Origin of the sequence: Virgibacillus sp. W0430, assembly GCF_051846935.1 — a bacterium.
GTDB lineage: Bacteria > Bacillota > Bacilli > Bacillales > Amphibacillaceae > JBPYCR01.
Genome location: NZ_JBPYCS010000011.1, coordinates 1 through 57,671 on the forward strand (window position 1 = coordinate 1; position 57,671 = coordinate 57,671).

59 protein-coding genes and 1 pseudogene (1 of these 60 running past the window's edge) are annotated in these 57,671 nt (G+C 36.6%); 39 read left to right on the plus strand and 21 right to left on the minus strand.

Annotation, left to right across the window (positions count from 1 at the left end):
* Nucleotides 1–196: 196 nt before the first annotated feature.
* From ACLIBH_RS07610 to ACLIBH_RS07625, 4 genes are all read left to right on the plus strand, one after another.
* Nucleotides 197–1,618: an NAD-dependent succinate-semialdehyde dehydrogenase gene (locus tag ACLIBH_RS07610; RefSeq protein ID WP_439316107.1), complete on the plus strand. Its 1,422-nt coding sequence runs from the start codon at nt 197–199 to the stop codon at nt 1,616–1,618.
* Nucleotides 1,619–1,949: 331 nt separating this feature from the next.
* Entirely contained in the window at nt 1,950–3,041 is a 1,092-nt protein-coding gene (locus ACLIBH_RS07615; protein WP_439316108.1) for a tartrate dehydrogenase, read from the plus strand.
* Between the two features lie 639 nt (nt 3,042–3,680).
* A complete protein-coding gene (locus ACLIBH_RS07620) occupies nt 3,681–4,055 on the plus strand; it encodes a YisL family protein (protein WP_439316109.1) in 375 nt (124 codons plus the stop codon).
* Between the two features lie 188 nt (nt 4,056–4,243).
* Nucleotides 4,244–5,749, plus strand: coding sequence for an alpha-amylase family glycosyl hydrolase (locus tag ACLIBH_RS07625; protein ID WP_439316110.1), 1,506 nt, complete (start codon nt 4,244–4,246; stop codon nt 5,747–5,749).
* 272 nt (nt 5,750–6,021) lie between these two features.
* Here ACLIBH_RS07625 and ACLIBH_RS07630 read toward each other — a convergent pair whose 3' ends face one another.
* A complete protein-coding gene (locus ACLIBH_RS07630) occupies nt 6,022–6,882 on the minus strand; it encodes a DegV family protein (RefSeq protein WP_439316111.1) in 861 nt (286 codons plus the stop codon).
* 127 nt (nt 6,883–7,009) lie between these two features.
* On the opposite strand from ACLIBH_RS07630, the gene ACLIBH_RS07635 reads away from it, so the two are divergent.
* Nucleotides 7,010–7,855 (plus strand): YitT family protein, encoded by an 846-nt coding sequence (locus ACLIBH_RS07635; protein WP_439316112.1) that lies wholly within the window; start codon nt 7,010–7,012, stop codon nt 7,853–7,855.
* A 30-nt stretch (nt 7,856–7,885) separates the two neighbouring features.
* A pseudogene (locus ACLIBH_RS07640) lies at nt 7,886–8,492 on the plus strand (fumarylacetoacetate hydrolase family protein).
* A gap of 194 nt (nt 8,493–8,686) precedes the next feature.
* Here ACLIBH_RS07640 and ACLIBH_RS07645 read toward each other — a convergent pair.
* The 4 genes from ACLIBH_RS07645 to ACLIBH_RS07660 form a co-directional block, all read right to left on the minus strand.
* On the minus strand, nt 8,687–8,950 hold the full coding sequence (locus ACLIBH_RS07645; protein WP_439316113.1) for a NifU N-terminal domain-containing protein: 264 nt from the start codon (nt 8,948–8,950) through the stop codon (nt 8,687–8,689).
* Between the two features lie 1,318 nt (nt 8,951–10,268).
* Nucleotides 10,269–10,463 carry a DUF3813 family protein gene (locus tag ACLIBH_RS07650; protein WP_439316114.1) on the minus strand — a complete coding sequence of 65 codons (195 nt, stop codon included), beginning with the start codon at nt 10,461–10,463 and terminating at the stop codon, nt 10,269–10,271.
* Nucleotides 10,464–10,613 (minus strand): hypothetical protein, encoded by a 150-nt coding sequence (locus tag ACLIBH_RS07655; protein ID WP_439316115.1) that lies wholly within the window; start codon nt 10,611–10,613, stop codon nt 10,464–10,466.
* 119 nt (nt 10,614–10,732) lie between these two features.
* Nucleotides 10,733–11,569 carry a Cof-type HAD-IIB family hydrolase gene (locus ACLIBH_RS07660; protein WP_439316116.1) on the minus strand — a complete coding sequence of 279 codons (837 nt, stop codon included), beginning with the start codon at nt 11,567–11,569 and terminating at the stop codon, nt 10,733–10,735.
* 453 nt (nt 11,570–12,022) lie between these two features.
* On the opposite strand from ACLIBH_RS07660, the gene yjfP reads away from it, so the two are divergent.
* The 5 genes from yjfP (at nt 12,023) to moaD (ending at nt 14,556) form a co-directional block, all read left to right on the plus strand.
* Nucleotides 12,023–12,778: an esterase gene (yjfP, locus tag ACLIBH_RS07665; protein ID WP_439316117.1), complete on the plus strand. Its 756-nt coding sequence runs from the start codon at nt 12,023–12,025 to the stop codon at nt 12,776–12,778.
* A gap of 106 nt (nt 12,779–12,884) precedes the next feature.
* Entirely contained in the window at nt 12,885–13,196 is a 312-nt protein-coding gene (locus tag ACLIBH_RS07670) for a metal-sulfur cluster assembly factor (RefSeq protein ID WP_439316118.1), read from the plus strand.
* 124 nt (nt 13,197–13,320) lie between these two features.
* The gene (gene mobB / locus ACLIBH_RS07675) at nt 13,321–13,845 is read left to right on the plus strand and encodes a molybdopterin-guanine dinucleotide biosynthesis protein B (protein ID WP_439316119.1); all 525 of its coding nucleotides are present in this window, start codon (nt 13,321–13,323) and stop codon (nt 13,843–13,845) included.
* Nucleotides 13,846–13,856: 11 nt separating this feature from the next.
* Complete coding sequence (locus tag ACLIBH_RS07680) at nt 13,857–14,330, plus strand: molybdenum cofactor biosynthesis protein MoaE (protein ID WP_439316120.1); 474 nt, start codon at nt 13,857–13,859, stop codon at nt 14,328–14,330.
* Nucleotides 14,323–14,556, plus strand: a complete 234-nt coding sequence (gene moaD, locus ACLIBH_RS07685) for a molybdopterin converting factor subunit 1 (RefSeq protein ID WP_439316121.1) — start codon at nt 14,323–14,325, stop codon at nt 14,554–14,556. Before ACLIBH_RS07680 ends, moaD begins: the two co-directional genes overlap by 8 nt.
* Before the next feature lie 178 nt (nt 14,557–14,734).
* On the opposite strand, the gene ACLIBH_RS07690 is transcribed toward moaD, so the two are convergent.
* Nucleotides 14,735–15,547 carry an undecaprenyl-diphosphate phosphatase gene (locus ACLIBH_RS07690; RefSeq protein WP_439316187.1) on the minus strand — a complete coding sequence of 271 codons (813 nt, stop codon included), beginning with the start codon at nt 15,545–15,547 and terminating at the stop codon, nt 14,735–14,737.
* A gap of 112 nt (nt 15,548–15,659) precedes the next feature.
* Here ACLIBH_RS07690 and ACLIBH_RS07695 point away from each other — a divergent pair, with 112 nt between their 5' ends.
* A complete protein-coding gene (locus ACLIBH_RS07695; RefSeq protein WP_439316122.1) occupies nt 15,660–16,022 on the plus strand; it encodes a hypothetical protein in 363 nt (120 codons plus the stop codon).
* A 123-nt stretch (nt 16,023–16,145) separates the two neighbouring features.
* On the opposite strand, the gene ACLIBH_RS07700 is transcribed toward ACLIBH_RS07695, so the two are convergent.
* Nucleotides 16,146–16,325 carry a DUF2929 family protein gene (locus ACLIBH_RS07700; RefSeq protein WP_439316123.1) on the minus strand — a complete coding sequence of 60 codons (180 nt, stop codon included), beginning with the start codon at nt 16,323–16,325 and terminating at the stop codon, nt 16,146–16,148.
* Between the two features lie 165 nt (nt 16,326–16,490).
* Here ACLIBH_RS07700 and ACLIBH_RS07705 point away from each other — a divergent pair, with 165 nt between their 5' ends.
* From ACLIBH_RS07705 to ACLIBH_RS07730, 6 genes are all read left to right on the plus strand, one after another.
* Nucleotides 16,491–17,126: a hypothetical protein gene (locus tag ACLIBH_RS07705; protein WP_439316124.1), complete on the plus strand. Its 636-nt coding sequence runs from the start codon at nt 16,491–16,493 to the stop codon at nt 17,124–17,126.
* Between the two features lie 9 nt (nt 17,127–17,135).
* Nucleotides 17,136–18,095 (plus strand): BMP family ABC transporter substrate-binding protein, encoded by a 960-nt coding sequence (locus ACLIBH_RS07710; RefSeq protein WP_439316125.1) that lies wholly within the window; start codon nt 17,136–17,138, stop codon nt 18,093–18,095.
* Between the two features lie 356 nt (nt 18,096–18,451).
* Nucleotides 18,452–19,390: a beta-ketoacyl-ACP synthase III gene (locus tag ACLIBH_RS07715; protein ID WP_439316126.1), complete on the plus strand. Its 939-nt coding sequence runs from the start codon at nt 18,452–18,454 to the stop codon at nt 19,388–19,390.
* A gap of 109 nt (nt 19,391–19,499) precedes the next feature.
* On the plus strand, nt 19,500–20,738 hold the full coding sequence (gene fabF / locus ACLIBH_RS07720; protein ID WP_439316188.1) for a beta-ketoacyl-ACP synthase II: 1,239 nt from the start codon (nt 19,500–19,502) through the stop codon (nt 20,736–20,738).
* 199 nt (nt 20,739–20,937) lie between these two features.
* Nucleotides 20,938–21,147, plus strand: coding sequence for a hypothetical protein (locus ACLIBH_RS07725; protein ID WP_439316127.1), 210 nt, complete (start codon nt 20,938–20,940; stop codon nt 21,145–21,147).
* A 73-nt stretch (nt 21,148–21,220) separates the two neighbouring features.
* Nucleotides 21,221–21,982, plus strand: coding sequence for a DUF3603 family protein (locus ACLIBH_RS07730; protein WP_439316128.1), 762 nt, complete (start codon nt 21,221–21,223; stop codon nt 21,980–21,982).
* Nucleotides 21,983–22,064: 82 nt separating this feature from the next.
* Here ACLIBH_RS07730 and trpS read toward each other — a convergent pair whose 3' ends face one another.
* On the minus strand, nt 22,065–23,048 hold the full coding sequence (trpS, locus tag ACLIBH_RS07735) for a tryptophan--tRNA ligase (protein WP_439316129.1): 984 nt from the start codon (nt 23,046–23,048) through the stop codon (nt 22,065–22,067).
* Between the two features lie 1,182 nt (nt 23,049–24,230).
* Between trpS and ACLIBH_RS07740 the strand changes: the two genes are divergently transcribed.
* From ACLIBH_RS07740 to pepF, 6 genes are all read left to right on the plus strand, one after another.
* The gene (locus ACLIBH_RS07740; protein ID WP_439316130.1) at nt 24,231–25,439 is read left to right on the plus strand and encodes a putative glycoside hydrolase; all 1,209 of its coding nucleotides are present in this window, start codon (nt 24,231–24,233) and stop codon (nt 25,437–25,439) included.
* Between the two features lie 366 nt (nt 25,440–25,805).
* Entirely contained in the window at nt 25,806–26,393 is a 588-nt protein-coding gene (locus ACLIBH_RS07745; RefSeq protein WP_439316131.1) for a GNAT family N-acetyltransferase, read from the plus strand.
* 264 nt (nt 26,394–26,657) lie between these two features.
* Entirely contained in the window at nt 26,658–27,053 is a 396-nt protein-coding gene (gene spxA, locus ACLIBH_RS07750) for a transcriptional regulator SpxA (RefSeq protein WP_439316132.1), read from the plus strand.
* Nucleotides 27,054–27,745: 692 nt separating this feature from the next.
* Complete coding sequence (gene mecA, locus ACLIBH_RS07755) at nt 27,746–28,417, plus strand: adaptor protein MecA (protein ID WP_439316133.1); 672 nt, start codon at nt 27,746–27,748, stop codon at nt 28,415–28,417.
* Nucleotides 28,418–29,039: 622 nt separating this feature from the next.
* Nucleotides 29,040–30,212, plus strand: a complete 1,173-nt coding sequence (locus ACLIBH_RS07760) for a competence protein CoiA (protein WP_439316134.1) — start codon at nt 29,040–29,042, stop codon at nt 30,210–30,212.
* A gap of 191 nt (nt 30,213–30,403) precedes the next feature.
* Nucleotides 30,404–32,221, plus strand: a complete 1,818-nt coding sequence (gene pepF, locus ACLIBH_RS07765) for an oligoendopeptidase F (protein ID WP_439316135.1) — start codon at nt 30,404–30,406, stop codon at nt 32,219–32,221.
* 825 nt (nt 32,222–33,046) lie between these two features.
* Here the strand turns inward: pepF and ACLIBH_RS07770 are convergent.
* From ACLIBH_RS07770 to ACLIBH_RS07780, 3 genes are all read right to left on the minus strand, one after another.
* On the minus strand, nt 33,047–33,928 hold the full coding sequence (locus ACLIBH_RS07770) for a DsbA family protein (RefSeq protein WP_439316136.1): 882 nt from the start codon (nt 33,926–33,928) through the stop codon (nt 33,047–33,049).
* A 16-nt stretch (nt 33,929–33,944) separates the two neighbouring features.
* Nucleotides 33,945–34,328 carry a globin domain-containing protein gene (locus ACLIBH_RS07775; RefSeq protein WP_439316137.1) on the minus strand — a complete coding sequence of 128 codons (384 nt, stop codon included), beginning with the start codon at nt 34,326–34,328 and terminating at the stop codon, nt 33,945–33,947.
* 68 nt (nt 34,329–34,396) lie between these two features.
* Nucleotides 34,397–34,975 (minus strand): CYTH domain-containing protein, encoded by a 579-nt coding sequence (locus ACLIBH_RS07780; protein WP_439316138.1) that lies wholly within the window; start codon nt 34,973–34,975, stop codon nt 34,397–34,399.
* A 165-nt stretch (nt 34,976–35,140) separates the two neighbouring features.
* On the opposite strand from ACLIBH_RS07780, the gene ACLIBH_RS07785 reads away from it, so the two are divergent.
* The 9 genes from ACLIBH_RS07785 (at nt 35,141) to ACLIBH_RS07825 (ending at nt 44,002) form a co-directional block, all read left to right on the plus strand.
* Nucleotides 35,141–35,749 (plus strand): GTP pyrophosphokinase, encoded by a 609-nt coding sequence (locus ACLIBH_RS07785; protein ID WP_439316139.1) that lies wholly within the window; start codon nt 35,141–35,143, stop codon nt 35,747–35,749.
* A 39-nt stretch (nt 35,750–35,788) separates the two neighbouring features.
* Nucleotides 35,789–36,604 (plus strand): NAD kinase, encoded by an 816-nt coding sequence (locus tag ACLIBH_RS07790; protein WP_439316140.1) that lies wholly within the window; start codon nt 35,789–35,791, stop codon nt 36,602–36,604.
* Nucleotides 36,605–36,622: 18 nt separating this feature from the next.
* Nucleotides 36,623–37,519, plus strand: coding sequence for an RluA family pseudouridine synthase (locus tag ACLIBH_RS07795; protein WP_439316141.1), 897 nt, complete (start codon nt 36,623–36,625; stop codon nt 37,517–37,519).
* 269 nt (nt 37,520–37,788) lie between these two features.
* Nucleotides 37,789–38,094, plus strand: a complete 306-nt coding sequence (locus tag ACLIBH_RS07800) for a metal-sensitive transcriptional regulator (RefSeq protein ID WP_439316142.1) — start codon at nt 37,789–37,791, stop codon at nt 38,092–38,094.
* A gap of 14 nt (nt 38,095–38,108) precedes the next feature.
* On the plus strand, nt 38,109–40,493 hold the full coding sequence (locus tag ACLIBH_RS07805) for a heavy metal translocating P-type ATPase (RefSeq protein ID WP_439316143.1): 2,385 nt from the start codon (nt 38,109–38,111) through the stop codon (nt 40,491–40,493).
* A gap of 130 nt (nt 40,494–40,623) precedes the next feature.
* Nucleotides 40,624–40,830 (plus strand): copper chaperone CopZ, encoded by a 207-nt coding sequence (copZ, locus tag ACLIBH_RS07810; RefSeq protein ID WP_439316144.1) that lies wholly within the window; start codon nt 40,624–40,626, stop codon nt 40,828–40,830.
* A gap of 584 nt (nt 40,831–41,414) precedes the next feature.
* Entirely contained in the window at nt 41,415–42,809 is a 1,395-nt protein-coding gene (gene mgtE / locus ACLIBH_RS07815) for a magnesium transporter (protein ID WP_439316145.1), read from the plus strand.
* A gap of 292 nt (nt 42,810–43,101) precedes the next feature.
* A complete protein-coding gene (locus ACLIBH_RS07820; protein ID WP_439316146.1) occupies nt 43,102–43,617 on the plus strand; it encodes a CotO family spore coat protein in 516 nt (171 codons plus the stop codon).
* 154 nt (nt 43,618–43,771) lie between these two features.
* Entirely contained in the window at nt 43,772–44,002 is a 231-nt protein-coding gene (locus ACLIBH_RS07825; RefSeq protein ID WP_439316147.1) for a hypothetical protein, read from the plus strand.
* A gap of 21 nt (nt 44,003–44,023) precedes the next feature.
* On the opposite strand, the gene ACLIBH_RS07830 is transcribed toward ACLIBH_RS07825, so the two are convergent.
* The 7 genes from ACLIBH_RS07830 to ACLIBH_RS07860 form a co-directional block, all read right to left on the minus strand.
* Nucleotides 44,024–44,737 carry a YetF domain-containing protein gene (locus ACLIBH_RS07830; RefSeq protein WP_439316148.1) on the minus strand — a complete coding sequence of 238 codons (714 nt, stop codon included), beginning with the start codon at nt 44,735–44,737 and terminating at the stop codon, nt 44,024–44,026.
* Between the two features lie 256 nt (nt 44,738–44,993).
* On the minus strand, nt 44,994–45,419 hold the full coding sequence (locus ACLIBH_RS07835) for a GNAT family N-acetyltransferase (RefSeq protein ID WP_439316149.1): 426 nt from the start codon (nt 45,417–45,419) through the stop codon (nt 44,994–44,996).
* Nucleotides 45,416–45,934, minus strand: a complete 519-nt coding sequence (locus tag ACLIBH_RS07840) for a YjcG family protein (RefSeq protein WP_439316150.1) — start codon at nt 45,932–45,934, stop codon at nt 45,416–45,418. Before ACLIBH_RS07840 ends, ACLIBH_RS07835 begins: the two co-directional genes overlap by 4 nt.
* A 116-nt stretch (nt 45,935–46,050) precedes the next feature.
* Nucleotides 46,051–46,776, minus strand: coding sequence for an alpha/beta hydrolase (locus ACLIBH_RS07845; protein WP_439316151.1), 726 nt, complete (start codon nt 46,774–46,776; stop codon nt 46,051–46,053).
* A 230-nt stretch (nt 46,777–47,006) separates the two neighbouring features.
* Nucleotides 47,007–47,102, minus strand: a complete 96-nt coding sequence (locus ACLIBH_RS07850; protein WP_439316152.1) for a YjcZ family sporulation protein — start codon at nt 47,100–47,102, stop codon at nt 47,007–47,009.
* Nucleotides 47,103–47,239: 137 nt separating this feature from the next.
* Complete coding sequence (locus ACLIBH_RS07855) at nt 47,240–47,704, minus strand: hypothetical protein (RefSeq protein ID WP_439316153.1); 465 nt, start codon at nt 47,702–47,704, stop codon at nt 47,240–47,242.
* Nucleotides 47,705–47,722: 18 nt separating this feature from the next.
* Entirely contained in the window at nt 47,723–48,148 is a 426-nt protein-coding gene (locus tag ACLIBH_RS07860; protein ID WP_439316154.1) for a hypothetical protein, read from the minus strand.
* A gap of 525 nt (nt 48,149–48,673) precedes the next feature.
* Here ACLIBH_RS07860 and ACLIBH_RS07865 point away from each other — a divergent pair.
* The 5 genes from ACLIBH_RS07865 (at nt 48,674) to ACLIBH_RS07885 (ending at nt 54,773) form a co-directional block, all read left to right on the plus strand.
* Nucleotides 48,674–49,462, plus strand: coding sequence for a hypothetical protein (locus tag ACLIBH_RS07865; protein WP_439316155.1), 789 nt, complete (start codon nt 48,674–48,676; stop codon nt 49,460–49,462).
* 84 nt (nt 49,463–49,546) lie between these two features.
* Nucleotides 49,547–49,843, plus strand: a complete 297-nt coding sequence (locus ACLIBH_RS07870) for a hypothetical protein (RefSeq protein ID WP_439316156.1) — start codon at nt 49,547–49,549, stop codon at nt 49,841–49,843.
* 21 nt (nt 49,844–49,864) lie between these two features.
* Entirely contained in the window at nt 49,865–50,176 is a 312-nt protein-coding gene (locus tag ACLIBH_RS07875; protein WP_439316157.1) for a hypothetical protein, read from the plus strand.
* 15 nt (nt 50,177–50,191) lie between these two features.
* Nucleotides 50,192–53,863: a copper oxidase gene (locus ACLIBH_RS07880; protein WP_439316158.1), complete on the plus strand. Its 3,672-nt coding sequence runs from the start codon at nt 50,192–50,194 to the stop codon at nt 53,861–53,863.
* Between the two features lie 136 nt (nt 53,864–53,999).
* Nucleotides 54,000–54,773 carry a hypothetical protein gene (locus ACLIBH_RS07885; RefSeq protein WP_439316159.1) on the plus strand — a complete coding sequence of 258 codons (774 nt, stop codon included), beginning with the start codon at nt 54,000–54,002 and terminating at the stop codon, nt 54,771–54,773.
* Between the two features lie 452 nt (nt 54,774–55,225).
* Here ACLIBH_RS07885 and ACLIBH_RS07890 read toward each other — a convergent pair whose 3' ends face one another.
* Complete coding sequence (locus ACLIBH_RS07890; RefSeq protein WP_439316160.1) at nt 55,226–55,930, minus strand: hypothetical protein; 705 nt, start codon at nt 55,928–55,930, stop codon at nt 55,226–55,228.
* A 245-nt stretch (nt 55,931–56,175) separates the two neighbouring features.
* Nucleotides 56,176–56,709 (minus strand): CotY/CotZ family spore coat protein, encoded by a 534-nt coding sequence (locus ACLIBH_RS07895; RefSeq protein ID WP_439316161.1) that lies wholly within the window; start codon nt 56,707–56,709, stop codon nt 56,176–56,178.
* 230 nt (nt 56,710–56,939) lie between these two features.
* On the opposite strand from ACLIBH_RS07895, the gene ACLIBH_RS07900 reads away from it, so the two are divergent.
* Nucleotides 56,940–57,527 (plus strand): SCO family protein, encoded by a 588-nt coding sequence (locus tag ACLIBH_RS07900; protein ID WP_439316162.1) that lies wholly within the window; start codon nt 56,940–56,942, stop codon nt 57,525–57,527.
* 91 nt (nt 57,528–57,618) lie between these two features.
* Here the strand turns inward: ACLIBH_RS07900 and ACLIBH_RS07905 are convergent, their stop codons facing one another.
* Nucleotides 57,619–57,671, minus strand: partial view of an ABC transporter ATP-binding protein gene (locus tag ACLIBH_RS07905; protein WP_439316163.1) — the 3' end only. 1,747 nt of this gene lie beyond the right edge of the window; 53 of the gene's 1,800 nt are visible here — the last part of the coding sequence; its start codon lies off the right edge, out of view — the gene reads right to left on this strand; it ends in the stop codon at nt 57,619–57,621.

The following is a 57,671-nucleotide window of genomic DNA, read 5'->3' on the forward strand; positions in this document are numbered from 1 at the left end:
CATATGTCTTTTACAACGAGCATAGAGAATTAATTGAAGCTTTACAAACAAAAGACATTGAAATAGTTGATAAAAGTGTAAGAAAACATATAGAGTATGTAGAAGAACAATTAATTGCGGAACATTAAAAAACAGAAAATCAAAATATGTTTAAATGCAATGAAGTATAGTCTAATATATTAGTAGAGGTGATAAAATGAATAATTTAAATTATATTAATGGAGAATGGGTAGGAAAAGACTTAACGCAATTTCCCGTATACAATCCTGCAAATGGAGAGCTAGTTGCTGAAGTTCCAAAAGGAGGAAGATCAGAAGCTTTGCAAGCAGTGGAAGCGGCTTCAGCTGCCTTTGAAGATTGGGCTAACGAGACTGCGTATGAGCGTGCAAGATGTTTACGGAACTTTTTTAATTTAATGATTGAAAATGTGGATGAGCTAGCAGAAATTATGACAAAGGAAATGGGAAAGCCTTTCGCAGAAGCAAAGGGTGAGGTTCATTATGCTGCCAATTATTTAGAATGGTACGCAGAGCAAGGGAAGCGCATTTATGGTGAAACGATTCCTACGCATGATGCAAATAAACGATTACAAGTGTGGAAGAAACCAGTAGGTGTAGTAGCTGCAATTACGCCGTGGAATTTTCCAGCTGCTATGCTAACGCGTAAAATGGGTCCAGCACTTGCTGCAGGTTGTACAGTTGTTATTAAGCCATCAAGTGAAACACCATTAACAGCTATTAAACTTGTTGAGTTAGCAGAAAAAGCAGGTTTCCCTAAAGGTGTTATTAATATTGTTACAGGGTCATCCCGAGAAATTGGAGATGTATTCCTAACAGATGATCGTGTAAGAAAGGTTACTTTCACTGGTTCTACTGAGGTTGGTAAAAAGCTTATGGAGCAAGGTTCAAGTACGGTTAAAAAGCTATCTCTTGAATTAGGTGGTCATGCACCAATCATTATTTACAACGACGCGGATATTGATAAGGCTGTCAATGGAGCCATTGCATCTAAATTTAGAAATGCAGGTCAAACGTGTGTATGCGGAAACCGAATTTATGTTCAATCTGCTATTTATGATCAGTTTGTCGAGGCTTTTGCAGCGCGCGTGAAGGAATTACAAGTCGGTAATGGTATGGAAGAAGGCACTGATATTGGCCCATTAATTAATGAAGCTGGTCTTGAAAAAGTAGATGAACATGTACAGGACGCAGTTAAAAATGGCGGTGCTGTTGTTGTAGGGGGAGAGCGTATAGGAGAAAAGGGTAGCTTTTATGCACCAACAGTCGTAAAAGACGCAAATCCGTCCATGCTTATTATGCGTGAAGAAACGTTTGGTCCGGTTGCTCCAGTTCAAAAATTTGAAACGGAAGAGGAAGTAATAAAATTAGCAAATGATACGCCTTATGGACTAGCTGCATATGTATTTACTGAAAGTGTATCCCGAGGAACAAGAACGATTGAAAAGTTAGATTTTGGAATCGTCGGTTGGAATGATGGAGCACCTTCAGCAGTTCAAGCACCATTTGGAGGAATGAAAGAGAGCGGTCTTGGTAGAGAAGGAGGTCACCAAGGAATTGATGACTTCTTAGAGATGCAATATGTTTCGATTGGACTTTAAAAAATGTCATTGTACTAAAATAAAAACGGAGTTTCGGATTAGTGTGTGGAAAATGAGGAAAGATTTTCGACAACAGTGAATGGAGGATGCGAGACTCCAGCGAGGGAAAAGAGAACGGTGAGATTCGACATAGCGTAGCACGAGAGAACTCACCACTCTCCCACGCTAAGCGAGTATTTTCCATGAGCGGAAATGTTAGAGAGTTTTTCCTTATTCAATATTTTCCGAATACCAATAAAAATAAAACAAAGGAGCGAATTGTTCTTTAAAATATTGCTCCTTTTGTTGTTATCTTAACAATACATACTATACATAATTAATGGAGGAAAAGATGAAAAATTATAAAATTGCACTTATTCCAGGAGACGGTATTGGGCCGGAAGTTGTAGCAGAAGGTGTTAAAGTATTACAGGCTATTGAACGTATGGATGATGAAGTGTCATTTACATTTCAAGATTTTCCTTGGGGCTGTGAATATTACTTAGAACATGGAAAAATGATGGATGAAGATGGGATAGAAAAGCTAAAAGCATTCGATGCCATTTATTTAGGAGCAGTAGGCTATCCTGGAGTCCCTGATCATATATCGCTTTGGGATTTATTATTAAAAATTAGAAAAGAATTTGATTTATATGTAAATTTACGCCCAATAACGTTATTAAACGATAGCTTAACACCTTTAAAAAATAAGACGAAAAAGGATATTGACTTTTTAGTTATCCGTGAAAATAGTGAAGGGGAATACGCTGGTGCAGGTGATTGGTTATTTAAAGGAAAACCAGAAGAAGTCGTTTTACAGACGGGAGTCTTTTCGCGTAAAGGAACAGAGCGTATTATTCGCTATGCATATGAAGAAGCTAGAAAACAGAAAAAAACATTAACGAGTATTAGTAAAGGCAATGCATTAAATTATTCGATGGTATTTTGGGATGAAGTATTTGAAGAAGTCGGTAAGGAATATCCGGATGTAGAGACATATTCCTATTTGGTTGATGCAGCGAGCTTATATTTTGTATCGGATCCGGAGCGATTTGAAATTGTTGTTACATCCAATTTATTTGGAGATATTTTGACGGATATCGGTGCTGCAATTACAGGTGGAATGGGACTCGCAACAGGAGCAAATGTCAATCCTGAAAAGGAATTCCCTTCAATGTTTGAGCCTGTACATGGATCGGCACCTGATATTTCTGGTAAAGAAATCTCCAATCCATTAGCTGCAATTTGGTCCGTTAGTCAAATGATGGACTTTTTTGAAGAAAAGCAATGGGGAGCAGCAATCCTGGATGCGATAAAACAAATATTAGAGGAAACAGAGCAGCTTACACCTGATCTAGGAGGAGAAGCATCTACACCGGAATTAGGAGACCGATTTGTCGAAATTTTAACGGACATTGCTAAAACAAAAGGGATTACGAAATAATATTTAATCGATTCAAATGAATTCAACCGAAATTAATTGAACGAGATACCAGTCAATAAAAAGTAATTTAAACCTTTTCAAATTATTTACTTACGTTTATGATCAAAAGAAGTCGATTCTTCTCCATTTTAAGATGGATGAACGCGATTTCTTTTTTTCGGTTCTTTGTCAAAAGACGTTGGTGATGTATTTTATGTCGAGGAATACCTAATAATGAAGTAGAACAAAAACATGAAAGCTTGCGCTGACTTGCACTACGGCCTCCACTTCTGTAACCCCTCTATCCGAGTCGCTACAGTGAGCTTCGGACTTGTGCTATTTCCGCAGATGTGTCGACTTTTCGTTCCAGTCAGCTTAAAGAGGGCTAATATAGTTTTCGACGACTTTTATTCTAAAGGGAGATTCATTTTCTATTAGAAAATAAAAATGACGTTCGTGAATTTCCTTCACATTTCCCTACCAAAAAGTAATGTGATTTTTCTTCACCAACGTCGTATATTGTACAACCTATTTTTACATCTACTGAAAGGCAATATACTATCAGAAAAGCCGCTTTATATGATTTAAGTTAATTCACGTGATATAATGCATTCGTATAGTAGAAAAAATTGGTACGTATATTTAAAGGAGGATACCATTTTGGCACATTTGCATATTACGGCATGGGTGTTAGCAGTTATACTCGTATTTATCGTTTCAGCTTTTTATGGACAAGAAAAGACGAAGCAAGGAAAAATTTTACACATGATTTTGCGTCTTGATTATTTATTAATCCTTTACTCAGGCGGTAGCTTACTTGGAACCTATATTGCTAACGGCGTCAGCGGGGGAATGCTTGGCGAAGTTATTGTTAAAGTAATTGCTGGACTGTGGGCTATCGTTGCAATGGAAATGATCGGTGTTAAAACGAAGAAAAGTAAGCCTGTAAAAAGCTGGTGGATTCAATTTGCGATTGCTGCGATCATTGCTATTGGATTAGGGTTCGGTCGGTTACCATTAGGGATACTCCCTTAATTCTGTTTGATAACCAAAGCCATCCGACGAAAGCACGCTCGTATAGAGGTGCTCGTACGGATGGCTTTTCTATGTATGAGTATCCGACTAAATTATGAAGGATTTCCAACAAAATGAGTTTCGCTGTTGCCAATAGCTTAAGAACTGTATAATAGAAGAGACATAAAAGATGTTTTGGAGGAAATCGTATGAAAAAAATATTGCTTATTACGGCAGCGCTCGTTATTTTGCTCACTCCGTTAAATAAAGTAGCAAATGCAGAATCTCACCCCCAAGAAGGGCTGCAAGAGCAAATAATATACCAAATTTTAATTGACCGTTTTAATAATGGGAGTCGTACACTATCAGCTGAAGACGACGTTGATAATCCATATGCTTATCAAGGTGGAGATTTAAAAGGTATTACGATGAAACTAGATGATATTAAAAAGCTAGGCTTCACGACCATTTCACTTTCACCGATAATGAAAAATGCTCCAAACGGTTATCACGGGTATTGGGTTGAAGACTTTTTTGCACTAGAAGAGCAATTCGGTACGATGGAGGATTTACAGCAGCTAATTGAGGAAGCGCATAAACGAGGAATTAAAGTAGTTGTAGAACTTGTATTAAATTATGCAGCACAAAGCCATCCATTAGTTTCAGATGCCTCAAAAAAAGACTGGATTAAAGAAGTGGAGATAGAACAGACACCTGCTACAGGTTGGCTAGAAAGTAGTGTCCAATTAAATCAGGAAAACCCTGAAGTAGTCTCCTATCTCCTTGAGGTAGCCGATTACTGGATGCAGGAAACAAAAATAGACGGTTTTAAGTTGCATGCAGCCGATCAAGCAACACCGGCATTTTTAGAAGCTCTTACTGCGCACATTAAAAAGCAAAATCCTGAATTTTATTTACTTGCAGGTGTATTAGAGGAATCATCAGATATAACTTCTCTACGGGAGAATAAGCAAATTGATGCGGTAGAGAATTATTACGTCTTTAATACACTTAACGACATATTAATTCAAGCAGATGAGCCAATCGCCGATATCTATAATAGTTGGGAAAAAGAGCGAAGCGAAAAGGACCTTTTGTTTGTGGATACGTGGAACACGGCGCGGTTTTCCAATAACTTTGCAGAAACTGGGCGCAATGCTTTAACGACATGGAAACTCGCTTTAACTTATTTATATACTGCACAAGGGATTCCAGTTCTATTACAAGGGTCTGAATTGCCGATGTATGGTCCAAGCTTTCTTGAGAGCCAGCAAATGGTGCAATTTCAAAATAGTGATCCAGATTTAGCCGAATTTCATGAGCGTATCTCAGCAATCCGCAAGCAATTTCCTGCATTATCTTACGGAGAATATTCTCAAATTGCCACGAATGAAGGGATGAGTGTTTTTAAACGCTCGTATCAAGGCGAAGAAATATATATCGCTTTAAACAACGACAGTGAATCTCGGACGGCATCAATAACAGGTATCGATGCCGATAAGCAATTAAGAGGATTACTTGGCGATAATCTCGTTCGTGATAATGGAGAAGGTGAATTTAAAATAGGCCTTCCACGAGAAACGGCAGAAGTATTTATGGTTGAACCAAATGAAGGCTTTAATTGGGGTCTGATCATCTTTGTTTTCGGCGTATTTGTACTGTTTATAATTGCTGTTGTTCTTTTAAGTAAAAAAGATAAACAGCGTCAAAAATAAAGATCGTTCGTTTATATATTAAATTAGTTTAATTCGAACCGATGTATTTGTGTTCGCAACAAATAGAGCGCTTTTCTGTTGTATTTACTTTAAATGAAATTTAAAAGCTATCCTACAATTAAAACAAATAAATTTAGGATAGCTTTTTTGTATGACACGTATGCTTTATCGTATAGGTTGGGCAACAAACAAATTGCTTACACGAACGGACTGCTGTGCATATATACTACGTAAAAACTGCAATCACGGTAAGCATTCTAACATGCATTCGTCTATTTATATGAATTATTCAAAAAGAAAAGTGCTAATGTACCAGGACCAGAGTGGGCGCCGATAACGGAACCGACCATTTCCACAATAATCTCCCTAGGAGCAAATCTTTCTTTAATCATATCGGCTAGCTCGTTTGCTCTTTTAAGGTCATCTCCGTGACTAATCCCAATTGTTTGATTTTCAAAATCAACTCCGCGCGCTTCCATTAAATCAAGCATGCGATTTAATACCTTTTTAGAGCCTCTAATTTTCTCAAGTGGGACAAGCTTGCCATCCTCTACATGAAGTAATGGTTTGATTTTCAATAATGTACCGACAAATGCAGCAGTTTTACTAACTCGCCCACCACGATATAAATATTCTAAGTCATCAACGGTAAAAATATGCTCCATATGGTTTGCGTGATACGTGGCCATTTCGATAATATCTTTAACCGATGCGCCTTCCTGAGCCATCTTAGCCGCCCGAAGCACCACGAGTCCGTATCCAATGGACGCACACTTCGTATCGATAATATGTATTGGTGCATTCGGATGTGTTTCTTTAATTTCTTGTTCAATCATTTTAGCGGTTTGGTATGTTCCTGAAAGCTCGGATGAGAAAGCTAAATAAATTAAAGGTTTATTCGCTTCAGCATATGGCATAAACATGGAGCGAAACGCACCCATTGAAACTTGAGAAGTTTTTGTACTATTACCTTCACGCATTGCATCGTAAACCGTTTTTGGTGTAATTTCAATACCGTCTTTATAATCTTTTTCTTGTAAATGTACAGTTAATGGTATCATTTTAATGTCTAACGCATTATAATAGGTTTCGGTTAAATCACAGGCTGAATCAGCTAAAATGGTTACTTTCATTTTATTCACCTTCATCTTATAATTTATATTGAATATTTGTAATACTTTTAGTTTAAAGCTATTCACCTAGTTAGTCAAAATTAATTGCAGCTTGTAAAGGAAAGTTTATATAAAGGGGTGGTCAATAATGTTTTTAATGGAAACAAAACGAATTGTAGTCGTTATACTTGGCGGCATATTAAATGCGATAGCACTTAACTTTTTCTTAATTAAAGCAAATGTATATGCAGGCGGCTTTACTGGTGTTGCGCAGCTTGTATCTAGTGTTTTTCAAGATTTTTTAGGTATTGGCATCGGTACAGGTATCCTTTTACTCATACTGAACATTCCTGTTGCCTTACTCGGTTGGTTTAAGGTTGGAAAGGGATTTACAATTTATAGCATTATTTCTGTTGTCGTAACGACTGTATTTCTTGAAGTACTTCCAGTAATTACCGTTTCGGACGATATTATTTTGAATGCAGTAGCTGGTGGGGTAATTGCGGGTATTGGTGTAGGCTTCACATTAAAATGGGGGGCATCAACGGGTGGCATGGATATTATTGCCATGATTTTATCTCGAATGCAAGATAAGCCGATCGGTGTTTATTTTTTAACGTTAAATGGGGTCATTATTGCGTTTGCGGGTATTTTATATGAGCCGGAAAACGCGCTTTATACAATGCTTACCTTATATATAACGACACGAGTTATTGATGCCATTCATACGCGTCATGAAAAGGTAACAGCAATGATTATTACTAGAAAAGCAGATGAGCTTCAGGCAGCGATTCATAAAAAAATGGTACGGGGCATTACAATTGTCCCAGCAAAAGGTGCTTATTCTAAAGAGGATAAAAATATGATGTTTTTAGTTATTACGCGTTATGAATTGTATGATTTAGAGCAAATAATTAATGAAACGGATCCAGAAGCTTTTACAAATGTAGTACAAACAACTGGAATTTTTGGGTTTTTTCGACGCGATCATTAAATTACTTTATCGATTATGGGGGTGTGAGCGATGCTTTCGATAAACAATATTTTTTGTGTAGGCAGAAACTACGCTTTACATGCAAAAGAGTTAGGAAACAAGGTACCTTTAACACCATTACTGTTTACAAAGCCGACACATGCACTTGTTAAGGCAAATGGTCAAAAAGTTGTACTACCTTCGAAAGCAGGAGATATTCATCACGAGATAGAATTTGTTATTCATATTGGTTTTTCAAATCGAAAAAGTAATCGATTATTTTACGTTAGGAATTGACTTTACGCTACGTGATGTCCAAAGTACATTAAAACAAGAAGGAAAGCCGTGGCTGCTTGCAAAAGGATTTCCTAACTCGGCTCTTATCGGTGAATTTTTGCCAGTGGTATCGATTGATGAATTACAAGAAACTGAATTTTCTTTGGTGAAAAATGGTTCTGTTGTACAAACAGGCAAGCTAACACAAATGCTATTTAATTTATCAACGATTATAACGTATACGAAGCAACATTTTGGGCTTGGAGCTGGTGACATAATTTATACGGGTACGCCAGCTGGCGTTGATAAAGTTCAAAATGGGGACTACTTACAATTGTTTTGGGGGAAGAGGCTCGTCGGCGCTTGCTACATTACGATTTAATTAGGAATTCGTATTTAAAAAAGCTTGATTGAGAGGGCAGTAAAAATTTTCACTTAGTAGCTAAAGTACACATTACTAAAAAGTGTAAATAACGAAGAAGCCAGGTAGCTGTCATGTGCAAAAGACAACGATCCTGACTTCTTTTTTACTATTAGTGATTATTTTAGCCTCTTTTAGAGGGACGTATAGATACGTTAATAGCCACGCTTTTCCATGACAGCAATGACTTTTTCTGTCAAACCTTCCCATTCTGCATCAAACTGTTTATTTACGGTAATGAAGTTTTGATAACCAAATACGTTATCAACGCCTTCCAGCTGCATGAGTTCATTCATGATTTCATGCTCACTTGTATCTCCAGGCATAACTGAGATACTGTTTGTACCTTCAAATATTAGTTTGTCGCTCGTGAACTTAATGGCATTTGGGTTTGGTGTGTTTTCTGCTCGTACTCCCATAATTCAGCATCCTCCTTCATTCAAACTGTCTACTTTTATCATACCATATTGTAAATGGTTTTACATTTGAGAACAAGAGCATGATTAAGTCAAGTGTTTGTGGGTGTTATTTTAAGAAGTTAAAAAACCTCTCTTTGTATTCGTTAATTTTAGTATTGATTCCTACCGACCGCAGAGGAGGCTGAAGCCGTGCCCGCGGAAAGCATCCACCTGCAGTGAAAATCAACGGTGTTATTCATGTGTATATCGTTCGAAGTAAAATTGATCACATATTATCTAGTTAGATTCGTGCATCTGTTCCCCCACAAACATTTTACTCATACCAAGAGCATGATTAAGTCAAATGTTTGTAAGTGGCTATTTAGAAGGTTGAAAAACAGCGTTTTGTATCGATTATTTTATTTTTAAAATACGGTTCGGGTACCGCCGTTGCCATATGCTTCGCTTTCTGTGGGCAATGCCTCAACTAATTTAGGAAGTTTTACCAAATTCCTAAATGGATTTTCGTCAATTGCTTTTCCCACTAGAGTCTGCGCAAATGTCAACGGCTATTGGCGTATGAAGTGGTAGTTTGTTAGAGCTTCTCATAAAATTAAAAATATGTACTATATAGTATTTGTACAATATATGACGTTGGGCAAGAAAAATCACATTACTTTTTGGTAGGGAAATGTGAAGCCACGAACGTCATTTTTATCTTCTAATAGAAAACAAGTGAATTTCCCCGTCGAATAGAAGTCGCTGAAAACCATATCCATGAAGGGAATCACTTGTCGATTCGTTGGTACAGAAACTTCCCAAATTATAAGAATCGAATCATGCTTTCTTTCAAGCGGAAACCTGTAGAAACAAAATACAATACACAACATAAAGAAACACACCTCCAATGCAAATGAAACAGCATTGACGTGTGTGTAATAAGGCGATTAGTCCTCTTTAAACTGACTGGAACGAAAAATCGACGAACTCCTGCGGAAATAGCACGCTTCAGAAGATCACTGTAGCGACTCGGATAGAGGAGCTATAGAAGCTGAGGCCGTGCCTGCGGAAAGCCTGTCGGATGTAGTGCAAGTCAGCGAAATCAGAACGCAAGCTTTCATGTTTAGTTCTACTTCATTATTAGGTATTCCTCAACTTAAAAAACACCAACGCCATTTGACAAAGAACTTATTTAATTAGCATACGAACGGTTCTTTTGACCGTCCGTATGCATTTAGACTTGCATACTTATAAATCCGTTTCATTTTTTAAAAAATGAGTAGGCAATTACATTCTGATGCAAGTCGGCATCTTCCATAGGAGTCGTTAAAGCTAGCTATTATTGTAGCTGATTGTTTTGCTTCAATTGTTGCTCTAATTCCTGTAGCTGCTGTTTCTCTTCTGGTGTAGCATCGTTATATGCTGCCTGAATAGCTTGTTGTGCTGCTTGTTTTTCATTTTCGCTAGCGCCACCTTGCATATTCGTTATATTCATTAATGCGTCACGTGCTTGTTGAAAAAGATTTTTTTCCAACTAAAACCCTCCTATTGTGCTGTTTTTTACTTCTTCTCGTTTACGCTCTGCATCTGTAAAGCGTTCTCGATAAGGAAATTGTTCTTCGTGCTTCTTTGCAGCATCCGTAATATTCTGGCTTAAGCGTCTGGATTTACTCTGTTTCCCCATTACGCTACCTCCTTGTTATTTAAATCGTCAAATAGAAAAAGGAGTGAACACTTTATTAGCGTTCACTCCTAGTATGGTTCATACCATTTAAATTATTGTAGGAAATTGCCGGCAATTTTTTATAAAACCTTTTCTTTAATTTTTAAATAGCTTTCAAGGAAAAGACTTACTCCATGTTCTTCATTGGAAACAGTAACGTGCTTTGCGATTGATTTTAATTCATCAATAGCATTTCCCATTGCTACGCCAATACCTGCATAGTCAATCATTTCCAAGTCATTATTTTCATCCCCAAATGCAATTATTCTTTCTTGTGGGATATCATAATATTGAGCAATGCTTTTAAGACCTTCTGCTTTATTAATTCCTTTTTTTACTACTTCAATCATATGCCATGGCGGCCCCCATTGACGATGTTCAATAACCTCAGCGTGGTTTTCACTAAAATGGTTTCTGAGCTCATGCATACTTTTTGTATCTGGATGAATTAAAAGTGATGTAGGATTTTCTTTTAATTTGTTTTTTATGTTTCCTATTGTGAAAGGCGCTCGTGCATTTAAATTTGCTTGAAAAACATTTACGATTTGTTCATCAAATTTATCTAAATATACGCTTTCTTGCACTTCAGCTAAAATGTTTTTCGTATTTAGTTCATAGCAAATATCAACGATTTCCATTGCTGTACGATTTTCTAAAGGGGTATGCTTTGCTTTCCAACTTCTATCTTTAGGATTAAATATAAGTGCACCATTGAAGTTAACCATTGGAGTAACCAATCCGAGTTGCTGGTAATATTGTATGCTTGTGCGGTTTGATCTACCGGTGGCGATTACAACGATGTGGCCCATTTCGATTGCTCTGAGGATCGTTTGTCTTGATTGAGGACTAATTTCTTTTTTGTCTGTCAGGAGAGTTCCGTCTAAATCCAATGCGATTAAATGTTTTTTACTTCTCATTTGCTTCACCTCGTATGAATATAGTGTATAAGTGATTGCACGAGAAGTAAAGTGCATTTTAGATGTAGATTAGGAAATTTACGTAGGAGTTACTTCGAATATAGGTTTGTATGAGTAAAATGGTTGTGGGGGAACAGATGCACGAATCTAACTAGATAATATGTGATCAATTTTACTTCGAACGATATACACATGAATAACACCGTTGATTTTCACTGCAGGTGGATGCTTTCCGCGGGCACGGCTTCAGCCTCCACGGAAAGCGTAGTGTATATCTACTGCGGTCGGTAGGAATCAATACTAAAATTAACGAATATAAAGAGAGGTTTTTTAACTTCTTAAAATAACACTCACAAATACTTGACTCAATATATAGGTTTTTTCTATTTTGCAAACGAGTATAAAAGTACTATGATAATATAGAAGGTAAAAATAATTAAGGAGTTTTACTAAATGGTACGAATAATTTCCGAACAGTTAAATAATATACCTTGTCTCATTGTAGCTAAGGATAAAAAAGTTAACACGCCACTGCCGACTATTTTATACTTTCACGGTTATACAAGTGCAAAAGAGCATAATTTGCCACTTGCTTACTTATTAGCTGAAAAAGGCTTCCGTGTCGTTCTTCCAGACAGTATGCATCATGGTGCGAGAAATGCCGATTTATCAACCTCAGAGCTTGAACTCGCTTTTTGGGATATTGTTATACAAAACATTAAAGACATCGCTGCATTAAATGAGGCACTGAATCAAAAAAGGCTTATACTTAATAATCGAATTGGGTTGGCAGGAACGAGTATGGGAGGCATAACGGCATCGAGTGCTCTAACTAAATATTCATGGATTAAAACGGCCGTTGTACTAATGGGGACGCCTAAAATTACTGCGTACGCAGAAGAGCTCGTACACGATTATAAAGACCACCTTCCGATATCCGAACAAATGCTTACCCAATTGTACGAAACGTTGAGCGACTATGATTTATCTAAGCAGCTCCCATTACTCAATAATCGTCCGCTTTTATTTTGGCACGGAGAGAAAGACGATGTTATTCCGTTTGAACAAGCACACTCCTTCTATATGGAAGCAGTTAATCATTACGATGATAAAAAATTAATTCAATTTATTGGAGAGAAAAACCGCGATCATAAGGTGAGTAGACTAGCGATATTAGAAACAGTAAAGTGGTTTCAGGCACATTTATAAAACAAATACTGCTTTACACACAATATACGTACTAGAACAATTTATTTTAAAAAGAGTAGAAATATGTTTTAATATAGGTAAGAGAACATAGAAGGAGGTATGTGCTATGGATGAGGCTCTAAAAGAAAACATTATGGGCGCACTTGAAAATGTTATCGATCCAGAGCTTGGTATTGATATCGTTAATATGGGCTTAATTTATGATGTTGATTTAAATGCTGAAGGACTATGTACAGTGACAATGACATTAACATCAATGGGATGTCCATTGGCTGGTCATATTGAACAAGACGTACGTCGTGTACTTTCAGATATTCCCGAGATTAAAGAAATTGAAGTAAATATTGTCTGGGATCCACCGTGGGGCAAGGATAAAATGTCACGATACGCTAAAATTGCTTTAGGTATTCCAGATTAACAGTGTAACAACAGGTTGGTTCATCATAATGGATCGACCTTTTTTGTACAATTTTATACAGTTGTAGCATGTCGAAATTAGATGAAGTAAACTGTTTAACCGACTATTATAAGCGAGGTAGACAATGTCGCAAAATAAGCACATCCCTATCGTTCAAATTGTAGGTTACAAAAGTTCTGGAAAAACTGCTTTGCTTACAGCAATTATACGTTATTTATCGGAAAAAAATATTCAAGTAGGAACAATTAAACACCATGGTCATGGGGGAGAACCAGAATTTGTAACGCAAACGGATAGCTTTTCTCATATTGAAGCAGGTGCACAATTAGGCGGCGTGCAAGGAGATACGCAATTACAGCTCATTTTTAATCGAGGAAAAGGAATGTCGCTTGATGAGCTCCTTCGGTTATATTTCCTTTTCCCACTAGATGTCATTTTAATTGAAGGGTACAAGCAAGCAAATTACCCGAAAATTGTTTTAGTACGAAATGAGAAGGATTTACTTTTATTGGAAACATTAACAAATATTATCGGAGTGGGTGCGAGGGAAAAACAGATCTTAAAAAAAGCACGTGATTTTCAAGGTATTAATTTAAACAATATCCTCTCAGAAATGCACTTATTGGAACAATTAATTTGGAAAGCTTAAGGATTGATACGATGAGTAAAAATTATTGGATAACAGATAAACCATTACAAATACAAACGTGTGTAGATCAAGTAGTTCGACCGGAAGCAGGTGCAATTTGTACGTTTACCGGAATTGCACGCGAGTTCACGAAAGGGAAACGCACGCTTCATTTAGAGTATCAGTCGTATGTACCAATGGCTGAAAAGAAACTTGCTCAAATTGGGGAAGAAATTAAAGCGAAATGGAAGGAAGCCGAAGTTGCGATTGCCCACCGAATAGGTCGACTTGAAATATCAGAAATAGCTGTTGTTATTGCCGTTTCTACGCCCCATCGACAAGATGCATTTGCGGCAAGTCGATATGCGATTGAGCGAATTAAAGAAATTGTCCCAATTTGGAAAAAAGAACATTGGGAAGATGGCACGGAATGGATAGGAGATCAAAAAGAACAAACCTCATATAAGGAACGAATGCCGGAAAAGGAGGAGATGACGGATGGTTGATGTATTGTTTTTTGCTGAGCTGCAAGAAGAAGCAGGAAGTGAAAAGATCACAGTAGATGCGGTTGGACTAACTGTGAAAGAATTAATAGCCACTCATTTGGCTGTTTATAATTTCAAAAATATTCAGCAAGCAATGATTGCGATTAATGAAGAATATAGCAATGAACAAGCAGTCCTTTCAGATGGCGATGTGGTTGCCTTTATTCCACCAGTAAGTGGTGGATAACTCAAAAATACGAAGTGTATGCGTTCGACTGTAATGGCCAACGGAAAGTTATTGGAGAAAAAAGCAAGCCCATATCCTCTTACCTGACCTTCATTACGAAAGGACGGAAGAGAATATGGGTGCAGTGTATAAAAGCTTCTTGTACAATGTACAATTAATTTATATTAAAACTGTGATTTTAAATAAACAAGATGACGAGAATACCGACAATAAAACAGTAATAAGAAAAGTACTTTAAATTTCCGTTTGCCATAATGTGCATAAACCATTTTAATGAGTAAAATGTCGCTATAATCGTAGCTATAAATGCAAGTAAGTAAGGGATAGCTAACGCACTAAAGTTTGGATCTTTAACGATGTCCTCTATCGATAAAATAGTTACTCCGAGACTTACAGGTATGTAAAGTAAAAATGAGAAACGTAAAGCCGTTTCTTGCTTCATTCCGACTAGCATAGAAGCAACAATTGTAGCGCCTGAACGACTAATACCTGGTATAAGTGCAACCGATTGAGCGAGACCAACAATAAGTGCATCCTTCACATTTAAATCGCCATCCGATTTCCTCCCTCGTAAGTTTCGAATAATCCAAAGTGCTGCACCAGTAATAAGTAACGTAAACCCAACAAATATAGCTGCACTTAGACGACTACTTATATAGTCTTCAAGTAACAATCCAATTATCCCTGTTGGTATCGTTGCAATGACCAAATACATAATAAAATGAAAATCGCTTTTTGCATGTGCATCCCTCTTTAGAATATAACGAATCCCATTTACAGTTAAACGAATAATGTCTTTCCGATAAACGAGAAAAACAGCTATTAGGGAACCAAAATTCACGAGTATTTCAAAGGAAAGTCCATGGATGTTTATCCCAAATAGTTCACGTAAAATAACGAGATGTCCGCTTGAGGAAATTGGAATTGGCTCTGTAAATCCTTGAACAAAACCTAAAAAGATATATTTCAGTAAAAGTAACAGCTCGGAAATCATGTTCAAGAAAATCGCTCCTTTTTCAAATATTCATCTTTTTTTATCGTCTAGTACAAGTCACCATCCTTCATCTAGTTGAATAACCTAACTGGTGAGGAGGTTAATTTAGATGAAAAAGGTTCACAATCATAAACAACATATGTACGATATGTGTAAAAATCACATGCATGCTTACGTCCTTGCTGAAATGGAGGATGGAAGCAAAGTAGACGGAATTATTACTGGTTTGGATAATGAGTATGTTTACATGGCGGTTCCAATTTCAGAGTATGAGCATGCATATACAGACGAATCTACACAATCTCATCAAAGACAATATGGAGGCTATCCGGGGTATGGGTATCCAGGATACGGAACGCCATATTATGGCTTACCTGGTTATGGATATGGATACCGCCCGAGGAGACGATTCAGAAGATTCGTTTTTCCGTTAGCTGCTCTTGCCGCCTTAAGTATTTTACCATGGTATTAAATGTTTTCTAAAAAAGAAACCCTTGCCTAATGATTCATGCACTGGCAAGGGTTACGTTCTTCTGGTGCCACAAATTGGCCAATTCATTGTTAGACGTATTGTAAATAAGGAAAAGACAAGATATTAATTATCCTCTTGATTTTTTAATAAACCGTCTCCCAATACGAAAATTATAATCGCCATGATCGCAGCAAGTATGAGAGAGTCACTTACACTAAACGGCTCACTAGCCATACTGCTCAATACATAGGATACAACACCGCTAATCAATACGGCCCAAAAAACGGTCATAATATATCGCATGTCGCAAAACACCTCGTTTATTTTTCATTATTTGTTATAAGCATAAGTATGTCCTTATATAGTTTATCAAAAGCACGTCTAAAATAAAAGCGATATTTTTTGTTTATTGTACATCATTATGATTTGTTCAACGTTTGTTCTTAAATTGAAAAAGGAGTGAATGCTATGTTTGTTTTTGTAAACAATTGCTTTCATTGGGTTGGATTTCATATTGTATCCTATTTGCTGGAGGAAGGATGGAAGGTTGACGGGAGAAGTTGCAGCAATGATAAGACAACGGATCATTTTCACATGTTTTTAGGACGGAACACGAACTTCTCACTCGTTGAACCTGATACGGCGCAGGACACATATGATGTTGCTTTTACCGTAGATACATCTATAAGTAAAATTTCATGTGAGCGTCATTTTGTATTATGTGATAAACAGGTAAAAAAAACAGCTATACGAAATTATACGAAGCAATATACATTTATACAATTACCAACATTATTTGGAGAATGGATGCCTATGACGGAAGAAGGTATTCATACTAATCACGCATTTATCCCGTATAGTTCCAACAAATTTATAAAAGAAGCAGTTTATATCGAACGATTTGTCGGAAGTTTGGTACAATTAATGCATGCAACTTCTTTACCTGAACAAATTTTTATTAAATCTAGAAATAGTAAAGATGCTACTGAAAAAATTGAAAAGTCGATTTATCTTTATGACAATATGAGCGTAGAAGAAGTTGAAAGAGTACAAAAACACTATACGCGCTATTACGAAACGTATCAAGCCGTCTTGTCAAAGTGAGGTGTAATCGTGTGTCGGACTTTTAAAGCAATACTATTTTTCACAGTACTATTCGTATGGACAGGCTGTAGCTTTAATTCAAAAGAGAATGAAATACATAAAGTAGGCATGTTAGTAGAAGGTATTGCACAAAATAATGAATGGGATCAAACAGGATATATCGGGCTCGTACAAATTGGAGACCGATACAATGTTGATGTTTTTTATCGTGATCAAGTTACTACCGAAGCAGATGTAATAAAAGCAGTAGATGAACTCGTAAATCGTGGTGTTAATCTTATATATGGCCATAGTAGTACGTATGGTAAGTATTTTGCTACAATTGCTTCATATTATCCGGACGTTCACTTCATTTATTTTAACGGAGACTATACACGAAAAAATGTAACGAGTATAAATATTGATTCGCATGCAATGGGATTCTTTGCAGGTATGGTGGCCGGTAAAATGACTACTACGAAGACAGTTGGAGTAATTGCTGCACATGAATGGCAAACAGAAGTTGAAGGTTTTTTTGAAGGTGTAAAGTATGAAGATGGAAATGTAAATGTTCATATAAACTATGTAAATGATTGGCATGATAAAGTAACTGCTACTTCTATGTATGAACGAATGCTTGGGAAAAATACAGATGTATTTTATCCAGCAGGCGATAGTTTTAGTACGGAAATTGTTCAAAAGGCAACTAATAACAGAAAGTATGCAATAGGTTATGTTACGGATCAGTCTTCCATTGATCAGTCGAAGGTACTGACGAGCACCATTCATCATGCAGACCGACTTTATTTGATAACAGCACATATGTTTCAAATGGGGGAACTGAAAGGTGAAAAGCTGACATTTGATTTTCAAGATGAGGTTATTTCCTTAGGGGCATTTAGCGATCAAGTTCCAAACAGCTTCATCGAAAAAGTAGAAGAAGCTGTACAAATATATCAAGATACCGGACTTTTACCGAATGAGCAATAATGTAACGAACCGTTACTAAGCGTATGTATATTGCACACAATAGCGTATGGAAGACAAGAGACTCTAGTTGGAAAAGCAACAGTCGAAAAATCGGCTTAGGTAGTTGGATAAAATTCTCGAAATAGTTGAGGCGTTGTCCATAGAAAGCGTAGTAATTAGGAACGGCGGTAACCGCATGATATTTAATTACAATATTACAAAAAGGGTGTTTTTCAAGGTTGTAAAATAACCATCCCTAAATAAGTGACTCAACCTAAGCGTTTTTTTTGCTTGCAACGGTTAAAAATTTACATTAAAATTAGTACCAAGTCATAACATTTGATAGTAATAATTAAATTAACTAAGGGGTTGGATATATGGGTGCAGGCATTTTAGGGGTAGGACATTACGCTCCGGATAAAATAGTAACGAATAAAGACTTGGAAAAAATAGTTGATACAACGGATGAATGGATTACTTCTAGAACGGGAATTGAAGAGCGTCGAATTGCTGGAGATAACGAAAATTCATCTGATATGGCTTTCTTTGCTGCTCAAAGTGCATTGAAGGATGCGAATATAAATGCGAAAGATATTGATTTAATTTTAGTTGCTACGGTAACACCTGACACACCGTTTCCATCTGTAGCATGTATGCTTCAAGACCGATTAGGTGCACAACATGCAGCTGCAATGGATGTAAGTGCAGCTTGCACGGGTTTTGTTTATGGACTCGTTACAGCACAACAATTTATTGAAGCAAAAACATACAAGCATGTTTTAGTAGTTGGTGTTGATAAATTGTCTAAAATAACAGATTGGACAGATCGTAACACATGTGTCTTACTTGGCGATGGTGCAGGTGCAGTTGTTGTTGGAGAGGTTTCAGAAGGGAAAGGCATTCTTTCTCATGAACTAGGTGCTAACGGTGCTGGAGGAAGAGAGCTGTACCAAAATGAAAATGACCATCTCGTTATGAACGGGAGAGAGGTTTTCAAATTTGCTGTCCGACAGATGCCAGAATCATCTGTAAACGTCGTAGAAAAAATTGGATTAAAAAAAGAGGATGTCGACTATTTAATTCCACACCAAGCAAATATTCGCATTATGGAAGCCGCTCGAGAACGGCTCGGCATCGCGGAAGAGAAAATGGCAAAAACGATTAAAAAATATGGCAACAATTCATCCGCTTCGATACCGATTGCTCTATCTGAGTCGGTAAAGCAAGGTAAAATAAAAGAAAATGATTTAATTGTGTTGGTAGGATTTGGTGGCGGTTTAACATGGGGTGCAGCCGCAATTCGCTGGGGAAAATAAGCAATCGCCACGTACAAGTATGGTAAATTAATGCTAGATAAAAATGTAGCTTTATAAACAAACTACGGAATTTATAATTAGGAAGTAATGTAAAGGGAGGCCAAAAATGGTGACGAATAGAAGAGTAGTTATAACAGGTCTTGGTGCGGTCACACCAGTCGGTAATGATGCATTGACACTATGGGACAACATTAAAGCGGGCAATTCAGGAATCGATTTTATTACGAAGGTAGATCGTGAGCAATTTCCAGTACATGTCGCTGCTGAAGTAAAAGACTTTGATCCATCGACATACATCGATAAAAAAGATATACGAAAAATGGATTTATTTACACAGTATGCAGTTGTAGCAGCAAAAATGGCTGCAGAGGATGCAAGATTAACAATTGATGACAGCAATGCCGAACGCGTAGGTGTTTGGATTGGCTGTGGAATTGGCGGAATGCAAGTATATGAGGAGCAGTTACGCAAATTCATTGAAAAAGGAGCAAAACGAGTGAGCCCGTTTTTTGTTCCGATGTTAATTCCGGATATGGCTGCTGGCCAAGTTTCTATCCAGCTCGGTGCAAAAGGAATTAATTCTTGTACGGTAACCGCTTGTGCCTCAGGTGCCAATTCGATTGGGGATGCGTATAAAGCGGTTCAAAGAGGGGACGTCGATTATATTATTACTGGTGGAACTGAATCACCGATTACGAATATGGCGTTTGCGGGATTCTCTTCCATGCGTGCACTTTCTCAAAATGAAGATCCAGCTACAGCAAGTCGACCATTCGATAAAAATCGAGATGGATTCGTAATGGGTGAAGGAGCCGGTATATTAATTCTTGAAACATTAGAAACAGCATTGGAGCGAGATGCACACATTTATGCTGAAGTTGTAGGGTATGGTTCAACAGGCGATGCGTACCATATTTCCGCACCAGCTGAAGGTGGTGAAGGAGCAGCAAGAGCAATGAAACAAGCTTTAACAGATGCTCAGCTTTCTGTAGAGGATGTTGATTACATTAATGCACATGGTACAAGTACGGATATGAACGATCGATTTGAAACAGAAGCGATAAAAACCGTATTTGGCGACCACGCTAAAAAACTAGCTGTGTCTTCAACAAAATCAATGACAGGCCATTTACTAGGAGCGGCAGGTGGTGTAGAAGCAGTGATCGCTGCGAAAGCAATTGACGATTCCTTAATTCCACCAACAACAAATTATGAAACACCAGACCCAGAATGTGATTTGGATTATGTGCCAAATGTAGCTAGAGAACAAGAGATAGACGTTGTAATGAGTAATTCATTTGGGTTCGGCGGACACAATGTTTCGCTTGTATTTAAAAAATTTAAATAAACGCATATAAATTTAATAGATAAGCAATAAAAAGGTTCTGATCCATTAAGTTGGTCATCAGAACCTTTGTTATTTTTAACAATTTTTCAAATGTCCGTATTCGTCTTTTCAAGGGTGGTTCCCATCGCTTATATAATCATTAATTTAATTTACAAGCATATATTTATACAAAGAGGTGGACAGGCCAGGGGTGGATAAAATGATGTTGCATATGTTTATGTTCTTAATTGGCTTTGGACTTGCTGTATCTGGTGGTGTATCAATCATTGCTTATATGAACTTTTTGCCTGCTGGCATTACGTGGGTTGAATACTTTATTTTTATTAAAAGCAGAGTAGAGTGTTATTTTCTTCCACTAGGGTTTTTAATAATGGCATTTGTTATTTATCGTTTTCCGAATCATAGCTAGCAGCCTGCCATAAGAATATTTTTTTGCTAGGATGGTCATAATGATTTTAAATGCTTTAAAAGGTGGGTGCAACATGTTGTATTTATATGATGTATGGGCAAATTGGTTTGAAGGGGAAGAGCACGGCTACAATGTATGTTATTTTCATGAGTGGCGCAAATCAGATCGCATCGATTTGCTCGATCAAGTTCCATTACTATACATAACAGATGAATGCTTTTCTTTTATAGAAAATGGAATGAATGATTTGCCTAATGATTTATTAAATAAAATACATAAGCGTGCATACAGAAGAAACGGTCAAGAAAGAAAGGAGATTGCATATGCTTGTATCGTTTCTAATGGAAAAAATAGTCTTGCTTTTGATACGATTGGGTATCAAATACCCGTACGAAAAAGCCGGTTAATTCCTAGGCAAGAACAGCTTGTATATGGAATGCTGAAAAGTACGAAACAACTCGATTTTAAATTTGAGCAAAAAGAAAAGGAAGCGCATAATGATATTATTTCTCTAAAACAGGCATATGTAGTGGGATTGACTAGAAGGGAACGGCAGTTAAAGCAATTATTAATGATGGCGCTTGATCAATTACGAACGATTAACAATTTGGAAGAGCTTCGCTATTGGCTAACGGAATGGGAACCGAAAAAGTACCCGTTTATTCGTTATATGGATAAAGATAAAGTATGGAATGCTCTTTATCATGATGTGAAGCATGGATGGAGTCCACGTCATGAAGAGTTATGCTTTCAACTTATTAAAGGCCATCCTTTTCTTGAAAATATGTGGGAATTTGAACAAACGCAAAAGCATAATACATCTAAACTAAAGTAAAAAATCAGTGCCTCTTTACGAGCACTGATTTTTTATCTTTTGAACCTTAAAGTCATTTGACCTAGTTTGTTTCATGTCCATTTTACTTTCTTCCAAGACCCATAGCTTGGTACGCCTTTTTTAATGTTTTATTTGCGGTTTCGGTTGCTTTTTTTGTTCCTTGATCTAATATTTGATCTAATTCATTAGAATTAATTAATTGTTCGTACTTATCTTGGATCGGCTCCAACAGGTGAAGGACAGCTTTTGCAGTATCCCCTTTAAATTCTCCATACCCTCGATCCTTATATTTTTCCTCAAGTGATTCGATGGAATCTCCAGTACAGCTTGCATATATTGTTAGTAAGTTTGAAATGCCTGGCTTGTTTTCTTTATCAAATTTAACGATCCCTTCTGAATCGGTGACAGCACTTTTGATTTTCTTTTCAATTTTTTTCGGGCTGTCAAGCATTGATATAAACCCTTTTTCATTTTCATCAGACTTACTCATTTTCTTCTGTGGCTCTTGCAAGGACATAATTCGAGCACCTACCTCAGGAACACGAATTTCAGGAACGGCAAAGGTTTCTTTATATCGATTATTAAACCGCTGTGCAAGGTTTCTAGTAAGCTCTAGATGCTGAGTTTGGTCGTCACCAACCGGAACAATATTCGTTTGATAAAGTAGAATATCTGCAGCCATTAGAGCAGGGTAGGTAAATAAAGCAGAAGAAACACCCTCCTTACCAGAAGATTTATCTTTAAACTGAGTCATCCGTTCGAGCTCGCCCATATAGCTAATCGATTGAAGCATCCAGCTAAGTTGTGTATGTGCTGATACTTCAGATTGTATAAACAAAGTCGATTTTTCAGGATTGATACCTGAAGCAAGATAAATTGCAGCAAGTGAACGAATATTGTGTTGTAGTGTTGCTGGGTCTTGCGGGACTGTAATCGCATGATTGTCAACGATACAAAAATAACAATCATGCTCATTTTGTAATTGTACAAATTGTCGAATTGCTCCAAGATAATTTCCAATCGTTAATGTGCCGCTCGGTTGTATCCCGGAAAATATTGTTTTCAAAATAATTCACTCCATTAGTTTACTCGTTACAAATGTAACATCTATTTCTGTATGTATTCGAAATAAAAAAGATAAATAAAAAAGCCTGTAATCCATCGTTATTACTTATGAGCCTAAAAGCGCGGATCGCTGCTTGTTCAATTGTACTGATTCACTCAAATTATATACTACGGAGAAAAAATAAATCAAGTTTAAGACAAATTTGGATTGAGTCACGTAATTGTGGGTGTTATTTTAAGAAGTTAAAACCTCTCTTTGTATTCGTTAATTTTAGTATTGATTCCTACCGAGCGCAGTAGATATACACTACGCTTTCCGAGGAGGCTGAAGCCGTGCCCGCAGAAAGCATCCACCTGCAGTGAAAATCAACGGTGTTATTCATGTGTATATCGTTCGAAGTAAAATTAATCACATATTATCTAGTTAGATTCGTGCATGTGTTCCCCCACAAACAGTTTACTCATACACAAATTTGGATTGAGTCACGTAATTGTGGGTACAAATTTACAAGCTTGAAAAGCCCCTTTTTTGTAAAATAATCTAGTTTTTTAATACGTTTTACCTGTCGCCGTTGACATAATAAAATAACTATAGATAGTATTCTCCAGTATAGGAACTAAGAAAATTGTTTGTACAATATCACTCTAATACTTTCACATACGTTAATTCGACAAAATAACTTAGTTTCCATTTCGTTTTTACATTATGTGCTTTATAATAGATACATAGCTTGGTATCGAAAGCTGCCCTGGAGCTACTAACATCCAGGTTTGAATATCAAGGTGTACAGCCTACGTGTTTGAAGGACAAACGTACACTTGAAAACAGCCTTTTTAATGGGGGTATGACCGCAAGGAGAATAAGAGCGGTCCCAAATGAGCCTAAGACCATTATCTAGAAACATCACGGAGTGTCCAAGTGATTGATATATGATACAAGTCGTTCATTTACAAATCAGAGTACAAACGGAGTTGTCTTTCATTGCAGGCGGCGACTCTAGCGGGAAAGCATGCGTCTTGGGTCCCCACAGTGAGCGCTCTTTACGAGCGAGGAGGCTCAAGCAGTGCCCGCAGAAAGCGTCCGCCTGCAGCATAAGATAACGGAGTTTTAAAGTCGGTATAACTTAAAAATGAATCAGAATACATAGGCTAAGATTATTGCCTAAATATACTATACGAGGAGATGAGCAGCTTGGGGAAAAAACAACTTCAATACATATCTATTATATTTATAATCTGCCTTTCTTTTAGTAATCCTATATCTATTGTAGGTAGTGAATTAAAAGAAGTAAGCTTTCATAAAGAAAAACAGATTAAGTTAGAAGAAATAAAGACAGATAAAGGATTTAAAAGATTTACATACGATTCTGGATTGCACTTTGAATATCCTGACGCTGTAAGAGGGATTTATGTTACAGGGCCATCTGCAGGTGGACAACGGTTTGAAAAACTACTTAATCTAGTAGAAACAACAAACTTAAATGCAATGGTTATTGATGTGAAAGAGGATTTTGGAAAGCTGACATTTATACCGGACGGCGATTCCTCGATGAAGGATGCGGCGGATAATTTTATTAAAGATCCTAGAAAACTATTAGAGCTACTAGAAGAAAAGCAAATTTATCCAATTGCTCGTATCGTTGTTTTTAAAGATTCTGTTTTAGCAAATAAACGACCAGACTTATCTTTTACGAAAAATGGCAACGTATGGGTTAACAACCGAAATGAAGCGTTCGTAAATCCTTTTGAGAAAGAAGTATGGGAATACAATATAGAAATAGCAAAAATGGCTGCCGAGCTCGGCTTCCAGGAAATTCAGTTTGATTATGTTCGATTTCCAGAAGGGTTTGAACACAGGGATGCAACATTGGATTACACACTTGGAGACTATGAAAATTCTGATTTAAGCAATGTAAAAAAACGAGTTGAAGCTGTTACTGATTTTGTTGCTTATGCAAAGAAGGAATTGGAACATTATGATGTCGATGTTTCTGTTGATATTTTTGGCTATGCTGCAACGATAGAAGAAACGCCAGGTATAGGGCAAAATTTCTCAAAAATTTCTAGTCATGTCGATGTTATTTCATCAATGATTTATCCAAGCCACTGGACCGCTTACTTTGGCATTCCTTTTCCTGATAAAGAACCTTATCGTCTTGTGAATGAATATGCGAAGGTTGAAAATTCTGTTTTAGAAAAACTAGAAAATAGACCGACGTCTCGTCCGTGGATCCAAGACTTCGAAGCGCCGTGGCTCTATAAAGGTCCTGCTACACAGTATGGTAAGGAAGAAGTAGAAGCTCAAATTAAAGCGCTAAAAGAAAACGGCATTGACGAATATTTACTTTGGAATGCTGGAAACACGTACACTAAAAATGTAGATTATCAATAAATTAGACACAAAAGGCCTCGACCATATATCAATAATCTAACGAAAAACGAACCGTGTACTGCATAGTTCTAGTAGTTACCGTAATTTTTAGTGGGAGAAAGGCCATCGGTGAGCCTTTGTAGAAGCTTTCGTTCTATAAAGGCACACGAGCCACCCACAGAAAGCTAAGTACATTTCGGAGCGTTATAAATAGACGGACGAATAAAAATTTGGACTTTGCATAATTTAAATAGATTTCCCACTTTCTAATTAGTTGAAAGCTCGATTAAATTTTGGAAAAAGTGGGTATACTCAACTACAAGTGATTAAAGCACATATCATATTATGCATGGAGTCATTTTTTAAGAGAAAAGGAGTATACACTAAATGAATTGGTACGAAAAGCTGTCTGCATACTTTCCGGTGGAAGAAATGAAATCACAAGCCCACATGGAAATGCTACTAAAAGAAAAAGGGGAAATATACCGGAAGGACGAGGGCCCCCATCACGTCTTAATGTATGCTGAATTTGATGAATTTATTTTTATTGATTATTTATGGGTCTCTGCAAAGTCAAGAGGACAAGGCATTGGACATCAGTTGCTTGAAAAGCTAAAAAAGAAAAACAAAGCAATTATTCTTGAAGTTGAACCAATTGATTATAAAGATTCGGATACCCAAAAACGATTACATTTTTATCAACGAGAGGATTTCAGACACGCCAGTTCTATTGGGTATAATCGTCGATCTTTGGCGACACAAGAAGAAACACCACTGGAAATACTGTATTGGTCTCCAAAAGAAAGTTCTGAAAAAGAGGTTTATGAACAGATCAAACAAACATATATTAAAATTCATACATACAAAGATAAGGAAATTTACGGCACTTCGTATGATACAGTCGATGAAGTACTTATGATAAAGGATGAAGCAGGTACAAGCATGTTTAAAAAGTTAAAAGAAAATCCAAAATGATCCTACCGAACAAGTTAAACAACAAAAAAATGGAAACGTTTGATAAAAATGTTTAAAAAGTGAATTTTAGTGGTATATTAATTTTAATTACACTATCTTGTTGAAAAGTGGTAAACTCGATGTATTTTTTATCGTAGCCCCTACCTTTTACTTGACAAATATAGTATAATTAACTTAGACAAATAAACGTATCACTTTAAGTGAACTAACCATTTGATTAACGATTTGTTATATACATTTTTTAGAAATGAGGAGTGAAGTTACATGGTAACACTTTATACCTCGCCAAGTTGTACATCTTGCCGGAAAGCGAAAGCATGGCTTGAAGAACACGGGATACCGTTTTCGGAGCGAAACATATTTTCCGAACCATTATCATTGGACGAGATAAAAGAAATTTTACGGATGACGGAAGATGGAACAGATGAAATTATCTCTACTCGCTCAAAAGTTTTTCAAAAGCTTGATGTAAATATTGACCAACTGCCGTTAAAAGATTTATTTCTTCTTATTCAGAAAAATCCTGGCTTGTTGCGTCGTCCAATTATTTTGGACGAAAAACGATTGCAGGTCGGATATAACGAAGATGAAATTCGTCGGTTTTTGCCAAGAACAGTTCGTACGTTTCAGTTGCGTGAAGCCCAGCGAATGGTCAATTAATTTTATGGCTTGCTTGAATTTGATAAGAAAGCACAACCTTCAATACATCGGGTTGTGTTTTTTTAGTTTGCTTACGCTTAATGCTGAAGATTGGAGACCGTATTAAATGTAATTGTTCTTTTTTTTGAGATGCAACAACATAATTAATGGATATTACGGATTACTTGTTTATTATTTGGGGAAAACAAATTATAGATGGCTATATCTATATAACTTAGTTTAAATTTTTGGAGAAAGTCAAAATCTCATAAATGTACAGAGGTGTGTTTTGGAAATACTAAACCATTAACAAGAGCTTAATATACTTTTGAGACAAAAAATACCAATTAAATATCTTTTGAAACGACACTTATTGCTATGAAGAAATATTCAAGCTGCTCGTTTATGTTTTTATACACGAGTGATTTTTGTCTTGTTTGCTTCCAATTAAACTATTGAAATAATGGAAAACATGGGGAAAACATCTAGTGACAAATAAATAAAAGTCGTTTAGAATAATATATTAAACAAATAGTCATTTATATTTTCAAAAAGGATATGAATATCATACAATAGATATATAAGAAGGAATCATTAAAGTCTGGTTGGAATCATCTCTTCCACCTAATTATTTTATACTTTAAAGCTAGTGTCATTTTAAGGATAAAGTAACTAGCAAGCTTGTATTATTTATAGAAGGGAGAGAATTAATTATGGAAATTGAAAGAATTAATGAAAACACGGTTAAATTTTATATTTCGTATATAGACATCGAGGATCGCGGTTTTGAAAGAGAAGAAATATGGTACAATCGCGAGCGGAGCGAGCAGCTATTTTGGCAAATGATGGATGAGGTTAATTATAAGGAAGATTTTTCCGTCGAAGGCCCACTTTGGATTCAAGTGCAAGCATTGGAAAAGGGCTTAGAAATCATTGTTACAAAAGCGCAAGTATCAAAAAATGGAGAAAGTCTAGAGCTGTCAGTTGATGATGATGAAACCATTGATAGCAATGTGAATGAAAAAATGGAGAGTATTTTGGCAGATAAGCTTCAAAAAGATAAAGATACGGAACAGGAAGAGAATGATAAACCATTGGCAGTAATCGTACGCTTTAATAATTTTGAAGATGTAATTCAACTCAGTCATTATATTCACTTTACAGAAGAAACAGATTTTATTACAACACTATATAATTATCAAAATACGTATTACATGTATTTGGAGTTTGCCCCAGAGACAGAGGCAAATCAAGAGGATATTTTAAGTCAAGTATTTGAATATAGTGAGGAATCCGATACAACAATTCACCTATTAGAGGCTTATGGAACTAAAATAATAGAAGATGATGTGTTTCACCAGATTCAATCGCTATTTTCCTTATAAAAAATGGGAAGTACTAGCGACCGTTATAAATGATTTTGGTCTTCAAGTTGGAGATCGAAATCATTTTTTTATGTTGTACAATATATGACGCTGGTGAAGAAAAATCACATTACTTTTTGGTAGGGAAATGGGAAGGACATTCACCAACGTCATTTTGATTTTCTAATAGAAAACAAGTGAATTTCTATGTAGAATAATAGTCGTTGAAAACCATATCCAGGAAGGAAATCATTTGTCGATTCGCCTATGGGTAGAGAAGCTTCACGAATGATAAGAATCAGATCATGCTTTATTTCAAGCTTAAACCTGTAGAAACAAAATACAATACAAATCATAAAGAAACACACTTCTACGCAAATGAAACAGCATGGAAGTGTGTGCAATAAGTCTATTAGCCCTCTTTAAGCTGAATGGAACGAACGTCGACGGACTCCTGCGGAAATAGCAAGCGTCCGAAGTTCACTGTAGCGACTCGGATAGATCACCTACAGAAGCTAAGGCAGTAACTGAGGAAAGCCTGTCGGCTGAAGTACAAGTCAACGAAATCAGAGCGCAAGCTTCCAAATGAAGGAATATGCATATAACTGTCGAATTTAGGTAATGAAGGAGGGGATTATAAAAAGTGTTGCAAGCAAAAACAAAGGAAGGTCAATTTGTCGTCTTAGCGATGCTAAACAAAACGAAGATTGAATGGCATCGTCAGCATACGACCTTTTACTGCCCGGCATGCCAGAACAAAGTTATAATAAAGGCAGGTAACAAAGTAACACCACACTTTGCTCATATAAAACAAAGTACTTGCCCAAGTAGCGGTGGTGAAGGTCCGTATCATGAAAAAGGAAAGCTTCTTTTATACGAATGGTTAAAAAAGCAATCCATACACGTAAACCTAGAGCCATATATTGCTGAAATTAAACAACGGCCAGATTTGCTAGCCAATATAAATTATCAACAAATTGCAGTAGAATTTCAAAGCGCAAAAATATCAGACGCAGAAATACGAAAAAGAAATTTATGCTACCGTGCTATCGGTATTATTCCATTATGGATTCTAGGTGCAAATCATTTGCGTCGAATTCAAAAGCAAGCATTGCAATTAAATGAATTTATTTTACAATGTATGCATCAATTCTCTCCTACGATGCCCATAACATTATATTTCCTCTGTCCATCCACCTGTCAATTTCTAATATTCCATTCCTTTTATATGGCTACAACGAGAAAAGCTATCGGCAAACTGCGATTTTTCCATTTATTTAATTTGCAATTAAACGACCTCGTTCAAAAGCATGGGGACACATCGGTTGATTTATACCGATTTTGGCTTAATGAAAAGCGTATCCTTCGGTTGCAGCCGCGAGGGCGATCGTTTGGTCAGGAACGAAAATGGCGGCAATGGTTATATGAAAAAAGATTGCATCCTCAGCAGCTACCTTCTGCAATTCATCTCCCTGTAAGTAGGCAATATAAAATGAAAACACCGCCGTGGAACTGGCAAAGCCGTATATGTTTAGATGTAGTTCATCCACTATCCTCAGGAAGCCTATTTACACTAAGACAATGTAAAAATGTACTGTGCTCCCAACAATTCACTTCTGCTCACTTTCCATTGCTACAAAGCAAACAAGATCCAGTTAAACAATATTTACAGCTTTTAAGTCGATTAAAAATAATAAAACAAACTGCAACCGGAGAATATAAAAAGTTGCGACCTTTCCGATTTTACAATTATATAGAAGATGCTTTAGAAGGTGATTTATCCACATTACAGGTGCTTCGAACAAATAAAAAATAAAATAGTACGAAAGAATGTACATCTAATTTGTCGATTGAATCAATCTGCAAATTATTAGTTTTAAGCATGAAGGCAATTAAATTCGTTATACTAGTAAGAGTTAGTTATTTTATTTAAACTATAGGGTAGGTAGTATTAAAAAATGAACTTGTTGTGAATTAATATGCAAAATGAATTGGGAGGAATGAAAAGTGGCTGAAAATACAAAAAAGCTACAAAGCCGTGATGAGGTACCTAAGGAAAGAACGTGGCGCTTAGAGGATATCTTTGCAACGGATGAACTTTGGGAACAAGAGTATAAAGCATTAGAGGCAGATATTCCTGAAATTACGAACTACCAAAATACATTAGGGGACGCTGCAGATAACGTATTAAATGTTTTACAACTCCAAGATAAATTATCAGAACGACTTGGCAAATTATATACATACTCGCATATGCGTTATGACCAAGACACTGCGAATGGTTTTTACCAAGCGATGAATGCTCGAGCAGATAATATATTAACGCTTGCTTCGAGTAGTATGAGTTATATTGTACCAGAGCTGCTTGAAATAGATGCGAACAAATTAGCGAACTTTATAAAAGAAAAACCAGAATTAAAAATGTACCAAAAAACGTTGGATGAAATTACGAGGCAACGTCCGCATATTTTAAGTAAACGAGAAGAAGCATTGCTCGCTGAAGCATCGGATCCCCTCCAATCTGCTTCACAAACATTCAGTATGCTAAATAACGCTGACTTAACTTTTCCTGTAATTACGAATGAAAAGGGAGAAGCAGTCGAACTGACACATGGACGTTATTTAGGATTCCTTGAATCTAAAGATCGGAATGTTCGAAAAGATGCCTTTGAAGCAATGTATAAAACGTATGGTGATTTTAAAAATACATTCGCAACAACATTAAGTGGTACTGTGAAGAAAGATAATTTTTACGCTAGGGTAAGGAATTACGATTCTGCAAGACATGCTGCTTTAGATGGGAATAATATCCCAGAAAGCGTTTATGATAACTTAGTCGATGCGGTTAACGATCGGATTGGCTTATTACACCGCTATGCAAAACTGCGCAAGAATGTTCTTGGGCTTGATGCACTGCACATGTATGATTTATTTACACCACTCGTCCAAGACATTGATATGAAAATACCTTACGAACAAGCTCAGGAACATGTATTAAATAGTTTGAAGCCTTTAGGTGAAGCGTACACTTCTATTATTCAAGAAGGCTTCCAAAATCGTTGGATTGATGTAGAGGAAAATCGTGGGAAACGAAGTGGTGCATATTCATCAGGTGCATATGGTACGAACCCATATATTTTGCTAAATTGGCAAGACAATGTAAATGATATGTTTACGTTAACACACGAGCTTGGACATTCCGTACACAGCTATTACACACGTAAGTCACAACCGTATCGCTATGGTAATTATTCTATTTTCGTTGCCGAAGTTGCTTCAACATGTAACGAAGCGTTGTTAAATGAATATATGCTCAACTATTTGGATGATGAAAAGCAAAAATTATATATTTTAAATCACTTTTTGGAAGGTTTTCGTGGAACCGTTTTTCGTCAGACGATGTTTGCAGAATTTGAGCATTCGATCCATATGCTTGCTCAAAACGGAGAGGCTTTAACGGCGGATAAACTAACAGAAACGTATTATGAATTAAACAAAAAATATTTCGGTGACGTCGTCGTTTCAGATGAAGCAATCGGTCTGGAATGGGCCCGAATCCCTCATTTTTACTATAATTATTATGTGTATCAATATGCGACAGGGTACTCTGCAGCTACATCATTAGCAAAACAAATTTTAGAAGAAGGAAATCCAGCTGTAAACCGCTATATGGAGTTTTTAAAAGCGGGCAGTAGCGACTATCCTATTGAAGTGCTAAAAAAAGCAGGAGTCGATATGACTGAAAAACAACCGATATTGGATGCTTTAGCAGTATTCGATCAGAAATTGACGGAGATGGAAAGCCTCTTACAAAAGCTAAAATAAAAGTTCTACATTAAATAACGTTGGCGAATAAAAACAGCTTACCTGATTTATGAGGCCACCGACAAACGATCGTTATTTTGAGCGATATCTTGTGGTTAATACAAAGAAAATACTTTTAGTGTGGTGCTAGTAGTGAAAAATGTTTTTTAAAAAAATGGCATAGTCGTACATGTTGCGTCTATGCCTTTTTGTTATGATTTCTTCTATCTGTATCAACGTTATTTTATAGTCCCACGAATAAAAAAGACTTCAAAAGTAGCATTACTTGAAGCCCTTTCCACCTTTTAAAAACGCAAATGGCGTAATATCGATATTAACGCATTCGGCCCCGGTACAAATTTTGATAAGTAAAGGAATAAATGGTTAAATAAATTGATATAAACAAGAGAGGCAATGTAATGAAGAGTGGAATAAACTGCATGAGTCCAAATAAATTCAAAATAAAAGCGGCAAACGTTACTATTAAAAAAATAAATCCCATTTCGTTCACACTCCACTTTTATTATTTTTGGGCTTTCGAATTAGTGTGTGGAAAATCAGGAAGGCTTTCCGACAGTAGCGTATGGACGATGCAAGAATTAAGCGATAGGAAAAAGGTCTGTGAGATTCCACAGTGCGTAGGACGAGGAGGTTCACACTGGCTGACGGAAAGCGAGTATATTGCATGCGCGAGATGTTAGAGAACTACTCCCTACCCAGTATTTTCCGAAACACCCTATTATAATACGATGACTATACGCATCAACTCTTACTATAATTCTATGAATAAAGACTACATATTAGAATAAAAAACTCTAAGCCTATAATTCTACTTAGAGTGATTGATTAACAGATATATTTCCAAAAGGAATCATAATTCATTTTTATTTTCTTAACTTTTCGTTTCAATTGCAGCTTTTTCATTTCTCTCTCTGCTTCAGCAATTGTCCAATCGTAAATGATGGCTAATTCTTTATTTCCGACCATTCCGTGTCGAGCTAAAAACTCCTCCAGTGTTGGCTTCTTTGCTGGTAGTGCATCTTGTTGTAAGATTTCTTTTAATATATGAACGTACGTATCGTATGAATGCGTACCGACGATTTTAATTCCGTGATCTTCAATTATATGGTTAAAGAATACGAGGGTAGGTAACGCGTCCACACGCATTTCTTTTAAAATTTTTAAATCGCATTGAAATGCTTTTTTTGCTGAAGGAGAATAGAGGTCATTCGTGAATTCATCTACATCCAGCTGTGCATCCTTTGCGCATTGAATTAATACTTTTTCATTTGATATATCTTCATCTTTAATAAAGAATGCTTCTTGTATTTTTCGTAAATAGAGCCGTCCTGCTCGGTTTCCCTGCAGTTCAGCCGCTTTAATTGCCATTGATGTTATCCACGGAACATCATCTGTATGCAAATCTAAATCACAGCTAATCCCTGAAAATTTATTTGTTTTCTCCCATATTGGAATTAGATTTCTTTGTCTATTCGATTTTTTTTGCAATTTAATTAATCGGCCGCTTATTACTGGTCGAATCGTAAAGAAACGACCATATTCCATAGTTAGCTTCTTAAAAATAGGGTCAAGTGTCCAGCACTCCGTACAAAAAGGATCAATGAAAGCATAAATTTCAATTGGCTTTTCAACAAAATCAATAAAATTATATTTCACTGAATCGTCTGCATGATTTGCTTTTGTCTGTTCATAAAGATTCCAAACCATACATTGGTCCCCCTTTTTATTGTTTAGGTGTATTCACCATATGCTGGGCGGTCATGGCCAGTCTTTCATATATTGCACTACGATACGGTTCTTCTATTTGTGCTTCTTCGAGTGCTTTATGCATACATTCCAACCAAGCATCTTTTCTTTCAGGTGTAATTTCAAACTGTAGATGTCTTCTTCTAAGCATCGGGTGCCCTCGATCCTCTGTGTAAACGGAAGGCCCACCAAACAACTGGATTAGAAATAAACGTTGCTTTCGAGCGGATTCAGTTAAATCATCTGGGAAAATAGGAATAAGTTTCGGATGATTGCCAATATGTTTATATAAAGAGGCAATTATTTTATCAATAGGTTCGTATCCGCCGATCGCTTTAAAAATAGTTCCTGGCTTAATCATTTGGAGTAGCACTCCTTCTATGTTTCTATCATTGTAGCAACGGAAAAGGTTCCGGGCAAATGATCTGATTATTTGTCTTTCTTATATGTTTGGAAGAATCGTGCGATCTTATTCGGGGTCTTTTTGCCTATAATAGAATAATCTGTAATGATTTTTTGAAATGCTGTAATCCCTACTTCTTTATTAGGCGCTTCAATTTCCAATTCATAGTCTGAATATCCGTTATACGTGCTGTAATCTAACACATATACAATGTCTTCTTGTTGGAATTGCCTACGCTCGGTAATTAGTTTTCCATAATAATTAAGCGATTCTACATTTACCCCTTTTGCTATTAATCGCTGTATTGTGTGCTTGTTTTTATTTATATTATTTGCTAACCATGAACATGCTTCTTTTTCGGTAAGTTCATCATGTGTCTCGAGTATGCCTTCCGAATGTGGCTCTTTTAATGTTAAACAAAAAGTATTATTCTTTTCACGAATTCGTAACGCACACCCTTTGTCTTTTAATGAAAGGGGGCTTGTTTCAAAATAATAGTTTGTTTGCTTGAGTGATTCATTATTAAAAGGAAGAGCCTTTAATAATCGAGTATACTCTTGCTTTGTTAACAGGACTTTATATTCAATTTCAATTTCTTGTGACATATTTATCCTCCAAAAGGAATGGTGTACATGTATTATCTCGAATAACTGAATTAGATGCAAAGATTATTCATTTCCATTTATTATGATAAAATAGAGAAGAGTGATATCGTTTGCAATCGACTTTTAAACACGACGAGTATAAACAATTGGAAATAGGTGATACGTATGAATTGGGATGCATTTCTTGCACCTTATGCACAAGCAGTTGAAGAATTAAAAGTAAAGTTAAAAGGAATCCGCAAACAATTTGGTTATGAAGAGAGTCATTCACCGATAGAATTTGTCACAGGTAGAGTAAAGCCTTTGGCAAGTATACTTGAAAAGGCGAGCAATAAAAATATTCCATCTGATCAAATTGAAAGTGAAATTCAAGACATTGCGGGGCTGCGCGTTGTTTGTCAATTTGTAGATGATATTTATAAAGTAGTAGAAATGGTCAGAGAACGAAATGATTTGAAAATTGTTATGGAAAAGGACTATATTAAAAAAAATAAAGATAGTGGTTACCGGTCTTATCATCTTATTATTGAATATCCTGTTGAAACGATTCATGGTGAAAAGCTTATTTTGGCAGAGATTCAAATCCGTACGTTAGCCATGAACTTTTGGGCAATTAATGAACACTCTTTAAATTATAAGTATGAGGGGAGGATACCGACAGACATTAAAGAAAGGCTAAAAGGAGCGGCAGAAGCTGCTTTTAGGCTTGATGAAGAAATGTCAAAAATAAAGCGGGAGGTACAGGAGGCCCAACGAATTTTCCATCGCAAATGAAAGAAATAAAAATGAAGTTGCTTTAGGAGGTAGCTCGTATTGAAGTTTTCTATTGTATCAAAAGGGGATAAACGATCTAACAAAATAATGGCAACGGTTAAACAGTATTTAACCGATTTCAATTTAATATATGATGAAAAATTACCAGAACTCGTCATTTCAGTTGGTGGCGACGGTACACTGCTTGAGGCGTTCCATCGATATGTTCACCGCTTAAAATCAACCGCATTTATAGGAATACATACAGGACATCTTGGGTTTTATGCAGACTGGGTTCCTGAAGAAATAGAAAAACTCGTTATCGAAATAGCAAAGACACCATATCAAGTAGTTGAGTATCCGCTACTTGAGATGATAATTCGTTTTAAAACAGAAAGAAAAGAAATTCGCTTTTTAGCTTTAAATGAGGCAACGATCAAGACGGCAGAAGGTTCGGTAGTATTCGATGTGCAAATTCGTGGCGAGCATTTTGAAACATTTCGCGGAGATGGACTATGTATTTCTACACCATCTGGAAGCACTGCTTATAATAAAGCATTAGGCGGGGCGATTATTCATCCATCCATTGAGGCGATTCAGTTAACAGAAATGGCATCGATTAACAATCGCGTATTCCGTACCATTGGATCTCCTTTAATTTTGCCAAAGCATCATACATGCTTATTAAAGCCTATGGTCGATCGAAGCTTTTTAATTGCTCGAGATCATTACACGGATACATATACAGATGTTAAATCGATTCAGTGTCGAGTTGCGAAAGAGAAAGTGCGCTTTGTTCGATATCGACCGTTCCCATTTTGGAACCGTGTGCGTGATTCGTTCGTTGCGGAAGGGGAAGAAGTTCATAAAGCATAGATAGGTGTGTAGCTTTAAATGCAATGGAAAATAACAGAAAAGCACAATGGAATTACAATAAAGGATTATTTGCAAAATGTTAAACAGTTTTCTAGAAGAATGCTTAAAGTTGTGAAATTTAAAGGTGGCAATATATTAATTAATGGGTCGCCACAGAATGTAACGTACGTTTTACGCACAGGTGATATTTTGTCTATCCAAATGCCGGAAGAAGCAGTTGGCGCGTATATGAATGCGCAGCATATTCCATTGTCTATCCTATATGAGGATGATGCGTTATTAATAATAGATAAAAGGGCTGGTATAGCAACAATACCTTCACGGAACCATCCAGATCACACGATTGCGAACGGTTTATTGGCATATTATCGTGATAAAAACCTACCTTATACCGTTCACGTTGTAACGCGACTTGATAAGGATACATCCGGACTATTACTAATCGCTAAGCATCGATACAGTCATTCTTTATTAGATAAAACGTTAAAAAACAAAAAAATTACGAGAAAATATAAAGCGATTGTACAAGGTCGGCTAAAAATGGAGAGTGGTATAATCGATGCGCCAATTGGTAGAAAAGAAGGATCTATTATTGAGCGACAAGTGAATAAATCTGGTCAAAGAGCGGTTACTCATTATAAGATGATTCGAGCATCCACGAATTATTCACTAGTAGAGATTAAGCTCGAAACAGGCAGAACACATCAAATACGTGTTCATTTTTCTCATTTAGGTCACCCGTTAGTAGGAGATGATTTATATGGGGGCTCGTTATGTCAGATGACACGACAAGCACTACATTGTGCAGAGATTCGTGTAGAGCATCCACTTACTAAAGAAATATTAACATTTCAGTCTCCGTTGCCTAACGACATGAGTAGTTTCTTGCGTCGTATTCAATTAGCCGATTATTAGGTTGGTTTCAGAACGGTTGATTTAAATAGACGAACGTGAATCTAGAAACCCTTACTATTATTTGAACGCATAAAACTCCCCCTAAAGTAGTTTTACTTTTTAAGTGTCTACTTTAGGGGGAGCATATCAATTAAGGTAAGGGTTTTTTTATGTGCAATTATTCAACCGTTGTGCCAGTAGAAGTACGCAATAACTAGGCGTACTTTTTAATTGACATTAATACACTAGGGGGGTAAGGTATAATAAAAGTGTTGCAAAGGATGAGAGAAATGGATAAGGTTCATGTATATGACCACCCGGTAACTCCGCGAACAAATACGGAGAAACAAGCAGTTATTAATCGATTAAAGAGAATCGAAGGACAAGTACGAGGAATACAAAAAATGGTGGAAGAAGATCGATATTGTATAGATGTTTTAGTTCAAATAAGCGCAATTCATGCAGCATTAAAGAAAGTAGGATATTCTGTTACAGAACGACATTTGAAGCATTGTGTTAGTCATGCCGTACAATCTGGTGAAGGAAACGATGCGGTTGAAGAATTAATAGAAGTTATGAAGCACTTTTCCAAGTAAGAGGAGAGAAAGATATGAAGGAAATAAAAACTATTACTGTTCGTATTACAGGGATGACTTGTGCCGCTTGTTCTTCAAGGGTGGAAAAAGTCCTTAATAAAATAGATGGTGTGGATGCACAAGTGAATTTGACAACAGAAAAGGCAAGTATTCAGTACGATCCGGATACTACTAACTTAAATGAGTTAACAACTAAAATCGAAAAGCTCGGCTACGGTGTCCAAACGGAGAAGGTAGAATTTGATATATACGGGATGACTTGTGCAACTTGTGCTTCAAGAATTGAAAAAGTATTGAATAAGCAAGAAGGAATCGTGCGAGCAACTGTAAATCTTACGACTGAAACAGCTGCAATTGACTTTAATCCATCTTTAATTGAAGAAGGAAAAATTATAGATACGATAAAAAAAATCGGGTACAATGCAAAACGAAAAGTGGACAAAAAGGAAAAACAGACACAAAAAGAAAAACAAATAAATCAGATGCAGCTTAAATTGCTAATTTCAGCTTTACTGTCCGCACCGTTGCTAGTGACAATGTTAGATCACTTGTTAGGGATCGATGTACCGCCTATATTAATGCATCCTTGGATTCAATTTGCATTAGCAACGCCTGTACAATTTATAATTGGCTGGCAATTTTATAAAGGAGCATACAATAACTTACGTAGCGGAAGCGCGAATATGGACGTTTTAGTTGCATTAGGAACGAGTGCTGCCTATTTTTATAGCTTATATGAAGCGTTCCAAACAATCGGAAATCCAGGCTATACGCCACACCTTTATTTTGAAACGAGTGCTATTCTAATCACTCTAATCTTATTTGGAAAATATTTAGAGACAAATGCTAAAAGTAAAACAACTTTAGCTATATCAAAGCTTTTAAACTTACAAGCGAAAGAGGCGCGAGTTCTTAGAGAGGGAAAAGAACGAATGATTCCGGTTGATGAGGTGATTGTAGGGGATCATCTTCTAGTCAAACCTGGGGAAAAGATTCCAGTCGATGGTGTAGTTATAAAAGGCAGAACATCTGTTGACGAGTCAATGATAACTGGCGAGTCAATACCAATTGAAAAAGAGATTGAGTCGAATATGATTGGAGCAACGATCAATAAAAACGGTACAATTGAAATGAAAGCAACAAAGGTCGGTAAAGATACTGCCCTTGCATCTATTGTCCAAGCAGTTGAAGATGCACAAGGATCGAAAGCACCGATTCAACGATTAGCCGATGTCATTTCAGGGTATTTTGTCCCGATCGTTGTCGGCATTGCAATTTTGACGTTTCTTATTTGGATAACTGTTATAACACCAGGAAGCTTCGAGCCTTCTTTAATAGCATCTATAGCTGTATTAGTTATTGCTTGTCCATGTGCGCTTGGATTGGCAACGCCAACTTCGATTATGGTTGGTACAGGAAAGGCAGCGGAAAGTGGGATTTTATTCAAAGGTGGGGAACACTTAGAAAGAACACACCAGCTAAATACAATTGTGCTTGATAAAACAGGGACAATTACAAAAGGAAAGCCGGAAGTAACTGATTTTACTGGCGATAACGAAGTATTGCAATTATTGGCCAGTGCAGAAAAAGGTTCTGAGCACCCTTTGGCTGATGCGATCGTTACCTATGCCTCTACGAAAGGAATCGAGCTACTTGACGTGGATGCATTTGAGGCAATACCGGGTCATGGTATTCAAGCAGTGATTTCTAATCGTACGGTTCAAGTCGGTACTAGAAAACTAATGAATAAAAACAATATAAATATCGATTCTGTCGAAGGAAAGCTAAGACAGTTTGAAATAGAAGGTAAAACAGCAATGATTATTGCAGTTGATGGAACGTATCATGGAATGATTGCAGTCGCAGATACGATTAAAGAAACGGCAGCAGAAGCGATTCAACAGTTGAAGGCCAACGGTTTGGATGTTATTATGCTAACTGGAGATAATGAGAGAACTGCACAAGCAATCGCAAAACAAGTAGGAATTGATCGTGTCATTGCGCAAGTATTACCAGAAGAAAAGGCGGACAAGATAAAAGCGTTACAGCAACAAGGGAAAAAGGTTGCAATGGTTGGAGATGGCATTAATGACGCCCCCGCTTTAGCGATTGCTGATATCGGTATTGCGATTGGTACAGGTACGGAAGTTGCTATCGAAGCTGCCGATGTTACGATACTTGGCGGAGAACTACTCTTAATTTCTAAAGCGATTAAAATAAGTCATGCAACGATAAAAAATATTCGCCAAAATTTATTTTGGGCATTTGCCTATAATAGTGCAGGTATCCCGGTCGCTGCGGTTGGTTTTCTTGCCCCTTGGATTGCAGGTGCAGCAATGGCTTTTAGCTCGGTTAGTGTTGTTACAAATGCACTTCGCTTAAAGCGAGTGAAAATCTAACAAATTAACTTGTGGTAATATATCGGGAAAAGTTAAATGAATCATTTTCAATTCAATAATTAATGGTTTTAAGTAAATAATGAAGTAGGAGAAATGTTCTAACATTTCCGCTATACGAGGAGATAAAATTATGCAAACTACATTACATGTAAAAGGAATGAGCTGTGGGCATTGTGTCTCAGCTATTAAAGATGAATTGAAGCAATTAAACGGTATATCGGCTGTAGAAGTAAACTTAAGTGATGGTACTGTAGATATTACGTGTGATGATACACACATTACGATTGAAGAAATACGAACTACAATTGAAGATATAGGCTATGACGTAGTAGAATAACACTTTAAGCTGGTTCAAAACTGTTGAACCAGCTTTTTTGATTGCACTATTTTAGATTGTACAAGTATCGCCATATACATCGCTTAAATTAAAACAATTCTTTGTTACTTACTTAATTTTTTTAAACAATTTTCTTTCAAACTTAAGTGGAGAAATTCGCTTTTGAATTTCCCCCTTCTTTACTAATCCACAATGGAACTATCGATTATTTATAGCTCCATTTGTTTCTAAATGTAAAGCCTAATATATTCAATTTATTGCTTTATCATACAATGTTAGATAAAATGAGAAAGGCTGTAACAGTCATTGTATCAGTGCTTTTAAGGTGTTTTTATACTAATTTGCTTCGCTGTTTTTCAATTTTACATACGGAACGCTTGAAGTTTTAATAAAATCTATATTCGTATAGCTCTTCCATTATCATAGACATTTATAATTGTTTTAATGATTGTTTTTTTCTTCGATTTAAAGGAAATAACATACTATAAACTATTCACGTGGAGTATAGTAAAATTTAATGAGTTGTTCAAAGCTACAAGTACCGAAGCAAGTCTTTATCGTTCAACAAAATAGGAAGCTTGCAAATGATTCATTCTACCGATAAGGGAGTGGGTGATCGAGTGGAAGAAGTAAAAAAGACAGAAAAACATATAGGCGTTTTACGACGATTATTAAAAAACGAACAAACAGAGGGGTTTCGAAGAGAATTTCTAGAAATTCACCCGTATGATCAAGCGATGTTTTTTCGTGAGCAATCACAAAACGCCCGTCTGCAAATATATTCATATTTATCTCCAGAAGAAATTGCGGAAATAATGGAGAATATTGAACTGGAAGAAACAGAAATGTTCATTACCGAAATGGACCCCCGGTTCGCCTCGATGGTGCTAGCAGAAATGCCGGCAGATGATGCGGTTGATATATTAAACGAATTGGAAAAGGATGCTGTTGCAAGTTTTCTTACGATTATGGATAAGACTGCTGCTGACGAGATAAAAGAATTACTTCATTACGAGGAAAAAACTGCTGGTAGTATTATGACGACGGAATTTGTTGCTGTATATAAATCGTATACGGTTAAAGAAACGATGCAACAAATGAAAAAGCAAGCGCCAAATGCTGAAACGATTTATTATATGTATGTCCTTGATGAGAATAAACATCTCGTCGGTGTACTATCTTTACGCGATCTAATAATCGCTGACGAGGAAGAATATATTTCTACTATAATGAGTGAGCATGTTGTTTCTGTATCGGTCGGAAGAGACCAAGAGGAAATTGCTCAGATGATGCGTGATTATGACTTTCTCGCGCTTCCAGTTGTTGACTTTCAAAATCATTTACTTGGCATTATTACAGTAGACGATATTTTAGACGTTATGGATGAAGAGGCAAGTGATGATTATTCTAAGCTAGCAGCTATTTCTGATGTTGATCGTCCAGACGATGGGCCAGTAAAATCTGCAAAAAAACGGTTACCTTGGCTAATTATTTTATTGTTTCTAGGAATGCTTACAGCGAGTTTAATTGGCAGCTTTGAAGAAACGTTGGAGCAAGTCGCTGTCTTGGCCATTTTTATTCCACTAATTGCAGGGATGGCTGGTAATACAGGTACACAATCATTAGCTGTAGCCGTGCGTGGCTTAGCGACTGGAGATTATGGAAAACAAGGAAAAATGAAACTAATTGCGCGAGAAGCAACGACAGGCTTAATTACAGGATTTGTATGTGGAACTGTCATCTCAATTGTAATTTATTTATGGAAAGGTGAGCTGTTTCTAGGAATTCTAGTTGGAATATCAATTATGGCTACTTTAATTATTGCTACACTTTCTGGTGCATTAATTCCAATCGTTATGGATCGATTAAATATAGATCCTGCAGTAGCATCCGGTCCATTTATTACGACACTAAATGATATTACTTCTGTATTAATTTACTTTGGTATGGCTACAACTTTTATGCGATTTTTAATATAGACTGTATGTGCTTTTCATTCTACGTCATCGGGTAGTTGAATTCGTCACCTATTTATTACGTAATAAATCTCTCATAAATAAATTATGTTGCAGGTAAGTCGATCTACAATTTATCGGGCTTGCCTGTATTTTTATAGTCGAGTCAAAAGTTGCTATCTTCTCCATTTATCGAATCGGCTGTTTAGACGATCGATAAATGGACATTTGTAGTTTGTTCTTTTTTCGGAACAACACACTTCTAATTATAGACTCATATAATAAGTAGAATTATTATTATAAAGGGGTGTACGAAGTGAGAAAGCAGTATGCGCAAGATCCATTGCTATACATTCAGCAACCAAAAAGAAGCACACCAAAAGCTAAAATGCAATCTAGTTATACAACAAAGTCTCAAAGGAATCAAAGCAGTCAAGTTAATCAACCTTTACCAAGCAGAGGTGCTGTGAAAAAAAAGATACGTAAAAAGCATCTTATTCCTAACGCAGATTTAGGCACATTAGGTTATGAGATGCCGGCACAATCAGAATTGAGTGAAGAAACAAAGGATTCTACAGAGGATGAAGAGAGCGAAAAGACTGAACCAAAGAAGTTTAACCAATTAACGGTCGAGCAAAAAATTGATTATTTTATTAAAAGACCTCGATTTGCACCGGCAGTAAAGTGTGAAGTAAAAACGACAGATAAACGATATAAAGGCGTAATTATGGATAAAGTAGAGAATAACATAAAGATGAAAGTTGGCAGGAGGGAAACCGAAACTTCCCTCCCAATAAAAGCGATATTAGAAATAAATTTAATTGGATTTTAACAACAAAACGGATTAGCGATGATGTGACGGCTAATCCGTTTTTACATGAATTTAATTGAAGTTTCAAAATATATATAAAGGGTATTTACTAATTAAGGTGAATATACGTAAGTAAGAATATATCTCTTGTTTTAATTCGAAAGGAGAGAACTAAATGGGTTATATTTTACCGGTAGCCAATTATCAATACGCAAAGTACCATATGTTGCAAATTCAGGAGAAAAAGAACACCTATTATATTGAAAGTCCATTTAAAGTAGTATTGGATGAAACATACGAAAACCAAAAGAAGAGGCAACAGCAGGCAATGTTTTATGAAAAAAATTACCGAAAAGGGGTCCGAGCGAAAAGGAATAAGGGAGATTTTATTGACTCAACTATTTAGTATATACGTACTATTTAGGTGCTATTTATATTTTTCCTTCATATCTTTTTTCTTTATTTTAGTATATGGTAGAGCAAACAGTTTTTTACCTTCCAAATATTCCGCATAAAATACGTCTTTGATTGAAGAAAAACCTTGAACTTTTAATTGTTGGAAAAGCCATTGCTCGGTCAATCCCGATTCAGCCAAATTATCTTTAATAATTTCTCCATCACTAATTAAAGTCATAGCCATACTCGGTTCGTCAGACTTAATATTTAAATCTTCTTTCGTCGGTGTTTGATAGTTAGACTTCTTTAATACGGATACTTGGCCATTTGACTCCATAACAGCATACTCTACTTCTTGTATCGAAAATACATCCTTCATGCGCAACATATGTTGTAATTCATCGATATCAATTTTATTTTTTTTCATTTCATCATAAATTATGTTCCCTTTATGAATTACTAAAGACGGTTTGCCTTCTAATAAATAGCGTGAGCGTTTAAATTTTTGGGTTGTAATTTCTACTAAATATAATAAAGATCCCCATAGAAAAATTACGTAACCGATTTCTAATATCCCTGCCTTATCGTCAAAAAGTGCGTTTCCTACAAGTTCACCTAAAACTAATGCGGAAATAAAATCGAAAGGAGTAAGTTGGGATATTTGTGTCTTCCCTAAAAGTTTTGTAAGTAAAAACAATGCACAAAAGCCAAATAATGTTTCGATTAGCATGGAATAGTAATTCACGAATACTCTCTCCCAACATAGTGATCGTACTAGTTATACTGTCCGAAAAGAGTATGAACATTCATCTTAATGACTGTTTGTTTATTCAATTAAAAATAAAGTGTTTATCAAGAACTTTAAACAAATCGGCTGCCGCGCTAATATAACGCAATAGTTAATAAACAATAAAACGGCTTTAGCTCTATCTATTATTGAGCTAAAGCCGTTGCCATTCTTTCTGTATGCGCAGTCCGCATCGTGCCAACTGCGCATACATTTAATTAAATGTTTTTACCATCGTAACATGAGGTATACCGGCATCCATGAATTCGTCGGAAATTGTTTGATAGCCAAGCTGATTATAAAACCTTTCAGCATGGGTCTGTGCATTTAACTTCGCCTTTTGATACCCATGATCGCTAATTACCGATTCCATATGCTGAATAATATGCTTACCGTATGCTTTTCCGCGCTGTTCTTTTAGAACGCAAATACGTTCCAACTTCCCATATTCGTCAACAAAACGCAGTCTGCCGGCTGCAACAGGGTTATTATTCAAGTATCCAACGATATGAATACTTGTTTCATCATGCTCATCGACTTCTAACTCTGGAGGAACTTGCTGTTCGTTGACAAACACGATAGTTCGCACGTAAAGTGCATCTTTCTTTTCTTTTTGTGTTTCTGCAATTTGTATTTTCACACGGTTTCCTTTCCGAATACGAACGATTCGTATACTGTCCATGAGCCATTCTCTAGCTGGTAGCATAATTGGAAACGATCAATTTCTTCTTCAAATTGAATGTTTTTCATTTGTAAAGCGCCGAACACATCTGAATATTCATCATGGGACAACTTTTGCGCAATTGTAATGTGGGGCACGAATGAATACTCTTCGTTATTAGGAAATTTACCTTCATGCATTTTTGTATTTAAGTCAATTAATTGTTGAATTGGCTCGACTTTAAAATAAATAGTGTTCGTCACTGGAGCAAATGTACTCACTTTATTTATATTAATTGTAAAAGGTTCTGTTTCATTCGCTATCCTTTTCAGTTCCGGAATCAACTCCGTAATTAATTTATCGTCTGCATCAAAAGCAGACTTTAACGTAATATGCGGTGGAACATTCGCATACTGTGGATCGTAACGTTTTCTGTACGAGTTTGCCTCGTCTTGAATGTTTTTAGATGGAAAAATAGCAATACCATATTTCATAATTTTTTACCTCCTATTTTTTTATTTATATTATGTACTACATAAGCAGTAAGCGTGTTAGTACTATTGATAAGTAGATTATCCTTTAGTATATCAAAAATTAACTAAAAAGGGAATTAATCAAGCGTTTCTTTAATTGCTCGGGAGAGATCCTTTTGCCAATGCTTCCATGTGTGATCTGCTCCTTCAAACTCTAGATACGTATAATGACTGTTTATTTGTTTTAATAAATGATGCAGCTTTCGATTTGGTGTTAAAAAGTCAACCTCTCCGTGCAGTGTAGTTGATACGCTCGTTTCGTTTTGTCCAATCGTATGATAAATACGGAGCTTGGATAAATCTTGTTTTGTTTGTATTTCTTCAAATACAGCATCATCAACTAGAGGAGATTGCAAAATGATCGCATCAAATAAATCGGGATGTTTCATGGAAGTCATCAAGGCGATCGTAGCAGCAAGTGAATCTCCCATAAGTGCTCGTCTTATTCCTAATGGGTTTAATGGGAGCAATTCATCGAGCAAAGGAACCACTTCGCTCGTTAAAAATCGGATGTAATCGTCGTACTGCTCACCTTCCGGGTGGTATTTTTTTACGCGATCGAAGCGATCTTTGTAATGAATCCCAACGAATGTCGTATTGTAAATGTCGTCATTGTCATGAAGCCGGTCACTAAGTGTAGCAATTCTGCCAATTTGAAAATAGTCGTCACCGTCCTGCATTATACAAAGTGTACTTCTGTACAACGGATTTACCGATTCAGGCTGATAAATTTTTAATGCAAGCGTTTCTTGTAAATAGGTACTTGTAATTTCCTTTTCAATCATCGTTCCTTTACGTGCCAATGTGTAACACCTCGTATCTATATTCTATTCCCTAACATGTTCGTTACCAAACATGTAATTATATCGTACCATTAATTTGTACAACAAACTATTTCAAGAATGTAAATAATTCATCAATAGCACCAAGCGAATTGGTAGCACTTCCTTGAACGATAAAAACACTTTATCCAAACAATTTGGATAAAGTGTTTTAAATTAGTCTGTTTTGAAATTTGGACTGCTCCAGTTTATTAGTATTTCACAAAAGCAGTACCTACAATTATTAACAAAATAAACAGAACGACGATCAAAGCAAAGTTATTTGTGCCATAGCTTTCATAAGACATACGTGCTCACCTCTCTGTATATTAATTAGCTCCTTGCATATATAGTTTATGTTTAGAAGTGAAAATGTGATTGGGTATATATTGTTTTTTTATCTATTCCGCATGAAAGTCTTAGTATCTCAATTTAAAAAAATGAATTAAATCCGTAACGAATAGTAAACTAAAAAACTTGTAATCAATACGACGAGCGTACTAAACAAGCTGAAAGCCGCTATATTTACACTTAGTTGATTCGTATAAGTTGCAGGTAAGCTACAGATCGCTGGGTCTTCAATGACTGCTGCGAGCATAGGTCCCATTATCCCCCCGATCATTCCTTGGAAAACACCTGCTAGTAAGGATTGGAATTTCAACAAAGACCCAAAAGCATAACCAATACCTATCCCAATAATAGTTGTTATTAGAGAGGTAAATACAATCGAGCCCGGCAAAATAAAAAACACTATCATGGAAATACTTAAGCTTAGTACACTACTTTCAACGGTTGCCATCGTCATTGCAAAGCGATCTTGCATCGCTGATTTTTGTCTGTACATAGATATAAAAACAGCGTAGCCGATTGAAAGGTTTAATAGTAATAAGCCAGTTAGCAAGTACCCCATGTTCCGATTTCCCCCTATTTATGTGTATTTAGCTGAAGAAATAATAAGCGCCATTGATAATAAAAATAATCCCTCAATAAATAACAAAAACAACAAACTGCTCTTTGCCGCAGCTCCAACCATCGGCGCCATTATGCCCATCATCAGTCCATTTGCATATCCCGTTAATATTGTTTGGTAATCGAATAACGCCCCAAATATACTGCCAACAGCCATGCCGGTAAATGTAGAAATAAATGTCACGACTACATAGTGAAAAGGAAATTGATAAATTAAAATAATACCAGTTGCAATAGAAAGAAACCCACCTACAATCATCGTGATATTCATGCCAAGTTGAAATCCGATTAGTCGTTTAATTTTTAACAAATACAAATATACAAATACCGCAACAGAAAAGTTTCCATAAAGCAATAACCAATACAGCTTTTCAAGCATAGCCATCCCCCTCGTATATTATAATTTAGGCATTATTATTCCGCCTATTGTTTCTAAATGGTTGTATATCAATAATCGGGTATATTATATTCGTTACTTTGCACTACAGGCGGACGCTTTCCGCGGGCATGGCTTGAGGCTCCTCGGAAGCAAACCACTTCCTGTGGGGTCTCAAGACGCATGCTTTTCCCGCCGGAGTCGCCGCCTTTCATTCCAAGTAACTCATAAGCGCAATCATTGGTATAAGTGATTGAGTCCCTATCTGAATAATATGTCAAACATCTTGGACGTTCCGTGATATTTCTAGACAATGGTCTTAGGATCATTTGGACAATTCTTATCCCGCTCTCATAGTCTCCTAATTCATACATATGTACAGCGAAATCGTTTTGCTTGTGATTTTTGTATAAAAAGCTCGTCAATCAACTAAAAAATGGGTTGTTTCATTATTTTCCGTCTCATCATTATTAAAACGGACATTCCTAGCATTAAGCACATAACGTAATAAAAAAAGCAGGAGGTGGGATGGAGTTGAATAAAGAACAAGAAAAGATACGTTTTAAAGCGTATGTAGAACGGCTCATGCACGAAAGGGAACAAGAACAAATAAAAAACGATGTAACAAATGAATTTAGTGCTAAGCGTGGAGAAGGACTTTCGTCTCCTGTAACAGTAAACACAACAGAGGATAACCGCCTCCTTATGGAATACATGCAACGATCCAACCTGTTTCTAATAGATAAACATAATGCTCAATATGGGAAAACATTGAAATTAAGACGCTTTTTTAAGCTACGTAGGAATCAGCTCGTTGAAATATATTCCATATGGGGGGAGGAAACTGTCTATACAGTAGGAAAGGTAAGTACTATAGGAAGAGATTTTGTTATGCTCATCAATCTAAAAGAACGAATATGGATTCCCTATCTAGCCGTAATATCGGCAAACATTCCGTATGGTATCCCTAATTATTCTAATACACATCAAAATTTCATGTTTGATAATAATTACCGTCATAAACTATTGCATCGATTCGGAGAAACTGTAGCAAAGCGTGACGTACTGCGTCAATACTTTTTTGAAGAATCATTGCGGACAAATCTTGAAACATGGAAGGATACGTGGATCGAGCTTTCGTTATCATCACACGCAACGGTTATTGGAAAAATACGCGACTGTAACGATAAGAAGGTAACGATTACGTATTTAGGCAAAAAGGAAATATATGAACTAGAATCTATCCAAAAGATAAAAACAATACGATTTCTGACGATAATTACAATTATTTTAAAAAAGCTAGTCCATTTTATAAAGATATAGATACATCGACTATAATCAACAGTTTCATTTGCATAACCTACCTTAACAGTAAAGTGAAAGATTATAAGTAAGGAGGTGAAGCGAGTGGCGAAACAAAACAAAGTGAATAACTTGGCACAAGAATTGCTCCATTTGAAAGGAAAAGAAATATTGGTAATAACGGAATCCGATCAATTATCACTATTTGGAGAGTCTTTTCGACCAATTTTCTGTGGGAAAATTACGGACGTTGAGAAAGGGCATATTACGATAAATCCAATAACAATCAAAATGGTAAACGCACCTTTTTTTCAATTTCCGATACCTTTAAGTATACCACTGGAAAAAATCGTTCATTTTACGACTGAGATTTCATGTGATACTCGATTTCCTATAATTTAATTTAAAGAAAGGGAGGAAAATATGTCTGGAAAAGGTAATTTGAATGGTGTTGAACCACTAGCTGTTAATGTCATCCATCAACAAGCATTAATTGAACACATTGCTACAGGGGTTGGGCAGCGCATACTAATTTTAACTCCTTCGTTTCCGTTCTTTTTTATAGGAGTGATTCTTGAAGTAATCGATGATTTTGTACGAGTAGCTGTGGAAACAACACCTTTGCAAGAGCTGGAAAACAAGCAATGGTATATTCACATTGATGAAATTGAGTTATTTTATATTGAATTTCCTAACGGGCCGCAAATTCCTGAATTGGATGATGATGTATGCTAGATAGGAGGCTGAAAAGTGAAACGTTTTTATCATATTGTAGCTATACCGATCCGAATTGTTTTAAACAATTTCGGCGATCATAATCCGAATGGCATGATGTATGTGCTCAAAGAAAATGAATCGATCGTTAAAGAGCAAGTGCGCAAAAATCCATTTACTCCTGTCGATGTAGTGCAGCCACTTGTTATACGGGCAAATGAGGGCGACGAAGTAGAAATTTTATTTGAGAATAAATTACCGTTTGCAACAGGAATGCATTTTCAGGAAGCAGACTATGATGTGATGACATCCGATGGGGCGAATGTTGGATTAAACAAAAACTCGTTCGTGGAATGTGGAGAAGAAATGATCTATCAGCTAAAGATAAATCATCAAGGTGTTTTTCTCTTTTCTGATTTAGGTAACCCATCGAGTAGTGAGAATGGTTCAAATATTAATGGATTGTTTGGGGCCTTATTTGCACAGCCAAGAGGTTCTTGGTGGACGGATCCGATAACAGGAAGGTCAATGGATAGTGGTGTTTATGCAGATATTCACCATCCTTATTTACCATCACAAAGGGAGTACGCATGGATTTTTCATGACGAAATGCCGACGGTTGATTTGACTGGGAATGAAGTGCTTAACCCGATTACGAAGCAAGTATCTGAGTCTACGCATGCAGTGAACTATCGATTTGAACCGCTCGATAACCGGTTGCGATTAATTGAAGAAGCTGTAGTATGTCCGGATTGTGAAGGAGAGGAAGTGCATCATGATTCGTGGGTGTTCGGTGATCCCGCAACGCCAATATTAAGAGGCTATGTAGGGGATCCAGCAAAGATTCGAGTTGCTCATGGTGGTGTAAAAGAAACGCATGTATTTCATTATCACGTGCACCAATGGTTTCGAGATACGACAAATCCAGATTCAGAAATTATTGATTCACAAGCAGTTGGACCACAATCTTGGTATGATGTTCAGCCACTTTATGGATTAGGAAGCCTCCAAGGGTCATGCGGAGATACCATTATTCATTGTCATTTATATCCGCATTTTGATGTTGGTATGTGGGGAATGAACCGAATATTTGACACACTTCAGGACGGTTCTGAATGCTATCCAAACGGTATTAAAATTGACCCGCTTCAACCATTGCCAGGTCGCGTAGCTCCACCAGAGCCTACGAAGGAAAAACCAGGATTTCCAAATTTCATTCCTGGTAAAGTAGGTAGTAAAGCACCGCGTCCGCCATTAGGAATTGTAGGAGGTAGGGAACTAACGGAACTAGAGAAAAATGCAGCTATTCCAAATCCTAGGCCAGGGGCTGTCTTTTCGGATCCGTGTTCAATACCGGATGATCCACCTGTTAAAGAATTTAATATATCATTAATTGAGCTACCGCTAATTTATAATCGAGAAGGATGGAATGATCCAAAAGGGCGCATTTATATACTCGATGAAGATATAGAGGATGTATGTTCAGGCAAGAAAGAGCCAGAACCGCTCGTAATTCATATGCCAGCTGGTACATGTATTCGTGTGAACTTTACAAACCGATTGCCTAATGTAGCTGATGGAGATGCATTTCAGCTTGTAACGAGAACATATGAAACGGGCATGCACATTCACTTTGTAAAGTTTGATGTATTGGTTAATGATGGAGCGAATGTTGGCTGGAATTATGATTCAGGTGTACTGACAGGAGAAACGATTCGGTACGAATATTATGCAGATGTTGAAGTAAAAGCATGGTTTTTTCACGACCATTTATTTCCAAATTATCATCAGCAGCACGGTGTATTTGGTACTGGAGTCGTTCACCCGCGCTTTACACAATTTTTAAATTATAAAACTGGCGATGCTGTTAATCATGGCACACAAGTAACGGTAACACAGCCGTTAACACCAGATTATCGTGATTTAGCGTTGTTTGTTCAAGACTTTACTTTACTGTTTAATAAGGATGGAAAGCCATTAAATCCTCCTGAATTTCCCGGTTCTCAAGATGATCCTGGGTTACACGGTGTAAATTACAAAAATGAACCATTGCGTTTTCGCCTAGGTGCGGATTGTGATCCAGCTTATTCATTTAGTTCATATGTAAATGGCGACCCCGTTACACCAATCTTATTTTGTTATGAAGGCGATCCAATTAAAATTAGACTTCTGCAAGGGGCTCAGGAGGAGTCGCACAGCTTTAATGTTCATGGATTACGGTGGAAAAAAAACCGACCAGATGTTGAAACAAAGTTCGAAGCCCAGCAACACATTGGAATTTCGGAATCGTTTTCATTTGAAATAGAAGTACCTCAATCAGGCGATTATTTATGGACATTTGAAACAGAAGAAGATCTCTGGACTGGTTTGTGGGGCTTAATCCGAGCATTTGATGAAGAAGTTGATTTTTTAATCCCGTTGCCAGATCGACCAGAACCTCCTGAACGAACGAATCCGCTTCCGATTTGTACGGGTAAGCCGCCACAAAAGGCAGAAGTCATAGAACCACCAGTAGGAACACCAAGTGATGCACCAGTTAAAAAGTTTGAAATCGTCGCTTTTCAAGTTCCTATTCCATATAGTTCATGGGGCGAGCATGACCCGTTTGGTATTGTATTCGCTTTAAAGGAAGATATGGAAGCTATATTGAAAGGGAAAAAGAAACCAGAGCCATTAATTATTCGAGCAAATGCTGGGGATCTTGTTGAAATAAGTGTAACGAGCTTTTTAGAATTTGATAAGTTTCCTTTTCTAGATGGCATTTGGCCATATCCCCATGTGAAAGAAGAAGCATTTTATCCACCCTCCGTCCGCATCTCCCTTCATTCTCAATTGCTATCCTATGATGTGAAAACGAGTGCAGGGGAAACAGTCGGATTTAATGCAGATCAAACAGCTGGTCCTGGTGAAACGGTAACGTATAAATGGTATGTAGATCAAAACGTTGGAGTTTGTGGTCTATGGGATATGGCAGATATTCGAAACCACCGCTCTTTAGGAACATTTGGTGCATTTATTGCCCAAGCTAGGGGGACAGAGATTTTAGATCCGTATTCACTGCAACCGATAAATACAGGGGCAAATGTTGTATTACGACAGCCGTTTTTACCAGATAAACGTGAGTTTACACTCATTATGTATGATGGTGCACGTCTATTCGATCGAAAAGGACAGTTAATAATAGATCCGGTTGATGGTATTTTGCTTCCTGGTGAAGAAGACGATCTATTGCATACGTATGATAATGGTTCAAGAGGATTTAATTATCGGACGGAACGACTAATAAATCGACTTAGAAAAGAAGCGAGCTTAGAAAAGCTATTTAGTTCTAAACCGTTTGGTGATCCATCTACTCCTTTATTTGAGGCGTATCCTGGAGAGCCAGTTACGGTACGACTCGTTAATCCATCCGAACGCAGACGATCGCATACGTTCCATTTGCACAATCATTATTGGAATACGGATGATCGGAAAATAACATCTCAAGTTAAATCGATTATTCCAGAAATTGTTGCCGGTCATGCTGCTGATCTTCCGCTTCATTATGGTGCAGGAAGCTTTTATAACTATCCAGGAGACTATATGTATCGTTCAGGAAATATACGATGGGATATCGAACAAGGTATGTGGGGGATAATGCGTGTCCATCCAAAGCTACAAGATCACCTACCACCTTTAAACTATGGACGGAATAAGAAACAGGAATAGCTGATCGATTCGACGATACTTTTAACGATTTTGTGCGAAGCAACAGGTATAGCATACCCGATTATTGCGATAGAAACAGTTAAAAACAATAGGCGGAATAATACCGCCTAAACACAATATACGAGGGGGGAGTTTTATGACTGGAGAGCAAACTATAGATTGCAGTGCAGAGCATGAAGAAATGAAAAATACGGATGAATTTTATATACCGACGCTCGATTGTCCGCAACGTTTAGATGGGAAGAAATTCCCGTCGGCAAATAGCTGCTTGCCTGCCGAGGAGCTTGAACAACTAAAGGAGCGGCAAAGAAAAGCGAACGATCTGCTTTTGCGACTAGCTGATATAAACAACGAAGAAACTGAGAATCAAGGATTGAGAGATGCTTTTGAGAATATTTTAGATCACCACGTAACGATCAGTTTAAAAATGAATGAAGCACCTACTAAAAAAGGAAACAAATCATTAGGAGGTCTTAAAGGAAAGGTTGTTTTAGCAGGTAGGGATTTTGTCATTTTACAATCGAACAATAAAGAGGTGGCCATTCCTTATACTAATGTTACTAAAATCACACTCTCGCATTTAAGGACTGATATGTCTGAAGGTAGAGAGCTTGACTGTATCGATCCAATTTTGCGAAGATGTCTTACTTTCCGATTTGGTAAAGTTGTCTCAGGTTCTCTAAAATTAATACAAATCTTTCACGGAATTACATTAAACATTTTGTTGTTAAATTTAATTGATCATACGATTAAAATCGTGTTAGAAGATGAATCAGTGGTGGGCGAAGTGTTTTGTGTGGATAAAAATAGTATAGAAATATGTATTGGGAATGACCTAAGGAAGATTCCAATTCATACCATTCGTTATGTAATAACAGACCCTATTATAACCCCATCTTTTTCAGAATAACTGAAATGACAAGTTTTAAATGACACATGTTAAAAGTAGGCAGGCAATTGTGAAATTGTACGCTGCCTGCTTTTTTTATCTGTCGGAGTGTATCCGTCCTCTCACTTTCAACGGTTATTTTCACGGATATTGTATGTTTTTCTTTAGATTTGAAGTGTTTTTCATATTGAACAGTATTTGACGAGCATCTTCAATGGCTAAAATACATTCTCTTTTTATTAGTTTCATAATAAGTTGCATTCGTCCAACTGACAGAAAAAGAAAGTTAGAAAGATTTTGTTCGTACAGGCAACGAAATCTTTCTTACTTACACTGCTGATCCTGGTTCAATCGTTTAGCTATATAACCGACTGAACGAAAGAGATTTTATTAGGCATATTTTAGTTAGTACTTAGAAACGTATTTATACCAAAAAGTAAGACAATACTGTTCAAATTCATGCATTTATGAAATTAACAGTGACATTTCCCTTTTAGTTCAAACCACTTTATCGAATTGAGCGGAAAAATAGCAGATTTATGAAAGTGTCGTTTTTTTCTTCTGTTTCTTCGATGAGGTACATGTCGTTTTCTTCTTTTAAGTTTGTTTTTATATGGATATAAGGTTCCGTCTAGTAGTGCAATTTCTGTTTGAAGCTCTTCCAACTCCAATTCAGCTTCTCTAATTGCTACTTTTATTTCATCTAGCTCATCATTATCATTTACGTTCATCTCTTCCATTTCCTCAATCATTATTTCTATTTCTTCTTCAAGCAAAGCTACTTCCATTCTCATTTCTTCCAATTCATTCGGTTCGCCATTTTGTAAATGACTATCAGATCGCTCTACTACATTTACTTCAACAAAGTTACTGCCAACACGACAAATCTCAGCTAATATCGTATTTGAACCACTTTCGCTGTCAACGTGCAACTTTACAAAACATCCTACTAACTGACTTAAACGAAAATTTAAGTTTGTTGTTAATCCGCCAAGTCGAAGTTTAAAACGGTCATCACATACGAAGTCTCTACAAATACAATCATCTAATCGACAAAAACAATGATCTGCAACATTGTCGTGATCCTTTTTACAGTGGCAGCTTGAATGGTCACATCGATCGCAATTGCTATGATTTATTTTCTCTCCACCGCACACGCTGCATAATTGTTTATGCATGACTAATCATCCCTCCATTTTTAGGTCGTATCATTCTATTAGTAGTATATGAATGAAAACCTTTAATGAGTGGTCAATCGTATTGTATTAAGGAAATAGAAGTTGTCTATTTTAAAGTTTTTACAATTTAGTACGAAATCATTAGATCGGATGTATATTTATATTATTAAAATAAACGTCAGCATATATCGCTATTGCAGCGACAAATGCTGACGTCGTCCCAATCTGTGTACATCTAACCTCTTTTAAAGCACAGATACTGCTGGAAGACATGTGATTGCACAGAAGCATTTTAAGTCGACGGTTATACAAACACCCGTACGATTTAAGTCGTTTACGTCTTCACGATCTAGCTGCTTACATGGTGTCATAGCACCTTTTGCACCATCCTGATCTCCAGGTCTGTCAGGCTCCATGGCATCAAACGTAAGAAGCTCAAGCACTGCACAGCAATCATCGCTTACCTCTTTTACGCGGAAGATAAAGCTTTCCGTACAATCAAAAATTGGTCTACCGCCACGTATTTCAATGTCTGCACCAAATGCTCGAAAAGGCTTAAGATCCTTACCGTATAGAATAAATGGAACCGTATCTAAATTATTTCTAGATACTGGTGCCAGCAGGTTGTTAATAGACTTTGCACAGCTAACATCGCAAGTCATATCGAAGACATCTTCTTGTGCTTCTGCTATTGCACGAACTACGTCACATACACACTCATCAGAAGTGAAGATATCATCTATCTTGTCGTCTTTGTCAAATCTTTTTCCACAACCCATAATTAATACACTCCTTTTGTTTTTATCATTACACTTATAACGTATGTAGCGGAGTGTATTTCGTATAGTCTAATATCCTAGTTTTATAAAAAAATAATGCCATTTATAGCGTTTTTAAATTCCTAACTATGATAAGCACACAAGCGAGAGCATACGATTCGTATATACTATTAACAATGAATTTTGGATTTGAACGTTGCGTGATTATTTTACTTAAAGGGGCATTGTTTATGTTTCGTTCTAAGCTCATCTATTTGTTTTTAATCGGAATTGGATTTATGTTGTTGTATTTTTTACTGCCAAATGAAAGTAAATTAGATGTATACGGTCGTGTACCACAAGTTACTCTGGAAAGCCTTAACAATGAGTCCTATCCATTGGATAACAATCAAATGAAACTTGTAATCTTTTATTTTAGTAACTGTCCTGATATCTGTCCGCTCACCTTAATGCAAGTTAAGCAGATTCAAAATCAATTTAAGGAGGAACAGTTAGTCCATCCCGTGTCCATCCTATCGATTACCTTAGATCCGGAGTATGACACGGAAGAAGTTATAAAAGAGTATGCACAACGCTTTTCAACGGACGGTACGAACTGGTATTGGCTACGTGGATCTAGTGAAAAAACGAAAGAGGTTGCCGATTCGTTTAACATGTTTTATAAAAAGTCGAATGATGGATTTGTCTCTCACAGTACAACAATGTATTTAGTAGACAAAAAGAATCAAATTAGAGGCGTTTATGATATGGCTACTTCAAAAAAAACGGTAGATATTGAACAAATAGTAGAGGACATTCGTACATTGGATAAAGAGTGAAACGGAAAAATTGTACAGATTGACTACTTTTTTCCGTTTCAGAAGTAGAAGTGTATTCACAAATTATTCTGTTGAAAATTTGAAAGGGTTGCTATTGGTTGAACAAAGAATAATAGTTTCCTTTTTTCATCATTAATTCTGGAT

What these genes read in the sequence shown, in the direction of transcription:
- ACLIBH_RS07610 (WP_439316107.1), top strand. Translation starts at nt 197, where the DNA reads ATGAATAATTTAAATTATATTAATGGAGAATGGGTAGGAAAAGACTTA.
- ACLIBH_RS07615 (WP_439316108.1), top strand. Translation starts at nt 1,950, where the DNA reads ATGAAAAATTATAAAATTGCACTTATTCCAGGAGACGGTATTGGGCCG.
- ACLIBH_RS07625 (WP_439316110.1), top strand. Translation starts at nt 4,244, where the DNA reads ATGAAAAAAATATTGCTTATTACGGCAGCGCTCGTTATTTTGCTCACT.
- ACLIBH_RS07630 (WP_439316111.1), bottom strand. Translation starts at nt 6,882, where the DNA reads ATGAAAGTAACCATTTTAGCTGATTCAGCCTGTGATTTAACCGAAACC.
- ACLIBH_RS07635 (WP_439316112.1), top strand. Translation starts at nt 7,010, where the DNA reads ATGTTTTTAATGGAAACAAAACGAATTGTAGTCGTTATACTTGGCGGC.
- ACLIBH_RS07645 (WP_439316113.1), bottom strand. Translation starts at nt 8,950, where the DNA reads ATGGGAGTACGAGCAGAAAACACACCAAACCCAAATGCCATTAAGTTC.
- ACLIBH_RS07655 (WP_439316115.1), bottom strand. Translation starts at nt 10,613, where the DNA reads ATGGGGAAACAGAGTAAATCCAGACGCTTAAGCCAGAATATTACGGAT.
- ACLIBH_RS07660 (WP_439316116.1), bottom strand. Translation starts at nt 11,569, where the DNA reads ATGAGAAGTAAAAAACATTTAATCGCATTGGATTTAGACGGAACTCTC.
- yjfP (WP_439316117.1), top strand. Translation starts at nt 12,023, where the DNA reads ATGGTACGAATAATTTCCGAACAGTTAAATAATATACCTTGTCTCATT.
- ACLIBH_RS07670 (WP_439316118.1), top strand. Translation starts at nt 12,885, where the DNA reads ATGGATGAGGCTCTAAAAGAAAACATTATGGGCGCACTTGAAAATGTT.
- mobB (WP_439316119.1), top strand. Translation starts at nt 13,321, where the DNA reads ATGTCGCAAAATAAGCACATCCCTATCGTTCAAATTGTAGGTTACAAA.
- ACLIBH_RS07680 (WP_439316120.1), top strand. Translation starts at nt 13,857, where the DNA reads ATGAGTAAAAATTATTGGATAACAGATAAACCATTACAAATACAAACG.
- moaD (WP_439316121.1), top strand. Translation starts at nt 14,323, where the DNA reads ATGGTTGATGTATTGTTTTTTGCTGAGCTGCAAGAAGAAGCAGGAAGT.
- ACLIBH_RS07695 (WP_439316122.1), top strand. Translation starts at nt 15,660, where the DNA reads ATGAAAAAGGTTCACAATCATAAACAACATATGTACGATATGTGTAAA.
- ACLIBH_RS07700 (WP_439316123.1), bottom strand. Translation starts at nt 16,325, where the DNA reads ATGCGATATATTATGACCGTTTTTTGGGCCGTATTGATTAGCGGTGTT.
- ACLIBH_RS07705 (WP_439316124.1), top strand. Translation starts at nt 16,491, where the DNA reads ATGTTTGTTTTTGTAAACAATTGCTTTCATTGGGTTGGATTTCATATT.
- ACLIBH_RS07715 (WP_439316126.1), top strand. Translation starts at nt 18,452, where the DNA reads ATGGGTGCAGGCATTTTAGGGGTAGGACATTACGCTCCGGATAAAATA.
- ACLIBH_RS07725 (WP_439316127.1), top strand. Translation starts at nt 20,938, where the DNA reads ATGATGTTGCATATGTTTATGTTCTTAATTGGCTTTGGACTTGCTGTA.
- ACLIBH_RS07730 (WP_439316128.1), top strand. Translation starts at nt 21,221, where the DNA reads ATGTTGTATTTATATGATGTATGGGCAAATTGGTTTGAAGGGGAAGAG.
- ACLIBH_RS07740 (WP_439316130.1), top strand. Translation starts at nt 24,231, where the DNA reads ATGAGCAGCTTGGGGAAAAAACAACTTCAATACATATCTATTATATTT.
- ACLIBH_RS07745 (WP_439316131.1), top strand. Translation starts at nt 25,806, where the DNA reads ATGAATTGGTACGAAAAGCTGTCTGCATACTTTCCGGTGGAAGAAATG.
- spxA (WP_439316132.1), top strand. Translation starts at nt 26,658, where the DNA reads ATGGTAACACTTTATACCTCGCCAAGTTGTACATCTTGCCGGAAAGCG.
- mecA (WP_439316133.1), top strand. Translation starts at nt 27,746, where the DNA reads ATGGAAATTGAAAGAATTAATGAAAACACGGTTAAATTTTATATTTCG.
- ACLIBH_RS07770 (WP_439316136.1), bottom strand. Translation starts at nt 33,928, where the DNA reads ATGGTTTGGAATCTTTATGAACAGACAAAAGCAAATCATGCAGACGAT.
- ACLIBH_RS07775 (WP_439316137.1), bottom strand. Translation starts at nt 34,328, where the DNA reads ATGATTAAGCCAGGAACTATTTTTAAAGCGATCGGCGGATACGAACCT.
- ACLIBH_RS07780 (WP_439316138.1), bottom strand. Translation starts at nt 34,975, where the DNA reads ATGTCACAAGAAATTGAAATTGAATATAAAGTCCTGTTAACAAAGCAA.
- ACLIBH_RS07785 (WP_439316139.1), top strand. Translation starts at nt 35,141, where the DNA reads ATGAATTGGGATGCATTTCTTGCACCTTATGCACAAGCAGTTGAAGAA.
- ACLIBH_RS07795 (WP_439316141.1), top strand. Translation starts at nt 36,623, where the DNA reads ATGCAATGGAAAATAACAGAAAAGCACAATGGAATTACAATAAAGGAT.
- ACLIBH_RS07800 (WP_439316142.1), top strand. Translation starts at nt 37,789, where the DNA reads ATGGATAAGGTTCATGTATATGACCACCCGGTAACTCCGCGAACAAAT.
- ACLIBH_RS07805 (WP_439316143.1), top strand. Translation starts at nt 38,109, where the DNA reads ATGAAGGAAATAAAAACTATTACTGTTCGTATTACAGGGATGACTTGT.
- copZ (WP_439316144.1), top strand. Translation starts at nt 40,624, where the DNA reads ATGCAAACTACATTACATGTAAAAGGAATGAGCTGTGGGCATTGTGTC.
- mgtE (WP_439316145.1), top strand. Translation starts at nt 41,415, where the DNA reads ATGATTCATTCTACCGATAAGGGAGTGGGTGATCGAGTGGAAGAAGTA.
- ACLIBH_RS07825 (WP_439316147.1), top strand. Translation starts at nt 43,772, where the DNA reads ATGGGTTATATTTTACCGGTAGCCAATTATCAATACGCAAAGTACCAT.
- ACLIBH_RS07840 (WP_439316150.1), bottom strand. Translation starts at nt 45,934, where the DNA reads ATGAAATATGGTATTGCTATTTTTCCATCTAAAAACATTCAAGACGAG.
- ACLIBH_RS07850 (WP_439316152.1), bottom strand. Translation starts at nt 47,102, where the DNA reads ATGTCTTATGAAAGCTATGGCACAAATAACTTTGCTTTGATCGTCGTT.
- ACLIBH_RS07855 (WP_439316153.1), bottom strand. Translation starts at nt 47,704, where the DNA reads ATGGGGTACTTGCTAACTGGCTTATTACTATTAAACCTTTCAATCGGC.
- ACLIBH_RS07860 (WP_439316154.1), bottom strand. Translation starts at nt 48,148, where the DNA reads ATGGCTATGCTTGAAAAGCTGTATTGGTTATTGCTTTATGGAAACTTT.
- ACLIBH_RS07875 (WP_439316157.1), top strand. Translation starts at nt 49,865, where the DNA reads ATGTCTGGAAAAGGTAATTTGAATGGTGTTGAACCACTAGCTGTTAAT.
- ACLIBH_RS07885 (WP_439316159.1), top strand. Translation starts at nt 54,000, where the DNA reads ATGACTGGAGAGCAAACTATAGATTGCAGTGCAGAGCATGAAGAAATG.
- ACLIBH_RS07890 (WP_439316160.1), bottom strand. Translation starts at nt 55,930, where the DNA reads ATGCATAAACAATTATGCAGCGTGTGCGGTGGAGAGAAAATAAATCAT.
- ACLIBH_RS07895 (WP_439316161.1), bottom strand. Translation starts at nt 56,709, where the DNA reads ATGGGTTGTGGAAAAAGATTTGACAAAGACGACAAGATAGATGATATC.
- ACLIBH_RS07900 (WP_439316162.1), top strand. Translation starts at nt 56,940, where the DNA reads ATGTTTCGTTCTAAGCTCATCTATTTGTTTTTAATCGGAATTGGATTT.